The organism is Brevundimonas sp. FV1ye4L, from assembly GCF_058681255.1.
Genome location: NZ_CM178734.1, coordinates 1,857,852 through 1,914,291 on the forward strand (window position 1 = coordinate 1,857,852; position 56,440 = coordinate 1,914,291).

The 56,440-nt window shown below is 68.7% G+C and carries 53 protein-coding genes and 1 tRNA gene (2 of these 54 only partly in view); 30 read left to right on the forward strand and 24 right to left on the reverse strand.

What is annotated here, in order from left to right:
- Positions 1-786, reverse strand: the 5' portion of a protein-coding gene (locus tag ACW17X_RS08935) for an OmpA family protein (protein ID WP_492096822.1). 360 nt of this gene lie to the left of the window's left edge; only the first 786 of its 1,146 coding nucleotides appear in the window; its start codon is at positions 784-786; its stop codon lies beyond the left edge, outside the window.
- Positions 787-1,096: 310 nt separating this feature from the next.
- Between ACW17X_RS08935 and ACW17X_RS08940 the strand changes: the two genes are divergently transcribed.
- A complete protein-coding gene (locus ACW17X_RS08940) occupies positions 1,097-2,299 on the forward strand; it encodes an acetyl-CoA C-acyltransferase (protein WP_492096823.1) in 1,203 nt (400 codons plus the stop codon).
- Between the two features lie 165 nt (positions 2,300-2,464).
- Here the strand turns inward: ACW17X_RS08940 and ACW17X_RS08945 are convergent, their stop codons facing one another.
- From ACW17X_RS08945 to ACW17X_RS08955, 3 genes are read right to left on the reverse strand one after another with little or no spacing between them, the layout of a single operon-like run.
- Positions 2,465-3,037 carry a demethoxyubiquinone hydroxylase family protein gene (locus ACW17X_RS08945; RefSeq protein WP_492096824.1) on the reverse strand — a complete coding sequence of 191 codons (573 nt, stop codon included), beginning with the start codon at positions 3,035-3,037 and terminating at the stop codon, positions 2,465-2,467.
- A 4-nt stretch (positions 3,038-3,041) separates the two neighbouring features.
- Positions 3,042-3,584, reverse strand: coding sequence for a disulfide bond formation protein B (locus tag ACW17X_RS08950; protein WP_492096825.1), 543 nt, complete (start codon positions 3,582-3,584; stop codon positions 3,042-3,044).
- 39 nt (positions 3,585-3,623) lie between these two features.
- Positions 3,624-4,199, reverse strand: coding sequence for a YqaA family protein (locus ACW17X_RS08955; RefSeq protein ID WP_492096826.1), 576 nt, complete (start codon positions 4,197-4,199; stop codon positions 3,624-3,626).
- Between the two features lie 111 nt (positions 4,200-4,310).
- On the opposite strand from ACW17X_RS08955, the gene ACW17X_RS08960 reads away from it, so the two are divergent.
- Entirely contained in the window at positions 4,311-4,946 is a 636-nt protein-coding gene (locus tag ACW17X_RS08960) for an exopolysaccharide biosynthesis protein (protein WP_492096827.1), read from the forward strand.
- Positions 4,947-4,948: 2 nt separating this feature from the next.
- Here the strand turns inward: ACW17X_RS08960 and ACW17X_RS08965 are convergent, their stop codons facing one another.
- On the reverse strand, positions 4,949-5,452 hold the full coding sequence (locus ACW17X_RS08965) for a hypothetical protein (protein ID WP_492096828.1): 504 nt from the start codon (positions 5,450-5,452) through the stop codon (positions 4,949-4,951).
- A gap of 181 nt (positions 5,453-5,633) precedes the next feature.
- Here ACW17X_RS08965 and ACW17X_RS08970 point away from each other — a divergent pair, with 181 nt between their 5' ends.
- From ACW17X_RS08970 to ACW17X_RS09010, 9 genes are all read left to right on the forward strand, one after another.
- Positions 5,634-6,752: a DUF5694 domain-containing protein gene (locus ACW17X_RS08970; RefSeq protein WP_492096829.1), complete on the forward strand. Its 1,119-nt coding sequence runs from the start codon at positions 5,634-5,636 to the stop codon at positions 6,750-6,752.
- A gap of 132 nt (positions 6,753-6,884) precedes the next feature.
- The gene (hppD, locus tag ACW17X_RS08975; protein ID WP_492096830.1) at positions 6,885-7,982 is read left to right on the forward strand and encodes a 4-hydroxyphenylpyruvate dioxygenase; all 1,098 of its coding nucleotides are present in this window, start codon (positions 6,885-6,887) and stop codon (positions 7,980-7,982) included.
- Positions 7,983-7,988: 6 nt separating this feature from the next.
- Positions 7,989-8,165 carry a hypothetical protein gene (locus tag ACW17X_RS08980; RefSeq protein ID WP_492096831.1) on the forward strand — a complete coding sequence of 59 codons (177 nt, stop codon included), beginning with the start codon at positions 7,989-7,991 and terminating at the stop codon, positions 8,163-8,165.
- A 271-nt stretch (positions 8,166-8,436) separates the two neighbouring features.
- Positions 8,437-9,516, forward strand: a complete 1,080-nt coding sequence (locus ACW17X_RS08985; protein WP_492096832.1) for an isoaspartyl peptidase/L-asparaginase family protein — start codon at positions 8,437-8,439, stop codon at positions 9,514-9,516.
- Entirely contained in the window at positions 9,513-9,773 is a 261-nt protein-coding gene (locus tag ACW17X_RS08990) for a hypothetical protein (protein WP_492096833.1), read from the forward strand. Before ACW17X_RS08985 ends, ACW17X_RS08990 begins: the two co-directional genes overlap by 4 nt.
- A gap of 85 nt (positions 9,774-9,858) precedes the next feature.
- Positions 9,859-10,746 carry a hypothetical protein gene (locus ACW17X_RS08995; RefSeq protein ID WP_492096834.1) on the forward strand — a complete coding sequence of 296 codons (888 nt, stop codon included), beginning with the start codon at positions 9,859-9,861 and terminating at the stop codon, positions 10,744-10,746.
- Between the two features lie 46 nt (positions 10,747-10,792).
- Positions 10,793-11,812: a fumarylacetoacetate hydrolase family protein gene (locus tag ACW17X_RS09000; protein ID WP_492096835.1), complete on the forward strand. Its 1,020-nt coding sequence runs from the start codon at positions 10,793-10,795 to the stop codon at positions 11,810-11,812.
- 81 nt (positions 11,813-11,893) lie between these two features.
- Positions 11,894-12,691, forward strand: a complete 798-nt coding sequence (locus ACW17X_RS09005; RefSeq protein ID WP_492096836.1) for a hypothetical protein — start codon at positions 11,894-11,896, stop codon at positions 12,689-12,691.
- A 53-nt stretch (positions 12,692-12,744) separates the two neighbouring features.
- Positions 12,745-12,829: transfer RNA gene (locus tag ACW17X_RS09010), tRNA-Leu, on the forward strand.
- 234 nt (positions 12,830-13,063) lie between these two features.
- Here the strand turns inward: ACW17X_RS09010 and ACW17X_RS09015 are convergent.
- Positions 13,064-13,918, reverse strand: a complete 855-nt coding sequence (locus tag ACW17X_RS09015) for an alpha/beta hydrolase (RefSeq protein ID WP_492096837.1) — start codon at positions 13,916-13,918, stop codon at positions 13,064-13,066.
- Between the two features lie 61 nt (positions 13,919-13,979).
- Positions 13,980-16,016, reverse strand: a complete 2,037-nt coding sequence (locus tag ACW17X_RS09020) for an AsmA family protein (RefSeq protein WP_492096838.1) — start codon at positions 16,014-16,016, stop codon at positions 13,980-13,982.
- A 199-nt stretch (positions 16,017-16,215) separates the two neighbouring features.
- Here ACW17X_RS09020 and ACW17X_RS09025 point away from each other — a divergent pair, with 199 nt between their 5' ends.
- The gene (locus ACW17X_RS09025) at positions 16,216-16,524 is read left to right on the forward strand and encodes a hypothetical protein (protein ID WP_492096839.1); all 309 of its coding nucleotides are present in this window, start codon (positions 16,216-16,218) and stop codon (positions 16,522-16,524) included.
- 74 nt (positions 16,525-16,598) lie between these two features.
- Here the strand turns inward: ACW17X_RS09025 and ACW17X_RS09030 are convergent, their stop codons facing one another.
- Positions 16,599-18,722, reverse strand: coding sequence for a S9 family peptidase (locus ACW17X_RS09030; RefSeq protein ID WP_492096840.1), 2,124 nt, complete (start codon positions 18,720-18,722; stop codon positions 16,599-16,601).
- Between the two features lie 111 nt (positions 18,723-18,833).
- Between ACW17X_RS09030 and ACW17X_RS09035 the strand changes: the two genes are divergently transcribed.
- From ACW17X_RS09035 to addA, 8 genes are read left to right on the forward strand one after another with little or no spacing between them, the layout of a single operon-like run.
- A complete protein-coding gene (locus tag ACW17X_RS09035) occupies positions 18,834-19,079 on the forward strand; it encodes a type II toxin-antitoxin system Phd/YefM family antitoxin (RefSeq protein ID WP_492096841.1) in 246 nt (81 codons plus the stop codon).
- On the forward strand, positions 19,076-19,459 hold the full coding sequence (locus ACW17X_RS09040) for a type II toxin-antitoxin system VapC family toxin (protein WP_492096842.1): 384 nt from the start codon (positions 19,076-19,078) through the stop codon (positions 19,457-19,459). Before ACW17X_RS09035 ends, ACW17X_RS09040 begins: the two co-directional genes overlap by 4 nt.
- A 40-nt stretch (positions 19,460-19,499) precedes the next feature.
- A complete protein-coding gene (locus tag ACW17X_RS09045; RefSeq protein ID WP_492096843.1) occupies positions 19,500-20,354 on the forward strand; it encodes a GNAT family N-acetyltransferase in 855 nt (284 codons plus the stop codon).
- The gene (tsaE, locus tag ACW17X_RS09050; protein ID WP_492096844.1) at positions 20,351-20,809 is read left to right on the forward strand and encodes a tRNA (adenosine(37)-N6)-threonylcarbamoyltransferase complex ATPase subunit type 1 TsaE; all 459 of its coding nucleotides are present in this window, start codon (positions 20,351-20,353) and stop codon (positions 20,807-20,809) included. The genes ACW17X_RS09045 and tsaE overlap by 4 nt, the downstream gene beginning before the upstream one ends.
- Positions 20,796-21,893 carry an N-acetylmuramate/N-acetylglucosamine kinase AmgK gene (gene amgK / locus ACW17X_RS09055; protein ID WP_492096845.1) on the forward strand — a complete coding sequence of 366 codons (1,098 nt, stop codon included), beginning with the start codon at positions 20,796-20,798 and terminating at the stop codon, positions 21,891-21,893. Before tsaE ends, amgK begins: the two co-directional genes overlap by 14 nt.
- Positions 21,890-22,606 (forward strand): N-acetylmuramate alpha-1-phosphate uridylyltransferase MurU, encoded by a 717-nt coding sequence (gene murU, locus ACW17X_RS09060; RefSeq protein WP_492096846.1) that lies wholly within the window; start codon positions 21,890-21,892, stop codon positions 22,604-22,606. The genes amgK and murU overlap by 4 nt, the downstream gene beginning before the upstream one ends.
- Positions 22,603-25,698: a double-strand break repair protein AddB gene (addB, locus tag ACW17X_RS09065; protein WP_492096847.1), complete on the forward strand. Its 3,096-nt coding sequence runs from the start codon at positions 22,603-22,605 to the stop codon at positions 25,696-25,698. Before murU ends, addB begins: the two co-directional genes overlap by 4 nt.
- Positions 25,695-29,111, forward strand: a complete 3,417-nt coding sequence (gene addA, locus ACW17X_RS09070) for a double-strand break repair helicase AddA (protein WP_492096848.1) — start codon at positions 25,695-25,697, stop codon at positions 29,109-29,111. The genes addB and addA overlap by 4 nt, the downstream gene beginning before the upstream one ends.
- Positions 29,112-29,234: 123 nt before the next feature.
- On the opposite strand, the gene ACW17X_RS09075 is transcribed toward addA, so the two are convergent.
- The 13 genes from ACW17X_RS09075 to ACW17X_RS09135 form a co-directional block, all read right to left on the reverse strand.
- On the reverse strand, positions 29,235-29,765 hold the full coding sequence (locus tag ACW17X_RS09075; protein WP_492096849.1) for a periplasmic heavy metal sensor: 531 nt from the start codon (positions 29,763-29,765) through the stop codon (positions 29,235-29,237).
- Positions 29,762-30,172: a hypothetical protein gene (locus ACW17X_RS09080; protein WP_492096850.1), complete on the reverse strand. Its 411-nt coding sequence runs from the start codon at positions 30,170-30,172 to the stop codon at positions 29,762-29,764. Before ACW17X_RS09080 ends, ACW17X_RS09075 begins: the two co-directional genes overlap by 4 nt.
- Complete coding sequence (locus tag ACW17X_RS09085; protein WP_492026442.1) at positions 30,169-30,741, reverse strand: RNA polymerase sigma factor; 573 nt, start codon at positions 30,739-30,741, stop codon at positions 30,169-30,171. The genes ACW17X_RS09080 and ACW17X_RS09085 overlap by 4 nt, the downstream gene beginning before the upstream one ends.
- A 66-nt stretch (positions 30,742-30,807) precedes the next feature.
- Positions 30,808-31,536 carry an EF-hand domain-containing protein gene (locus ACW17X_RS09090; RefSeq protein WP_492096851.1) on the reverse strand — a complete coding sequence of 243 codons (729 nt, stop codon included), beginning with the start codon at positions 31,534-31,536 and terminating at the stop codon, positions 30,808-30,810.
- A gap of 71 nt (positions 31,537-31,607) precedes the next feature.
- Positions 31,608-34,526 carry a bifunctional [glutamine synthetase] adenylyltransferase/[glutamine synthetase]-adenylyl-L-tyrosine phosphorylase gene (locus ACW17X_RS09095; protein WP_492096852.1) on the reverse strand — a complete coding sequence of 973 codons (2,919 nt, stop codon included), beginning with the start codon at positions 34,524-34,526 and terminating at the stop codon, positions 31,608-31,610.
- Positions 34,527-34,667: 141 nt separating this feature from the next.
- Positions 34,668-36,086 (reverse strand): sensor histidine kinase, encoded by a 1,419-nt coding sequence (locus tag ACW17X_RS09100; protein ID WP_492096853.1) that lies wholly within the window; start codon positions 36,084-36,086, stop codon positions 34,668-34,670.
- Between the two features lie 140 nt (positions 36,087-36,226).
- Complete coding sequence (locus ACW17X_RS09105; RefSeq protein ID WP_492088006.1) at positions 36,227-36,898, reverse strand: response regulator transcription factor; 672 nt, start codon at positions 36,896-36,898, stop codon at positions 36,227-36,229.
- 68 nt (positions 36,899-36,966) lie between these two features.
- The gene (locus ACW17X_RS09110) at positions 36,967-38,508 is read right to left on the reverse strand and encodes a Do family serine endopeptidase (protein ID WP_492096854.1); all 1,542 of its coding nucleotides are present in this window, start codon (positions 38,506-38,508) and stop codon (positions 36,967-36,969) included.
- A 105-nt stretch (positions 38,509-38,613) separates the two neighbouring features.
- On the reverse strand, positions 38,614-39,120 hold the full coding sequence (locus ACW17X_RS09115) for a cytochrome c-type biogenesis protein (protein WP_492096855.1): 507 nt from the start codon (positions 39,118-39,120) through the stop codon (positions 38,614-38,616).
- Positions 39,117-41,105 (reverse strand): heme lyase CcmF/NrfE family subunit, encoded by a 1,989-nt coding sequence (locus ACW17X_RS09120; protein ID WP_492096856.1) that lies wholly within the window; start codon positions 41,103-41,105, stop codon positions 39,117-39,119. The genes ACW17X_RS09115 and ACW17X_RS09120 overlap by 4 nt, the downstream gene beginning before the upstream one ends.
- Positions 41,102-41,575: a cytochrome c maturation protein CcmE gene (gene ccmE / locus ACW17X_RS09125; RefSeq protein ID WP_492096857.1), complete on the reverse strand. Its 474-nt coding sequence runs from the start codon at positions 41,573-41,575 to the stop codon at positions 41,102-41,104. The genes ACW17X_RS09120 and ccmE overlap by 4 nt, the downstream gene beginning before the upstream one ends.
- A gap of 70 nt (positions 41,576-41,645) precedes the next feature.
- Positions 41,646-42,458, reverse strand: a complete 813-nt coding sequence (gene ccmI, locus ACW17X_RS09130) for a c-type cytochrome biogenesis protein CcmI (protein ID WP_492096858.1) — start codon at positions 42,456-42,458, stop codon at positions 41,646-41,648.
- A gap of 17 nt (positions 42,459-42,475) precedes the next feature.
- Positions 42,476-43,852, reverse strand: coding sequence for a hypothetical protein (locus ACW17X_RS09135; protein WP_492096859.1), 1,377 nt, complete (start codon positions 43,850-43,852; stop codon positions 42,476-42,478).
- A 153-nt stretch (positions 43,853-44,005) separates the two neighbouring features.
- Here ACW17X_RS09135 and ACW17X_RS09140 point away from each other — a divergent pair, with 153 nt between their 5' ends.
- From ACW17X_RS09140 to cckA, 7 genes are all read left to right on the forward strand, one after another.
- Positions 44,006-44,938, forward strand: coding sequence for an ABC transporter ATP-binding protein (locus ACW17X_RS09140; RefSeq protein WP_492096860.1), 933 nt, complete (start codon positions 44,006-44,008; stop codon positions 44,936-44,938).
- The gene (locus ACW17X_RS09145) at positions 44,938-45,705 is read left to right on the forward strand and encodes an ABC transporter permease (protein ID WP_492096861.1); all 768 of its coding nucleotides are present in this window, start codon (positions 44,938-44,940) and stop codon (positions 45,703-45,705) included. Before ACW17X_RS09140 ends, ACW17X_RS09145 begins: the two co-directional genes overlap by 1 nt.
- A 67-nt stretch (positions 45,706-45,772) precedes the next feature.
- On the forward strand, positions 45,773-46,777 hold the full coding sequence (locus tag ACW17X_RS09150; RefSeq protein WP_492096862.1) for a hypothetical protein: 1,005 nt from the start codon (positions 45,773-45,775) through the stop codon (positions 46,775-46,777).
- A gap of 128 nt (positions 46,778-46,905) precedes the next feature.
- The gene (fliQ, locus tag ACW17X_RS09155; protein WP_008258892.1) at positions 46,906-47,169 is read left to right on the forward strand and encodes a flagellar biosynthesis protein FliQ; all 264 of its coding nucleotides are present in this window, start codon (positions 46,906-46,908) and stop codon (positions 47,167-47,169) included.
- A gap of 4 nt (positions 47,170-47,173) precedes the next feature.
- Positions 47,174-47,959, forward strand: coding sequence for a flagellar biosynthetic protein FliR (fliR, locus tag ACW17X_RS09160; RefSeq protein ID WP_492096863.1), 786 nt, complete (start codon positions 47,174-47,176; stop codon positions 47,957-47,959).
- Positions 47,952-49,028 (forward strand): flagellar biosynthesis protein FlhB, encoded by a 1,077-nt coding sequence (gene flhB, locus ACW17X_RS09165; protein WP_492096864.1) that lies wholly within the window; start codon positions 47,952-47,954, stop codon positions 49,026-49,028. The genes fliR and flhB overlap by 8 nt, the downstream gene beginning before the upstream one ends.
- A gap of 63 nt (positions 49,029-49,091) precedes the next feature.
- Positions 49,092-51,143: a cell cycle histidine kinase CckA gene (gene cckA, locus ACW17X_RS09170; RefSeq protein ID WP_492096865.1), complete on the forward strand. Its 2,052-nt coding sequence runs from the start codon at positions 49,092-49,094 to the stop codon at positions 51,141-51,143.
- Between the two features lie 18 nt (positions 51,144-51,161).
- On the opposite strand, the gene ACW17X_RS09175 is transcribed toward cckA, so the two are convergent.
- The 3 genes from ACW17X_RS09175 to chpT form a co-directional block, all read right to left on the reverse strand.
- Entirely contained in the window at positions 51,162-51,977 is an 816-nt protein-coding gene (locus ACW17X_RS09175) for a CheR family methyltransferase (RefSeq protein WP_492096866.1), read from the reverse strand.
- The gene (locus tag ACW17X_RS09180) at positions 51,974-52,351 is read right to left on the reverse strand and encodes a response regulator (RefSeq protein ID WP_492096867.1); all 378 of its coding nucleotides are present in this window, start codon (positions 52,349-52,351) and stop codon (positions 51,974-51,976) included. Before ACW17X_RS09180 ends, ACW17X_RS09175 begins: the two co-directional genes overlap by 4 nt.
- 92 nt (positions 52,352-52,443) lie before the next feature.
- Positions 52,444-53,112 (reverse strand): histidine phosphotransferase ChpT, encoded by a 669-nt coding sequence (gene chpT, locus ACW17X_RS09185; RefSeq protein WP_492096868.1) that lies wholly within the window; start codon positions 53,110-53,112, stop codon positions 52,444-52,446.
- Between the two features lie 108 nt (positions 53,113-53,220).
- Between chpT and cysQ the strand changes: the two genes are divergently transcribed.
- The 3 genes from cysQ to ACW17X_RS09200 all read left to right on the forward strand — a co-directional run.
- Positions 53,221-54,048 carry a 3'(2'),5'-bisphosphate nucleotidase CysQ gene (gene cysQ, locus ACW17X_RS09190; RefSeq protein ID WP_492096869.1) on the forward strand — a complete coding sequence of 276 codons (828 nt, stop codon included), beginning with the start codon at positions 53,221-53,223 and terminating at the stop codon, positions 54,046-54,048.
- A gap of 91 nt (positions 54,049-54,139) precedes the next feature.
- Positions 54,140-56,185, forward strand: coding sequence for an NAD(+) synthase (locus ACW17X_RS09195; protein WP_492096870.1), 2,046 nt, complete (start codon positions 54,140-54,142; stop codon positions 56,183-56,185).
- Between the two features lie 125 nt (positions 56,186-56,310).
- Positions 56,311-56,440, forward strand: the 5' portion of a protein-coding gene (locus tag ACW17X_RS09200) for an alkylphosphonate utilization protein (RefSeq protein ID WP_008263608.1). Its footprint extends 95 nt past the window's final position; 130 of the gene's 225 nt are visible here — the first part of the coding sequence; it begins with the start codon at positions 56,311-56,313; its stop codon lies beyond the right edge, outside the window.

The window sequence follows — 56,440 nt, forward strand, 5'->3', positions numbered from 1 at the left end:
CGGCGGCGGGGGCGGAGGAGGCGGCGGGGGCGGGGGCGGCGGGGGCGGAGGCGGCGGGGGAGCCATCTCTTCTGCGCCGAAGCTGTAGCGCAGGCCCAGGGTCACGGTGTGCGACTGGTCGTAGTCGCCGTCCCATTCGCCGAAGGCGGTGCCGCCGACAGTGGCCGAATCGAACGAGACGTCTCCGGTCAGATAGCGGTAGGTCAGGTCGATGTTGGTACGGTCGCCGATGGCCCAGGCCAGGCCGGCGATCGCCTGAGCGGCGAACTCGGTCGAGTCCTCGTCGGTGTTGAAGGTGGCGCCGCGGTTGTCGCGCAGATTGCCCGAAACCTTGGTGTCAACGCGGTTCACGCCGGCGCCGAGACCGACGAACGGACGCAGAGCCCAGTCGGGAGAGCCGAAGTCATAGATGACGTTCGCCATCAGGGTGGCGGAGTCCATGCTGCCTTCAGGAGAGAAGCAGCCGCCGGTCGCCGGGGTGACGTTGCAGACGCCGCCGGGGCCCGACACGGCGCGCACGGTGCCGATGTCGCCCGAGCGGTAGCCGCCTTCAAGTTCAACGCGCCAGTTGGGGTTAAAGCGATAGCCGAGACGGGCGAAGGCCGCCCAGCCGTCGTTCACTTCATAGTTCCAGTTCACGCCGGTCGTCGACGACTCGGCGTTGACGTCGTCGATGATCTGATAGCCGCCGTCGATGGCGCCGTACCAGCCGTTCGGTTCCGCCGAGGCCGCGCCAGCTGCGAACAGCCCTGCTACGGCGACGGAGGCGAGAAGTTTGAGCTTCATAGCTTCCTCAATCTGTAAAATGCCGAAGCCGAGCTGCTGCCCGACGTTCCCGAGCCAAACGACATCACCTGGCCCTAGTTCCGCCCGGCTTCGACGAATGTGGCGACTGTGGCGCCATTTCAACACAATGAGCGAACGCAGATTGGTCAAGCGGCGCCGTTCCAAGCGACCCGCGTCTTGCGTTGACGCTACGTGAGGCGCCTAACTTCGGAACCGAGGAAACATCCCAAGCCACGTCTTAAGTGGTCCAACCAGACAGGAACGGGGCTCCAGCAGCCCCAAGGGCGATAGCCCCCCAGGAGCAAGTCCCATGCGCGAAGCCGTTATCGTCTCTACCGCCCGCACCCCGATCGGCCGCGCCTATCGCGGCGCGTTCAACGACACCCAGGCCCAGCAGCTCGGCGCCCATGCGGTGAAACACGCAGTCCAGCGCGCCGGCGTCGATCCGGCCGAGATCGAGGACGTGATCATGGGCGCGGCCCTGCAGCAGGGCTCGACCGGCACGAACGTCGCCCGCCAGATCGCCCTGGCCGCGGGCCTGCCCTCGACGGTTCCGGGCATGAGCCTGGACCGCCAGTGCGCCTCCGGCCTGATGGGCATCGCCACGGCGGCCAAACAGGTGGTGTTCGACCAGCAGAAGATGGCGGTCGGCGGCGGGCTGGAGAGTATCTCCCTGGTCCAGAACCAGCACATGAACCTGTACCGGGGCAAGGACGAGGCCCTGCTGAAACTGGCCCCCCATATGTATATGTCGATGCTGGAGACGGCCGAGGTCGTGGCCCGGCGCTACAACATCAGCCGCGACCGCCAGGACGAATACGCGCTTCAGTCCCAGCAGCGCACGGCCCAGGCCCAGGCGGCAGGCAGGCTCGACGCAGAGATCGTGCCCATGACCACCACCATGCTGGTCACGGACAAGGCGACAGGCGAGACTTCCTCGAAAGGGGTGACCCTGTCGAAGGACGAGGGCAACCGGCCCGACACGACGCTTGAGGGCTTGAAGGCGTTGAAGCCGGTCTTCGGCAGCGGCGAGGAGATTCAGCAGGGCGAATTCATCACCGCAGGTAACGCGTCCCAGCTATCGGATGGGGCCTCGGCCTGCGTCATCATGGAGGCCGGCGAAGCGGTGAAGCGCAATCTCCAGCCGCTGGGCGCCTATCGCGGCATGGCGGTGGCGGGGGTCGAGCCGGACGAGATGGGCATCGGCCCGGTCTACGCCGTGCCCAAACTGCTGAAACGCCACGGCCTGACGGTGGACGACATCGGCATCTGGGAGCTGAACGAGGCCTTCGCCGTCCAGGTTCTCTACTGCCGCGACCAGCTGGGCATCCCGGACGAGCTGCTGAACGTCTCGGGCGGCGCCATCTCCATCGGCCACCCTTACGGCATGTCCGGCGCCCGCATGACCGGCCACGTCCTGATCGAGGGCAAACGGCGCGGCGCCAAATACGGCGTCGTCACCATGTGCATCGGCGGCGGAATGGGCGCGGCGGGATTGTTCGAGATCTTCTGACGCTCCCGTCTCCTCCCCGTCGCGAAGCGATGGGGAGGTGGCGCGGCGCGCCTTTGCGCCGTGACGGAGGGGTTCTTCACCGCATCACAGGCGCCAGTGGGACTTCAATAGCCCCTCCACCACGCTTCGCACGCCCCCCTCCCCGCTTCGCAGGGAGGAGACGGTCTAGATCTTCTCGCTGACCTTGATCGCCACCCGGCACCCGGCCTTGATCACCCCGCTCAGCAACCGGTAGGCCGGGGCCTCGCGGCTGCCGTGGTCGATGGCGTGGTCATGGTGGGCCAGCTCCTCGTCGCGGAACTGTTTCAGCTCGGCGGCCAGGGCCGGGTCGCGGTCGCCGATCTCGGCGATCTGGTCGGCATAGTGTTTCTCGATCACGCTCTCGACCGCCTCGGTGCAGGCGTGCGCCGCCTTCTCGCCCATCAGGGCCGTGCCCGCGCCCAGGGCCGAGGCCGCGATCCGCCACAGCGGCGTCATCGCCGTGGGCCGCACCCGGCGTTCGTTCAGCAGCCGTTCGAACCGCGCCAGATGCACCGCCTCCTGGTCCTGCATCTCGCCCAGGTCGCGCACCATGTCGCCGTGCGCCTTGCGCCCTTCGAACACCGCCTTCTGGGCGCGATAGATCAGCACGGCCGCATATTCGCCGGCGTGATCGACCCGCAGGATCTCGTCCATCCGCGCCTTGCTGGCGCCCATTCCGGGACGAGGCAGCGGGATATGAGGGGCGGCGTCGGTCATGGCGTCAGGCCTTTTCGAACCGGGGGGCGCGGGCGTCCTTGGGGCGTTTGGCCGCCAGCAGGCTGAATATCGCCAACGCCAGGGATATCAGGCCGTTCCAACCGGCCATCGACAGACCCAGCCAGCTCCAGGCCACGGAATCGCACATGGCCACCCGCTGGCTCGGCCCCGTCCCCAGCGCCAGGGCGGTCAGGCTTTCCAGATCGACTCCGCCCCCGCCGACGCAGGTCGCCGGCAGGCTCCACCACTTGTATTCGCCGCCCATGTGGAAGATTGCCGTCACGGCCCCGGTGGCGAAAACGGCCGCCAAAAGGAAAGAGGCGATCCGCGGCGTGCCGCGTCGGCTGCCGCTCAGAATGGTCCAGGCCGTCGCCACCACCGCCACGGCCACCGCGCCCCAATAGACCTCGCGCTGCTTCAGACACAGGTTGCAGGGCGCCAGGCCCGCGAACCGCTCAAACGCATGAGCCGCACCCAGCATGGCCAGCGACGCGGCCAGGGCGAAGGCGGTCCACCAACGGGTCAGCAGGCGATAGAGTTTTCTCATCGTGAAACGGTCTTACTCCGGTCCAGTCCCGTCGTCGACTTACAGAAGCTTCAGCACGACGATCAGGGCGATCAGCACCACCAACCCCGCCCCGGACCACAAAGCCAGCCGCTTCTCGACTTCGGCCAGCATGACCGGCCCCCAGGTCTTCAGGATCCAGGCCTCCAGGAAGAACCGCCCGCCCCGCGTCGCCACCGACGCCGCCATGAAGATCGGGAAGCTGAAGGCCGCCAGACCCGAGGCGATGGTCACCAGCTTGTAGGGAATGGGGGTGAAGCCCTTGATCAATATGACCCACAGCCCCCACTGCGCGAACCATTCACGGAAATGGTCCAGCCCGTCCGCGTGGCCAAGGAACCGCAGAATCGCCAAGCCGACGTCGGTCAGGAAATAACCGATAGCGTAGCCCAGGATCCCGCCCAGAACCGAAGCGAGGGTGCAGACGCCGGCGTAGAAATAGGCCTTCTCCGGCTTGGCCAGAATCATCGGCGCCAGCATCACATCGGGCGGAATGGGAAAGAACGAACTCTCGGCGAAGGACACCACCGCCAGCGCGGGCGTGGCGTGACGATGGCGCGCCAGATTGAAGACGCCGTCATAGAGCTTGCGAAGCATGGATAGTCCCCCGGGAGACCTGAAGCCGTAGCAAGACCCGGCCTTCCCGTCACCCGCTGCGACACCGCAACGCTCGCGACCGCAGCCGCCGCCGTCTAGAAGGAGCGTCAAATGACCGCTCCCCGCCCGACCCGCCAGGCTGACGACGTCAGCCACAATATCACCCGCCTGCTGCGCCGCCTGTCCGATGAAGGCGGCGAGGCGGGCCTGACCCTGGACGAGATCCGCGACCGTCTGGACGAACGGGCCTACGGCCTGCTGATCCTGCTACTGTCCATTCCCTGCCTGGTGCCCGGCCTTTACGGCGTGCCCCAGGTGGTCGGCGTCGCCATCATCCTGCTGGCGGCCCAGATGCTGGTCGGCCGCGAGGAACCCTGGCTGCCGCGCTGGCTGCTGAACCTGCGCGCCAAGGCCTCGTGGCTGAAGGCCATGGCCGATTTCGCCGAGTCGAAACTCGGCTGGATCGACCGTCTGTCGCGCCCCCGCCTGCGTCGCTTCGCCGACGGGCCGGGCGAGAAGCTGGCGGCGGTCTTCATGATCCTGGCCACCCTGACCATCGTCCTGCCGATGACCAACACCATCCCCTCCATCGCCCTGGCCCTGCTGTCCGTCGGCCTGATCCAGCGCGACGGCCTGTTCGTGATCGCCGGGGCGGCGGTGACGACCGCCTGGCTGACCCTGCTGGGCATGGTGGCGACCGGCGTGCTGCTGGGCGCCGAATGGGCGACGCGGCTTCTGCCGGGCTGACCCTATGCCTCGGGCCGGGCCGTGAACCCCCGTTCGATCCGGATCAGATCCAGCACGCCGATGATCTGACGCGAGCGCCACTGGCTCATAAGATAGCTCAGGGGGCCCAGGCCCATGATCGCCAGAATACTGATCACCAGGGACATGTGGGCGCGAGTAAAGCTCAGCAGGCTGTCGCCGGCCACATCGGCCGTCAGAGCCAGGATAGAGACCGGAACGGTCAAGTAGCAGATGATGACGAACCGCAGCATCTGGTCCTGGCGCCGTGCATTCAGGTCCGCCAAGGCCGCGAGCGCGTCGAAGCTGGCGCGGTCCAACCCGTCCAGCAGGGTGAAGGCCTTCAGGGTCGAGGGATTGCGGCGAAAGCCGCTGACGAAATCCACGCCCGTGTAGCCCCAGGCGCCGGGCGTATAGACGCTCGACGGCAGCAGGCTCCAGACCGGAAACAGCGCCTTCAGTCGCCGCCAGAGGGACCACAGCTCGCCGTTCGGTTCTAAGTCTTCCATGACTTGCGCACTGCGCCCCTTATGCCTCGCGTCTCAGCTTCGCGACGAGATCATGATTCTGCGCGACCATCCCTGATCATCGCAGAATGTCCAAAGTTTAACGGGAGTTTCCCTCAACTTTGTCGGAAGACATGTCTGACGTCGCGTTCAGCGACCTGTTTTTACACTTGGGCCGAACGCAATGATCCGTCTTGCCTCCTCTCTGATCCTCACCTCTATCTTCCTGACCTTGGGCGTGGCCTCGCCTTCTCTGGCCCAAGAGGGAGTCGCGCCCGACTACAGGCCCAGCTTCGACCCATCCGCTCTGAAAGGGCCGCCGGCGGGGCCGCTCAATGAGGTTCTGGTTCTGGGGACCCTGCATCTGTCGGAACTGGAGGAGGGGTTTCAGACGGATCTTCTGTCGCCGCTGCTGGACCGTTTGACCGCCTGGCGTCCGACCGCCGTGGCCACCGAGGACGTGTCGGGGCTTCAATGCGACAGCCTGCGCCGTTATCCCTCGCGCTACGCCGAAAGCATCAAGTACTATTGCTGGGATCCGACGCCGGCGAACCAGGCGACGGGCCTGGACGTGCCCGCCGCCAACGCCGAGGCGGAACGTCTTCTGGCCGACTGGCCCGCCCAACCCACGGCCGCGCAGCGGCGGCGCCTCGCCGCCGTCTTCATGGCGGCCGGAGAGCGCGGCTCCGCACTGGTGCAATGGTTGCGTCTGGCGCCGGAGGATCGGATCGCGGACGGCGCGCTCACCCTCGAACTCATCGCCATGCTCGAACGGCTCCGGACGCGCCGGAACGAGACCTACGCGATCGCCGCCCCTGTCGCGGCGCGGATGGGGCTGGAGCGTCTGTGGAGCGTGGACGACCATTCCGCCGACACGCCCGAACCGAACGACAAATCGGAAAACGAAGCCGCCCAGGCTGCGATCATGGCGGCCTGGAGCAATCCGGCCAGCGAGACGCGCCGGGAAGAATACGCCCGACTAGTCGAACGGATCTCCCAACCCGGCGGCCTACTGGACATCTATCGGGCCAATAATTCCGCGGAGGCGCAGCAGATGGCCTATCGCTCCGACTTCGGCGCGACCCTGGTGGAGCCGTCGCCGCAGATGTTCGGGCGCCAGTATCTCGGCTACTGGGAAACCCGCAACCTGCGTATGGTCGCCAATATGCGTGACGTCCTGGGTCGCTATCCAGGCACGCGGATGCTCGCCATCGTCGGCGGCTCGCACAAGGGCTACTACGAAGCCTATCTGAACCAGATGCACGATGTCCGACTGATCGACGCCGAGGTCGTGCTGCGCTGAGGCCGGCGGCGCGCCCTCCATCACGACCCCGTGGGACTGCCTTGGCTCTGTCGTCATCCGCGACTAGGTTCCGCCCCAATCGGCGGCCCCTTTCGGTTAAGCCCGCCACAAAAGCTACGCGGGAGACGCGCCATGAACGACATGACCCTATCCAAGGCTGAACAGATCAACCTGGAAAACCCCCTCGGCATCGACGGATTCGAGTTCGTCGAATTCACCGGCCCGGAACCGAAGGCGATGATTGCGCGCCTTGAACTGATGGGTTTCACCCAGACCCACGTGAACCCGAAGACGGATGTGGTGCGCCTGAAACAGGGCGACATTTCCTTCCTGGTCCACCGCACGCCGACCGGTCAGGCCCAGGCCTTCGCCGCCGACCACGGCCCATCGGCCAACGGCATGGCCTTCCGCACCACCGACGCCAAGGCCGCCTATGAGGGCGCGCTCGAACGCGGCGCCGTGGCCGCAACCGATGCGAACGGCGGGGCGCTGGGCGACTATCCCTATATCCTCCAGGGCATCGGCGGTTCGCTGCTGTACGTCATCGACCAGTATGGCGACGCCGGCTCGCTGTATGACGCCTGGGACGAGATCGAGGGCTGGGAAGAGGCCGAGCGCAAGAACTCGATGGGCCTCGAGATCCTGGACCACCTGACCCACAATGTCCGTCGCGGCCAGATGCGCACCTGGTCGGGCTTCTACGGCTCGGTCTTCAACTTCGAAGAGCAGAAATATTTCGACATCAAGGGCAAGGCGACCGGCCTGTTCTCGCAAGCCATGATCGCGCCCGACCGCGCCATCCGCATTCCCCTGAACGAGAGCCAGGACGACAACTCCCAGATCGAGGAATTCCTGCGCCGCTACAACGGCGAAGGCATCCAGCACATCGCCCTGACCACCGAGAACATCTTCGAGACGGTCGAGGCCATGCGCGCGCGCGGCGTCGACTTCCAGGACACGATCGAGACCTATTTCGAACTGATCGACAAACGCCTGCCCAACCATGGCGAGGACGTGGAGCGGATGCGCAAGAACCGCATCCTGATCGACGGTTCGGACGAGGAGGGCCTGCTGCTGCAGATCTTCACCCAGGACACCTTCGGGCCGATCTTCTTCGAGATCATCCAGCGCAAGGGCAACGAAGGCTTCGGCAACGGCAACTTCCAGGCCCTGTTCGACTCCATCGAACTGGACCAGATCCGTCGCGGCGTCATCAAGGTCGACGCCTGAATGCGGATGCGGCCGCCGACCTGGCTGCCCTATCTGGGGCCGCCTCTGGCCGGGCTGGGCGCCGGGATCGTCGGGGCGTGGCTGGGCGGCGGGTTCTGGATTTCCCTGCTCGCCGCCCTCATCGTCGGCTTCGCCCCCATCGTCGCCTACCGCGTGTGGAAGCAACTGCACCATCGGGGATGAAGGTTCTCCGCCCACTCCCCCACTCTCGTCATCCTCGGGCTTGGCCCGAGGACCGGGCGTTCCGCCGCAAGGCGGCCAGGGCGACGCACAGTCCGCCCAACGCCTGATCCTCGGGCCAAGCCCGAGGATAACGGGGGAGAGAGCGGCTTGAACACTCCTAATTTCTTTTGTCGCACTCCTGAAAACCCACGCCTTTTCAGATTTTCGTTACAATCGACCTGACACGCCCCGACGCCCGGTTAGGATGGCGATCTCAATCGGGGAGCCGGCCATGATGCGGACTGCACTAACTGCACTAATTGCACTGTGTTTCTTCGGCCTGACGAACGGCGCCCAGGCCCAGGAAGGCCCTCGCTGGTCCCTGGCCATCCACGGCGGCGCCGGCGTGATCGAGCGATCCAGCCTGACGCCGGAGCAGGACGCGGCCTATCGCGCCGCCCTGCAACGGGCGCTGGACGCCGGATCGGCGGTGCTGGCGCGCGGCGGCGCGGCGCTGGACGCGGTCCAGGCCGCCGTTCAGGTCATGGAGGACGATCCCCTGTTCAACGCCGGGCGGGGCGCCGTCTTCACCGCCGCCGGCCGCAACGAGCTCGACGCCGCCGTCATGAACGGGTCGGACCTGACCGCCGGCGCCGTCGCCGGCCTGACCACCACCCGCCACCCGGTCGCCGCCGCCCGCGCGGTGATGGAACAGTCGCCGCACGTCATGCTGATCGGCCCCGGCGCCGACGCCTTCGCCGCCCAGGCCGGTCTGGAACAAGTCGATCCGGCTTTCTTCTTCACCGAACGCCGCTGGCAGGGCCTGATCAAGGCCCTGACCGAGGCCGGCCTGCCCCTCCCGGAACGCCCGGCCGGCGCGCCCGCGCCCGAAGCCCCCGCGCCCGGAGCCCAAGCGGCCGTCGCCCCGCCACTGAACGAGAAGAAGTTCGGCACCGTCGGCGCCGTGGCCCTGGACAGCCAGGGCCGTCTCGCCGCCGCCACCTCGACCGGCGGCATGACCGCCAAACGCTGGGGCCGGGTGGGCGACGTGCCGATCATCGGCGCCGGCACCTACGCCTCCAACGCCGACGGCTGCGCCGTCTCCGCCACCGGCTCGGGCGAGTATTTCATCCGCTCCACCGTGGCCCGCGACATCTGCCGCCGCACCGCCGACGGCGCGACCGCCCAGGCCGCCGCGGAGGCCGAGATCGCCGATGTCGGCTCCATCGGCGGCGACGGCGGCGTCATCGTCATGGGCCTGACCGGAACCCCGGCCTTCGCCATGAACACCTCGGGCATGTATCGGGGGGCGGTCGCCTCGAATACGCCGCCCCGCGTCGCCATATACGCCGACGAAGGAGATCCCCGTTGACCGACGACGAACTGACCAAGATGGTCGAAGAAGAGCTGGACGCCGCCTGCGCCATGCCCTTCGTCGAGCTGAAGAAAATCACCCCCTGGGGCGACACCTTCGAGGGCTTCGCCCCCTCCGGCCGCACGGTCGAGGTCGAGCGCCGCTATCTGTGGGCGGTCGAGCCCGAGGGCGGCGTCATCGTCGAGGTCGAGGTGCGCGACCCCGCCGCCCGCGCCGGCGCCGAGGCCCGCGCCCTGCTGACCGCCGCCCCCTGATCCACTGTCGTTAACCTTTTTCTTGGCCCAGCTTCGCCGCTGCGGCATCATGGGTCGGCGAACAACGGGTTAGGCAGGGTGCGGCATGTCGGCGAGCGTCTCCAACTATCCGCAGGACTTCCAGACGCCCGATCCGGCGGCGCTCGAACCTGTTGATCCCATTCTGTTTCTAGGCGTTCACCCGCTGCTGCTCCTGCTGCTGGGGGCCCTGATCCTGGGCCTGATGGTCCTGGCCTGGCGGGCCGGCAAGGGCGCCACGACCACCCAGCCTGACGCCGCCGAATCGATCTGGCGCGCGATCGACCGCGCCTGCCAGGCGGCCATGACCGCCAACAGCGACGCCCTGGTCGGCGCCGCCAAGGCCCTGCGCGCCACCTATGACGACTGTCTGGGCGCCGTCGTGGTCCTGGCCGAGGGACCGTCCAAGCCCCTGAAGGCCGTCGATCACGCCCTGAAGGGTCGGATCAAGGAGACGGTCAAGCCGAAGGACCCCGAGCCCGCACCGCCCCATCCCCACGGCGCCGCCCACTGCGAACCGCGCCGCCCGGGCCATCCTCATCCCCCCGTCATCCCCGCCAATGTGACGGTCGTCTCCAACAGCCATGTGGTCATCAAGGGCGATCACATCGACAACAACGTCCCCGGCGGCGCTTGCTCGGGCCACGGATCTGGCGCTGCGGTGCTGGACAAGCCCGCCTACGCCCCTCATCCGCCCAAGCCCGCTTCGCCGCACGGATGCTCGCCCGCCCCGGCGCCGGAGCCGGCGCCCGCCAAGCCGGCGGAGAAGGAGGTCGAGCGCGACATGACCAAGGCTGAGCAACTGACCGCCCTGCGAGAGGCCGTGGCCCAGTTCAACGACCACTGGTGCCGGCGCGAGGAGCGGATCCGCGAACTGCGCGCCGCCCACCGCCAGCTGTCGACCCTTCGCCCCGGCGCCCCGAAGCCCGAACACGGCGGCGGCCCCCGTCACTGACCGCCCCTCTGTTCCCCTCGGCGCGATTTCGGTCTAGGCCAAGGGCATGAAACTCGCCTCGCTCAAGCACGGCCGCGACGGCCGCCTCGTGGTCGTCTCGCAGGATCTGCACTGGTTCACCGACGCCTTCCTGATCGCCCCCACCCTTCAGGCCGCCCTAGACGACTGGGACCGCTGCGGGCCCCGGCTTCAGGCCCTGTCCGAGAGCCTCGAGCATGAGGCCGTGCCGCGCGGCCGCTTCCATGAACGCGACGCCGCCTCGCCCCTGCCCCGCGCCTATCAGTGGGCCGACGGCTCGGCCTATGTGAACCATGTCGAGCTGGTGCGCCGCGCGCGCGGCGCCGAGATGCCCGCCAGCTTCTGGACCGATCCCCTGATGTACCAGGGCGGCTCCGACGACTTCCTGGCGCCGCGCGACCCCATCCCCCTGGCCGACCCCGCCTGGGGCTGCGACCTGGAGGCCGAGATCGTCGTGGTCGTCAGCGACGTGCCCCAGGGCGCAACGCGGGACGAGGCCCTGGCCGCCGTTCGCCTGGTCGGCCTGGTCAACGACGTCTCTCTGCGCAACCTGATCCCCGCCGAACTGGCCAAGGGGTTCGGCTTCGTCCAATCCAAACCCGCCAGCGCCCTGTCCCCCGTCCTGGTCACGCCCGAGGCTCTGGGCGACCGCTGGAAGGACGGCAAGCTGCACGGCGAACTGACCGTCCAACTGAACGGCGCCGACTTCGGCAAGGCCGACGCCGGCGTGGACATGACCTTCGACTTCGGAACCCTGATCGCCCACCTGGCCAAGACCCGGTCCCTGTCGGCCGGGACGATCATCGGTTCAGGCACGGTCTCCAACCGCGACGCCGACGGCGGCCCCGGCAAGCCGGTGTCCGAGGGCGGGCTGGGCTATTCCTGCATCGCCGAGGTCCGCACGGTCGAGACGATCCTGCGCGGTCAGGCTGAAACGCCTTTCCTGGCCCATGGCGACACGGTCCGGATCGAAATGCTGGACGACCACCATCACTCGATCTTCGGCGCCATCGAACAGACGGTCGAACCACTTTTACGCGAGGCCTGACCACACTGGATTGACCGATGCGTCCGCACGCACCAAACACGCTGTGGTTGGCGGGCCGAACCCGCACATGGAGGTGACCGCGTGAAATCGACTGTGCTTCCCCTTGTGTTTTGCGCGGCGAGCCTGTGGGCCGGCGCATCCGCTGCGCAGGACGCCGGCGCGGCGGGCGAAGACTGGGACCTGGTCAAGGACACCAAGAAGAAGAGCACGGTCGCCTATGTGACCACGACGACAGGCCTCTCCATCGCCACCCGCTGCCTGGACTCGGGCTATTCGGCGTTGATATTCGGCCTGCCGGAGGTGACCCGCCGGACCAAGACACGCCCCTTGCAAATCACCTTCCGCGATGAAGAAGCCTCGGAGTGGCGTTGGAACGTCACGACCGATCGGGCGGGCGCGGTGGCCGATTTTCCTGCCCCCTTCGCTCGCGAGCTGCGTCAGGGCGGCCGTGTTCAGATCGTCGTGCCGGACGGCGCCGGCGAGGGACGCAACCTGCGCTACGATCTGAACCTCCCGGCTTCAGGCTCCGCCATCGACGAGACCTTGACCGCCTGCGACCGTCCGCTGGAAGATCCGCGTGACCAGGAACTGGACGCCATCGCCGAAGACGGTCTCCAGGTCGGCATGCGCTGGGACCGCCGGATTCGCCCACGCTATCCTTTCCAGAGCCGTTACTCGGAAGGCTTCGCTGTCACGACCTGCGTCGCTCAGCCCGACGGAAGGCTGCGCGACTGCGTGATCGAGACCGAGCATCCGGGCGACGGCCGGTTCGGCGAGGCGGTGCTGAAGGCCGCCGGCGACGCCACCGTCGCCTATGACGGCGACCAACCTACAGCGCCGCGCATGATGGCGTTTCGCGTGAACTTCATCATGCAATGAAGACGCCTCTGGACCGGCCGCCCGCCTCTGTGGCATGAGGCGGTCCTTCCGCTGCGGGCGTGGTGGAATTGGTAGACGCGCTGGACTCAAAATCCAGTTCCGAGAGGAGTGCCGGTTCGACCCCGGCCGCCCGCACCACCTTCTGAAGTTTATGGAAATTCGCGCTCTAAGGCGGTCTTCATATGGAGACGGCCCGTCCCGGAGCCAGCAGGTTCGGCGCGCATGCGCGCACCGGAGCCAGATCAGGTTCGGAACGGGCCGTAAAAGATCGGTACGAATACTTAAATCCGACCCGAAGCCATATTGGCATTAAGTCGCATTGTTGGAAAGGTGCACCGCTAACGAAATGCGCTTCACCCGCAAAAAGACCGGTCATTGACTCAGCGCTCTGTGGAAGAAGCCTGTCACATCAGCCAGCACGGTCGCCTTTTTGCGGAACAGCGGGGAGAAGGTAGCCACTAGGTCTGCATGGTCCAGCCCCGGATAAAGTCTCGCCTCCGACCGACCGCCCGCCGCCCTCATCCGTTGGTCGAGGATGGTCGTGTCCTCGGCATGGACCACGACATCTTCCGTTCCGTGGCCCAGCCAGATCGGCGGGGCGTCCGGCCGGACGAAGGTGACCGGCTGGGTCAGGGTGGGGTCCGGCGCGCGGCCGAAGGCGTTCCGCGCCGCCCCCGCATCAAGCGGCAGAAAATCGTAGGGCCCGGCCAGACCCGCCGCCGCCTTGATCAGGCCCGGACGCCTCACGGCCTCCATATAGCGGCGGTCTAGCGCGATCATCATGGCCAGGTGCGCGCCCGCCGAATGGCCCAGAACACCCAGTTTGTCGGGGTCTCCACCATGGGCGGCGGCGACGTCTGCTGTCCTGGCCGTAGCGGCGGCGGCGTCTTCGATGAAGGCGGGAAAAACGGCCTGGGGCGCCAGCCTATAATCGGGGAGAGCTACGACGAAGCCTTGGGCCGCCAGGGCCTGCGCCGCCCAGCCGTACAGGTCGCGCGACCCCGAATCCCAGCCTCCGCCATAGAAGAAGACCAGGGTCGGATAGGGTCCCCGCGCGCTGGGGGCATAGAGATCCATCCGCTGCCGGGGGTCGTCGCCATAGGCGATGTCGCGCGCAACACGGCGCGCGCCGGCGTCTCGAGGCCCCAGGCTGTTGAGCAGGCTCAAGGGCGAACAGGCGCCGGCGATAAGGCCCAGGACGGGTGCGAACAGCCCCCGGCGTGTCATGCAAAACGATCCATGGCTTCCAATACGTCGTCGCGCCCGCTTCGGCTCATCCCCTTGAAGATTATCGCGCGCCCGCGATCAATCCGCCGCAGTCGGCGTCTTCGGCCAGACCGGGATCGACGAAGGCGAACAGGGCGGTGACCGGCGCCGCCACCGTGCTCAACAACCCGGCCAACCCGCCCTGACGGACCACCGCGCCGACATCGACGCCCACGCTCGGCGCCGTCAGCGCGCCGCGAACCGTGATCGGCGCCCAGACCCGCAGCAGACGCGGCTTCTTGGACTCGCCGTCGATGCGCAGGTTCAGGGTCTCGGCCCCCAGGTCGATCGAACCCGTCCCTTGGGCCAGGACGACATCCGTGTCGATCACCAGAGTCTTGGCCGTCGCCTTACCGGCGCGTACGTCGAAATCGGCCACAGCGCAGCGGATCTGCGCCGTCGATTGATCGCCCCGCAGCAGCTTTAGCAAACCCGCGCTGGCGTTGATGCCCAGCAGTTCGGCGAAGGCGGACCGCATCTGACCATTGGGCACGACCAGGCTGAGCGAGCCTTTCGACCCCGCCGCAAAATCATGGATCGACGCCCCCGGTCCCTCCAGCTTGGCGCGCCCCAGCGCCCGGCCCGTCAGGGGAGCGGACCCGCCGCGCGCGGGGATGATCGATTCCAGCGGATAGCCGGCCAGGCGGAAGTCGACCACGCTGTACGGGGTGTCGCGCGTGGCGTTGATCCGCGCCGTGCCGTTCAACTCGCCGCGATTGAAATTGAAGCTGACCGGATCGAGATTGAGGATTCCATCCTTCAACTCAGCCCCAAGATTAACCGCACGCACGTCCAGATCGTTCGCCTTCACTGTGGTGGCGCGATAGGTCAGGCTTCCATCCATGGTCCGCAGGCGCTCGGTCTGCAACGGCGCGTCCGGCAGAAGCTTGCCGCCGACCACGACCGGGGCTTCGGTATTGGTGCCGGCGTCATTGGTTTGGGTCCGCGCGCCCAGCACGGCGGCCAGGTCGTCGATATCCAGGCGACGCGACGTCAGGCGCGCATCGACCCGCAGCCGCTCGGCGGCGTCCACCCGCACAGTCCCGGCCAGATCCGACGCCCCAACCCGACCGTTGAAATCCTTGAAGGCCCAGATGTTCTCGTCTCGCTTCAACGCGCCGGCCAGACGATAGGGCGGCGTGTTGGGCAGGGTCACGCCCGTCAGCAGATACAGGTCCGACAGATCCCGCCCCTGGAGGGTCAAGGTGGCGTCAAACCTGCCCAGATCGAACGGCCGGGTGACGGCGCCTTTCGCTTCCAGGCTGGAGCCTGCGCCACTGACGCTCGCCTCAAACTGATAGGGCCGGTCGCGGCGAATATTGATGAAGGGGCCGCCCTGAATCCGCAGCTTCAACGGCGAACTGTTCACCGTGCCCTGACCCTCCAGGAGGAAGCCCGCCGCCCCGTCTTGACCCTCGCGCGCATCGACGACCGCCTCCAGCTTCAGATTCCGGCGACGTTCGTCGAAGATCAGCCTGCCGTCGGTGATGATCAGTTGCTGGATGACCGGCAGCTTCATGCCCTCGCCCGTGTCCGGCTTGTCAGGGCTCAGTTCCCAGCTTTTACGGCCGTCCTCCGAGGCGATCAGGACCACTTCGGGCCGGGTGAAGCTGAGCAGAGGCATTTCAATCTGGCCGGCGAACAGTTTGCGCAGCCGCACCGAGGCGCGAATCTCCTCCACATCAGCCGTGTCGCGGTCCCGCGCCCACTCTGGCCCGCCGATTTTCAGCCCGCGCACCACCACCGACGGAGTCCAGCTGAACAGGTGGACGTCCAGATCGCCGCGCAGCGCGATCTCGCGATCATATTCCGCCGAGGCCCACCGCCCGATCGGCCCGCGCAACATGTTCCAGTCGAACAGGATCAGGGCCAGCACCACCAGCCCGATCAACATCAGGCCGATCCCGCCCGCCCAGGCCTCGGCCCGGCCGGGACGGCGAACGGCGGCATAGACGGGATCGTTGGCCCGGACCCAGTCGCGAAATTCCCGCGCTCGCACGACCGCCGGCGCTACGCCCTGACGGCGCAGTTTCGACCAGAGTTCGTTCCATTTCAACATTTTGGCCCAGACGTCGGCTCTAACAGCTCGACTCAACGCGGCAAGCGGAGTTTGGCGCCACTGGACGGTGCTGAGCCATGGCTCGGGGACAAATATCGTCCGATACCACCCTAGTTGTCGTGAAAGCTTTACATCTCTCGAAAACGGCGCATATTTCGTCAGAGCCCTGATCTTAATTCAGGCCATAGGAGGATGCCCGATGACCCGTTTCGTAACGCCTGTCTTGATCGCCGCCACTCTGGCCGCGTTCGCCACCCCCAGCCTAGCCCAGTCTGCACGCACCCAGACCGCCCAGCCGGCCAAGCTTCAGTCCGTCATGGTTTGCGCCACTGACGCGGCCACCCGTCGCGCCTATCAGCGCGAATTCGGCGCCGCCCCGGTCTTCGTCACCGCCCAGGAAGCGGTCGACGCCCGCCAGGCCGGCCAGCGCTGGGCCGCTCCGCGTTGCATGACCGAGCGGCAGTACGACCGCCTGGTCTCCATGACCCAGACCCGCGCCTCGCTCTGACCCCTGAGGAGGCGCAGCAAAAAGGGGCGCGGCCTTGCGGCTGCGCCCCTCTTTCGTTCTGGAAATGACCAGACCTATTGGGCTGGGGTCAGGTATTTGTTCAGCCAGCCGAACACCTCGTCATGCCATTGCAGGCTGTTGGCCGGCTTCAGCACCCAGTGGTTCTCGTTTGGGAAGACGATCAGGCGGCTGTCGATGCCCCGGCGTTGCAGCGCCGTGTAGGTGGACAGGCCCTGAGCCGTCGGAATGCGGAAGTCCAGATCGCCCTGCACAACCAGCATCGGGGTCTTCCAGTTCTCGACATGGTTGGCCGGGTTGAACTTCTGGTAGCCTTCCGGCTTGTCCCACGGCGTGCCGCCGTATTCCCACTCGGTGAACCACAGCTCCTCGGTCGAATAGCCCATGCCGAAGGTGTCGAAGACGCCGTCGTGGTTGACCAGACACTTGAACTCATTGGACCAGTTGCCGGCGATCCAGTTGATCATATAGCCGCCGTACGACGCCCCGAGGGCGCAGGCATTATCGCCGTCTAGGAAATCATATTTCTGCTTGGCTGCGGCCCAGCCCTTCTGCAGATCCTCCAACGGCCGATCACCCCAGTGCTGGCTGATGGCGTCAGTGAAGGCCTGGCCATAGCCGGTGGAACCGTGGAAATCGATCATCACCACCGCATAGCCGGCGCCCGCATAGGTCTCGGGATTCCAGCGATAGGACCAGCCGTCGCCGAACGAACCCTGTGGCCCGCCGTGGATCAGGAAGGCGACCGGGTATTTCTTCCCTTCCTCATAGCCGACCGGCTTGATGACATAGCCGTGGACCGTCTCGTTGTTCCAGCCGGGGAAGCTGAACTGTTCGTACTCGCCGAAGGCCTTGGCGTCGAAGGCGGGGTTGGCCTGGGTCAGGCGGCGCTGCATTTCACGACCCAGATAGGTCTTGAAATACAGGTCGCTGGGCGACTTCAGACTGTCCTGGGCGAAGACGAAGCCCGCCGGCGTCTGCTGGAAGGCCGAGACATGGCCCGGACCGGTGACGGGGGTCACCACCCCGTTACGCGTATCCACCGCGAACAGCTTGGTCGAGCCGACGTCGCCGGCGGTCGTGTACAGGGTCTGGCCGTCGCGCGACCATTGCAGGGTGTCGGCCGAACGGTCCCAGTTCGACGCGATCTCGCGCTTCTGGCCCGACTGAACATCCATCAGCACGATCTGATAACGGTCGGCCTCGAAGCCGGGCCGCGCCATGGCGCGATAGGCCAGGGTCCGACCATCCGGCGAAAACACCGGACCCGCATCCCACGCCGGATTGTCCGGCGTCAGGTTCGAGAAGGTTCCGTCGCCGGTCAGGCCGTTGGTCTTCCACAGGTCGAAATTGGTGCTCCACGGCTCGGTCTTGCCGGCCAGTCGCGCCGAGAAGACGATGGAATCCCCCGCCGGAGTGAAGACGAAGTCGCTTTCGTCGCCGAACGGTTTGGACGGGGTGTCGCCATCGAAGCCTTTGGTCACCCAAACCGGGTTCCCGGTCGTCTGGCCGTTGCGGCCGATGGACTGGACGAACAGGTGGTTCTGGGTGTGGTCGTTCCACGTATCCCAGTGGCGCACGAACATGCGGTCATAGACCTGGCCGGTCGTTTTCCGTTCGGCCACGGCCTTGCCCATCTCAACCGAGGCGTTCAGGTCGGCCGCGTCCGGATAGACGGCCAAGGACACCGCCACCTTGTCGCCGCTCGGGCTGATCCGATAGGCGTTCACGTCCAGCGGCAGATTGGTCACCTGCACCGGGGTCGCCGTCGGCGAGGCCACCCGCCAGACCTGGCTGGCGCCCGACTTGCCCGACAGGAAGTACAGATTTCCGTCCCCGCCCCAGCGGGCGGTGTTGGCGCCCTGATCCGAAATGGTCAAGCGGCGCGGCGCCACGTCCGGCGTCTCCAGATCCAGCATCCAAAGGCTGCCGGCGCGGCGGTTCGCCTCCACATCCGTCGTCGTCACCGAATAGACGACATAACGGCCGTCCGGCGACACCTGCGGATCGCCCAGGCGGTTGGCGGTGATCATGTCGCGATAGGTGAAGGCGTCGGGCGTGGCGGGCGCAGCCGGAACCGGCGCGGGCGGAACCTGGGCCAGGGCCGGGGCGGCGCTCATCAGGGCGCCCGACAAGGCAATCCCCGCGCAGGCGGCGGACAGGAGAGAACGGTGGCGCATGGGGCATTCCTCGCAAAACTCGCAGCGGCGAGGCGTAGCACCCCCGTTCGCCGGGCGAAAGTTGCTGACGGCTCAGAAGTTAGCTAAGCTGCTTGGACCAAGGAGCGCGACATGACCACTGTCACCGTCCACCACGCCAAGACCCATCTCTCAAAACTGATCGCCGCCGCCGAACGTGGCGAAGAGGTCGTCATTGCGCGCGGCGACAAGCCCGCAGTACGGATTGTGCCCTTCGAACCGGCCGCGAAGCCTGAACGCAAGCCGGGCCGGCTGAAGGGCATCGGGCAGTTTGACGACAGCTTCTTCGACCCGCTCCCCGAAGACGAACTTCGCCTCTGGGAAGGTCGCGGCGATTGAATATCCTGCTCGACACCCATGCCTTGATGTGGTGGGTTTGGGACAATGAACGGCTGTCGCACACGGCCAGCCGCGCGATCCGAAATGCTGAAACCGTCTTCGTAAGCAGCGTCTCTGCTATCGAGATCTCCATCAAATACCGCATCGGCAAACTTCCGAACGGTCAAGTTCTGGCCGAGCACTTTGTTCAAGTCATGCAAAACGAGGCCTTCGATGAACTGCCCGTGAGTTGGCAGGAAGCAAGCCTGGCCGGCCGGATGGCGGGCGAGCACCGCGACCCGTTCGACCGGCTGCTGATCGCACAGGGCCTGATCAACAACCTGACGCTCGTCTCCAATGAACAGCTGTTCGACACCTTCGGCGTGGCGCGCCTCTGGTAGGCTTGCTCCCTTTCCCCGAACCGGCGACAAGCGGTCGTCCATGAATTCCGCCCCCCTTCCCGTTCGTCGTTCGCCCCATATCGTCGATGACCTCATCGCCGAGCGCGCCCCGCGTCTGACCGCCTCTCGCTTCTGGCCGGTTGTGCGGCCGGCCCTGTATTCCATGCTGAACTACAGGGCGGCTGTGCGGATGGCCGACGCCATCCAGAACCTGTCGGGCGCTGAAACCCTGGACCACGTCTCGGACCTGCTCAGCCTGAAGGTCTCTACCGCCCATCTGGACCGTCTACCCGCGACCGGCCGGTGCGTCGTGGTCGCCAATCACCCCACCGGCATCGCCGATGGGGTCGCGGTCTATGACGCCGTCCGCCAACGCCGCCCGGACGCCATCTTCTTCGCCAACGCCGACGCCCTGCGCGTCTCGCCGCGACTGGCCGAGACGGTCATCCCGGTCGAATGGGTCCACGACAAACGCACCCGCGAAAAGACCCGCGCCACCCTGAACGCGGCCAGGGACGCCTTCGAGGCCGAACGCTGCGTCGTCATGTTCCCCGCCGGCCGTCTGGCCCGCGAGAAGAACGGCGTCCTGACCGATCCCGAATGGGCGCCCACCGCCGCCTCCCTAGCGCGCAAATACGCCGCCCCGGTCATTCCCATGCACTTAACCGGCCCCTACAGTCGGCTGTTCCACCTGTTCGACAAGGTCTCGCAGGAACTGCGCGACGTCACCCTGTTCCACGAACTGCTGAACAAGGCGGGCAAGCCCTTCGGCGTGGGGGTCGGTCAGCCCATCCCGCCCGAGCGGCTGGACGTGGACGCCGTAAAAGCCACCGTGGCCCTGAAACATTTCACAGAACGCACCCTGGCCGCCGATCCCGACGCGGTGTTCCCATGAAGATCGAACTCCCCGACGCCGAGGCCACCACCCGTCTGGGCCAGGTCATTGCGCCCCTTCTGGCGGCGGGCGACAGCCTGCTGCTGTACGGGCCGCTGGGCATGGGCAAGTCGACCCTGGCGCGCGGCCTGATCCGAGTCCTGACCACGCCGGACGAGGACGTGCCCAGCCCGACCTTCACCCTGGTTCAGTTCTACGAGAGCGACCCGCCCGTCGCCCATTTCGACCTCTATCGCCTGACCCGGCCGGAAGAGGCCTTCGAGATCGGCCTGGACGAGGCCCTGGACGAGGGCTGCGCCATCATCGAATGGCCCGAGCGTCTGGGCGAGGCGCCCGAGCGGTTCCTGGGGCCGGATCGGCTGGTCATCGAAATTTCCGAACACGGCGATGGCCGTGTTGCGACCGTTTCCGGCGCAGGCCGGTGGGAAGACCTGATCGACCATGTCCGTTTCTGACCGCGAACAGCTTCGCCTCGACTTCCTGGCCTCCGCCGGCCTGGCTGCGGCCGCGCGCGCCCCCTTGCCCGGCGACGCCTCGACGCGGCGCTATGAGCGGCTGACCACGCCGGGCGGCGCCAGCCTGATGCTGATGGACCAGGCGCCCGCCGCTGAAAGTCCCCCCGCCGACCCATCCTGGACGCCGCAGCAGCGCCAGGCCGCCGGCTGGAACGCCGTCGCCCGCCTGTCCGCCGGCCGGATCGAGGCCTTCGCCGCCGTGGCCGCCCATCTGAAGGCGCTGGGCCTGTCCGCCCCTGAGATCCCGGCCCTGGACGCCCCGAACGGCCTGGCGGTGCTGGAGGATTTCGGCGACGCCCTGTTCGCCCGGGTGATCGAGGACGGCGCCGACGAGACGCCTCTCTATCTGACCGCCATCGAGGCCCTGGCCGCCCTGCACGAGGCCGGAAACCCGCCGCAGACCCTGCACGGCCCCGGCGGCGACTGGCCCCTGCTGACCTATGACGAGACGGCGCTTCAGGGCGGGGCCGACCTGTTCGTCGAATGGCTGCCCCGACTGGACGACCGCGTCGCCTTCGACGCCGCCGCCGTCGCGGAGTGGCGCGAGGCCTGGGCGCCCCTGGTCGCCTCGGGTGCAGCCGGGGCCTCGGTCATGGCCCACCGCGACTATCACGCCGAGAACCTGATCTGGCTGCCCGAGCGCGACGGCCCCGCCCGCGTCGGCATGATCGACTTCCAGGACGCGGTCCGCGCCCACCCGTCATGGGACCTTCACTCCCTGCTGCAGGACGCCCGCCGCGACGTGTCGCCGGCGCTGGAAGCCGAGGCCCTGGACCGCTATTTCGCCCTGCGCCCCCAGGTCGACCGCGCCGCCTTCATGGCCGACTACGCCGGACTGGCCGCTCTGAACGAGGCGCGGATCATCGGCATCTTCGCCCGGCTGATCGCCCGCGACGGCAAGCCCCGCTATCGTGAGTTCCTGCCGCGCATGTGGCGGCACCTGAACGCCAATCTGGACCAGCCGGCCCTGGCGCCCGTCGCCCGCTGGTTCGACCGCCATGTCCCTGCCGAGGTGCGCGCATGACCGCTCCCAAGACCGCAATGGTGCTGGCCGCCGGCCTGGGCACCCGCATGCGTCCCCTGACCGACGACCGGCCCAAGGCCCTGGTCGAGGTCGGCGGCCGCGCCCTGATCGACCATGTGCTGGACAGACTGGCGGACGCGGGAGTCGAGCAAGCGGTCGTCAATGTCCACTGGTTCGCCGACCGGCTGGAGGCCCATCTGGCCGCACGTGGACGCGGTCCACGGATCATCATCTCCGACGAACGCGCCGAACTGCTGGAGACCGGCGGCGGGCTGAAGAAGGCTCATCCCCTGCTGGGCGACGATCCCGTCTTCGTCGCCAATATCGACAGCGTCTGGATCGACAGAGGCGACGCCCTGACCGATCTAATCCGCCTGTGGAACCCGGACACGATGGACGCCGCCCTGCTGCTGGCCCGCCGCGAGGGCTCCATCGGCTTCGAGGGCGACGGCGACTTCTTCCTGGCCGAGGACGGCCGCCTGACCTTCCGCGGCGACGCCCCCTCCGCCCCCTTCGCCTATATGGGCGTCCACATCACCCGCCCCGGCTATGCCGACCACGGCCCCGACGGCCCCTTCTCCCTCAGCCCCCTGTGGCGCAAGTCCGCCGCCGAAGGGCGCCTCTACGGCTGCGTTCTGGACGGCGACTGGATGCACGTCGGCGATCCCCAGGCGCGGGATCAGGCCGAGGCGAAACTGGCGGGAGACGCGTGAGCGCGTTCGATCCTTTCACGGCGTCCAGCCCCCGCTGGTACGCCGTCCCGGCCCACCGGCCCTTCCTCGAAGACTTGGCCGCCGGCGTCCTGGCCTGGCTGGGCGATCTGCCGCCCGAGACCCTGTCGGACGCCACTATCCTGCTGCCCAACCGCCGCGCCGCCCGCGCCTTCACCGACGCCCTGTCAAAACTCTCGCAGGGGCGCCCCATCCTGCTGCCCCAGGTCCGGCCATTGGGCGATCTGGAGGAGGACGAGCCGCCCTTCACCCCTGGGGCCCTGGGCCTCGACCTGCCGCCCGCCATCCCCGCCCTGACCCGCCGGTTCGAAATGGCGCGGATGATCGTCGAACAGTTCGACAACGACCTGAGGCCGATGCGGGCCCTGGACCTGGCGGATGCGCTCGGGGGCTTCCTCGATTCCTGTCAGTTGGAAGAAATCCAGAACCCCGAACGGATCGCCACACTGGTGGACGGCGAAATGGCCGAACACTGGGAACGGTCGGCCGAGTTCCTGGGGCTCGCCGTCACCGCCTGGCCCAAACGCCTCGCCGAACTGGGCCTGGTTGATCCCGCCTGGCGCCGCGCGACCCTGCTGCGCCGCCTTGCCGAACTGTGGGACCACACGCCCCCGACCCAGGCTGTCATCGCCGCCGGTTCGACCGGCACCGTCCCCGCCGCCGGCGACGTGCTGAAGGCCGTGGCCAGGGCGCCGCTGGGCTGCGTCGTCCTGCCCGGCCTCGACCTCGATCTGGATGCGGCGGTCTGGGACCGGCTGGACGAACAGCATCCGCAGAGCGCGATGAAACGGCTGCTGGACCGCTGCGACGTCCCCCGCGAAGCCGTCCGCCCCTGGTTCCGCCCCCCGGTCGCCCCCGCCGCCTCGGCGCAAGGCCTGGCCCGCCAGCGGCTGGTCAACGAGGCCCTGCGCCCCGCCGAGGCCACCGACGACTGGCGCCGCGCCATCCGTGATCTCCGCTCGGCCGCCGCCGCGCGGGGCGAGGCCCGCGACCCCATCGCCGAAGGTCTGCAAGGCCTGTCCCTGCTCACCGTCCGCGCCGAGGAAGAGGCCGCCGCCGCTATCGCCCTGATGATGCGCGAGACGCTGGAAACGCCCAATCCTGATGGAACGGGTCGCACCTGCGCCCTCGTCACCCCCGACCAGGCCCTGGGCCGCCGCGTCGCCGCCCGGCTGGAACGCTGGGGCGTCATCCCCGATTCCTCGGCCGGCGCCCCCCTGTCGCGCCTGCCCGCCGGCGCCCTGGTCGATCTGTGCGCCCGCTGGATCGCCGATCCGGTCCAGCCCCATCTGCTGCTGGCGATCGTCAAACATCCGTTGGTCCGGTTCGACCTGGGCGACGCCCCTCAAGCCGCCGCCGTCACCGCCCTGGAGGAACACGCCCTGCGCGGTCCTCGCCCGCGCGACTTCGCCGCCATCCGCCGTCGCCTGCTCGAGGCGGTCGAACCCGACCGGCGCGGCAAGGCCCCGCCCGAGTGGAAACGGGAACGCCTGTCGGCCGCCACCCGCCTTGTCGAGCGTCTGCAAACCGCCATCGAAGCCGCGACCGCCGTCTTCTTGCCCCAGACCGAGCGAAATGGGGCCGACCTGAACGTCGCCGCCTCTGCCCTGACGCGCCTGATCGAGACCCTGGCCGGCCAGGACGCCTGGGCCGGCCCCGACGGCGAGGCCGCCGCCGCCCTTCTGTCCGGCCTGATCGAGGGCGGGGCATCGCTGGGCCGTATCGACCGGGCCGACCTGGCCGAGTTGACCACGTCCCTGGTGCGCGAGACCGTGGTCCGCACCGGGGGCGCCACCCATCCATCTCTGCGGATCCTGGGGGCCATCGAGGCGCGGCTGGTGCGCGCAGACCGGATGATCCTGGCCGGGCTGGAGGAAGGCGTCTGGCCCCAGGCCGCGCCCACCGACCCCTTCCTGTCGCGCCCGATGCGCGAGGCCCTGGGCCTGCCCCCGCCCGAACGCCGCCTGGGTCAGACGGCCCAGGACTTCGTCCAGGCCGCCTGCGCCGACGAGGTGATCCTGGTCCACAGCGAACGGCGCGGCGGCCAGCCCGCCGTGCGGTCCCGCTGGCTTTGGCGGCTGGAGATGCTGACCCGCGGCGCCCATTCCGCCGAAACCCCGGTCGAACTGCCCCGGCCCCGCACCGTCCTGGACTGGGCCCGCGCCCTGGACGCGCCCCCGCCCGGCCCGCCGCGCTTCGCCAAACGGCCCGAGCCCCGCCCGCCGGTGCATCGCCGCCCACGCAGCCTCTATGTCACCCGCATCGAACGCTGGGTGCGCGATCCCTACGCCATCTACGCCCTGTGGGTGCTGGGGCTGGAGGCGATGGAGCGCCCCGGCGCCTCTGCCGAAGCGCTCGCACGCGGCAACGCCGTCCACGCCGCCATCGAACGGCTGACCCTGGACTGGCCCGACGACCTGCCCGACGACTGCGAAGCCATCCTGCACGACCATCTGCTGCGCGAACTGGGCGCGCGCGGCTTCGAGGATGCGGCCATGGCGCGCGAGGCGCCCCTGGCCCGCAACTGCGCCCGCTGGCTGACCGATTTCGAGCGGCGGCGCCGCGCGCGGGGCATCGACATCCTAGTCGAGCAACAGGGGACCATGACCTTCGACGCCCCCGCCGGCCCCTTCACCGTCAAGGCCTTCGCCGACCGCATCGAACTGGCCTCCGACGGCGCGGCGGTGATGGACTTCAAGACCGGCGCCGCTCCATCCGCCAAACAGGTCAAGTCCGGCTTCGCCCCGCAACTGACCCTGACCGCCGCCATCCTGGCCGACGGCGGGTTCGAACGCACCAACGGCCCGGTCACGCCAGACGAACTGACCTATGTCCGCGTGGTCGGGCGCAAGACGGCGGGCGAGGTCATCACCCGCGCCTCGGGCGCCGAGGCCGCCGACCTGGCCCAGGCGGCGCTGGACGGGCTGAAACGCCGCATCGCCCGCTTCGACGACGAGAACACCCCCTATGTTTCCTGGGCCGCGCCCCAGTTCATGGGCAACCAGGGCGGCAACTACGACCATCTGGCCCGCGTCTGGGAATGGTCGGTGATCGGCGATGGGGACGAAGAATGAGCCTGTCGCCCCAGATCGTCGCGGCAGACCCGCGCCTGACCGTCTTCGTCACCGCCAACGCCGGTTCGGGCAAGACCACCACCCTGGTCAACCGGGTGGCGCGGCTGCTGCTGGATCAGGTCGATCCCGGCGCCATCCTGTGCGTCACCTACACCAAGGCCGCGGCCGCCGAGATGCAGGCCCGGCTGTTCGACCAGCTGGGCGGCTGGGCCGTGCTGGACGACGCCGCCTTGTCGCGCGAACTGGCCCGGCTGGACGACGGCGACCCGCAGGCGATGGACCACGCCGCCCTGTCCCGCGCCCGCAAACTGTTCGCCCGCGCGCTGGAGACGCCCGGCGGGCTGAAGATCCAGACCATCCACGCCTTCTGCGAAAAACTGCTGCGCCGCTTCCCGCTCGAGGCCGGGGTCTCGCCCCGCTTCACCGTGCTGGAAGACCAGGCCGCCACCGCCCTCAGCCATTCCGCGCGCGAGGACCTGGCCCGCGCCGCCGTCGCCTCCCCGGACGGCCCCATCGGCTCGGCTTACAGCCATTTCGCCGTCGAGTTGGACTGGCAGAGGTTCCAGGCCCTGCTGTCGATGATCGAGGCCAAACGCGCCGACCTGCTGGACTATATCGACCGCGCCGAGGCCGGGACCGCGCCAGATCCCTACGCCCTCACCGGCGCCGAGGCGGGCCGCAGTCCCGAGGATCTGGAACAGGACTTCATCGCCTGGATCGACCCCGCCGAATGGAACCGCATGGCCGAGGCCATGGAGACCGGTTCGACCAACGACCGCAAGATCGCCGACGCCATGAGCGTCGCCGCGCCCCCCTACGCCGGGTTCGCGGCCCTGGCCGGAGTCTTCTGCACCCAGGCGGGCGAGCCGCGAAAGAGCATGGGCACCAAGTCGGCGCCGCAAGGCGCGGTCGGCTGGCTGCTGGACCTCCAGACCAAATTCCTCGCCACGCGCGAGGCCTTGCGCAAGGCGCGGATCGCCGACGACACGATCAAGGTCCTGACCCTGGCTCGCGCCCACGCCGCCTTCTACGAGGCCGCAAAGGCCCAGCGCGGCGCCCTGGACTTCCCCGACCTGGTCGCCCGCGCCGCCGCCCTTCTGACCCGCAGCGGGGCCGCCGCCTGGGTGCTGTACAAGCTGGACGGCGGGGTCGATCACGTCCTGATCGACGAGGCCCAGGACACCGCCCCCGAACAATGGGCCATCGTCCGCGCCCTGACCGGGGAGTTCTACTCAGGCCAGACATCGGGCCGCACCGTCTTCGCCGTCGGCGATGAGAAACAGTCGATCTACTCCTTCCAGGGGGCCCGGCCAGAACGGCTGCGCCAAGAAAGGGATGTCTACAGCCAGTTGGCTATCGGGGCGGGTGTTGAGTATCGCGGGCCGGAGCTGAACACCTCCTACCGCTCGACCGAAGAGGTGCTGGCCTTTGTCGACGCCGTCTTCGCCGATCCCGACCGCACCCGCGCCCTGACCGGCCCGCAAGGCGACATCGCCCGTCATATCCCCGCCCGGATCGGCCAGCACGGCGCCATCGACCTGTGGCCCCTGTTCCTCGACGAACCCGCGCCCGAGACCGACGCCTGGGACGATCCGGTTGATCAGGAAAGCGTCGGCAGCGCCCGCAAACGCCTGGCCCGCGACCTAGCCCGCGAAATCCGCCGCCAGGTCGAAAGCGGCCTCGCCGTCTTCGACCGCAGCACCCGCGAGCTCCGCCCCGCCGGCTACGGCGACTACATCGTCCTAGTCCGCCGCCGCGACGCCACCTTCGAAGAGATCATTCGCGCCCTGAAGACCGAGGGCGTCCCCGTCGCCGGGGCCGACCGGCTGAAGCTGTCCAGCCATATCGTCTTCGACGACCTGATCGCCCTGGCCCGGTTCGCCCTCTTCCCCGACGACGACCTGTCGCTGGCCGAGGTGCTGCGCAGCCCCCTGTGCGACGTGGACGAGGACGGCCTCTACGCCCTCGCCGGGCGCGAGAACCGCAAGCCGGGCCAGCTGTGGCGCGACCTGCGCGACCGGGCCCACGAACGCCCCGAGTGGACCCGCGCCCGCGACGCGCTTCAGGCCGCCATCGCCGCGCGCGGCGGCGACCCGTTCGCCTTCTTCTCTCAGGCCTTGAACCGGGTGGACGACACAGGCCGATCCGGCCGCGCCCGCATCCTGGCCCGGCTGGGCCGTGAGGCGGAAGAAGCCGTCGACGAAACCCTGAACCAGGTCCTGGCGGCCGAGAACCGCGGCGCGATCGACCTGGAGACCTGCCTCGCCCAGCTGGAGGCCGCCGACGTCGAGGTGAAACGCGAACTGGAGGGGGCGCGCGGCGAGGTCCGCGTCATGACCGTCCACGGCGCCAAGGGGCTGGAGGCGCCCATCGTCATCCTGCCCGACACCACGATGAAGGCGAAGGCGCAGGGGCCGTCCCTGATGCCGGCCGTTACGCCCGAGGGCGAAGGCGAAGCCTGGCTGATGGCGCCCGGTTCGGCCAAGGACGACTGCCCCGCCTCGGCCGACGCCCGCGCGGCGCGCCAGGCCCGCACCGACGACGAGACCCTGCGTCTGCTCTATGTCGCCCTGACCCGCGCCCGCGACCGGGTCATCGTCATGGGCCGCGCCTCCAGCCGGGGCGCCGAGCCCGGCAGTTGGTGGTCGGTGATCGAGGAGACCTTCGACCGGCTGGGGGATCAGGTGCGCGAGGTCGAGAACGGCGTTCGCCGCTTCGGCTTCGACCCCGAACATCGCCCGACGCAGGCCGCCGCGACCGCCTCCGCCGACGCCCTGCCCGCCTGGGCCGCAGTCCCGCCCCCGCCCGACGCCGCCGCCCGCTTCGCCTCGCCGTCGCGGATGGAGGGCCAGGTCCGCATCCCCGCCCCCTCGCCGCTCGCCCGCAGCGCGGCCGGCGGCGCCGCGCTGGGCCGGTTCCGTCGCGGCGACCTGATCCACCGGCTGCTGGAACGCTTGCCAGAGATCACCCCCGTCGACCGTCCCGACGCGGCGCGCCGTCTGCTGGCGCGCGAGACCGATCTGGACGAGGCCCAGCGCGCCGAAATGATCGCCGCCGCCTTCTCAGTCCTGGACGACGCCCGCTTCGCCCCCGTCTTCGGCCCCGGCTCCCGCGCCGAGGTGGCCCTTACCGGCGCCCTGCCTGGCCCGTCCAGCGTGGCGATCAACGGCCGCATCGACCGGCTGGTGGTCACGCCCGACCAGGTGCTGGTGATCGACTACAAGACCAACCGCCCCGCCCCCGACACCCTGGACCGGGTCGATCCCGCCTATGTCTTGCAGGCCGCCGTCTATGTCGCCGTGCTGAAACGCCTCTACCCCGACCGCCCGGTCGAGGCCGCGCTGGTCTGGACCGACGGCCCGAAACTGATGCCCATCCCGCAGGCGATGCTGGACGCGGCGCTCGCGTCTTAAGCCCGTCGCTCGGGCTTAAGACGCGAAGCTCTGGCCCGCCGCCGCAACGACCTTCAACGCATAGCCGCGTTCACCGCCCTGCACTCGGGACGAGCCCAGGAGTGACGAATGGAGGGAGCGAGATCAGGGCGGCGGAGGCGCGTCCAACGGCGGCAGCGGCGGCGGAGACTTTCCGGCTCCCCGCCCTTCCCGCGCTGCGCCGCCCGGTCCCTTGCGGGCCAACAACTCGGCCAGGGCCGCTCGGTCCCGGACGTCCAGTTTTTCGAGCATGGCGATGGTCCCGCCCTCGAGGCGGGCGCGGGCGCGCAGCTCGGCCGTGCGGGATTGCTCCAGCAGAGCCCGGACACGCTCCGGATCCATCTGCGGCTGTTGGGCCGCTTCGACCGCCTGACGCCGCGCCTCTCGCGCCGCCTCGAAATCCGGGCGGGCCGACAGGGCGACAGCGCGCATCGAGGTGCGAACCTCCCGGCGGGCCTCAGGGCTGAGGCGGCTGATGAGTTGGGGGAAACCGCCTTCGCGGCCGGGGCGGCGTTGTTCGGCGACCCGTTCATCCACCTTGGCGCGGCTGATCAGAAAGGCCGTCCCTGCGCCCAGGGCGAACAGGTTCAGCGCCACCGACGCCGCCAGGGCGATCTTCAGGGTGCGACCGCTCATCCCAGAACCTCCGTGTCGTCCACCGCGACCAGGGTGGATTGATACAGGACCGCATCGGCCCGTTCATTGGCCGTGACATGGGTGGTCAGGCCCACGCCCGCGACAACCCCGGCGCAGGCCGCAGCCGCCCAGCCGGCGCCGAGATAGAGGGCGATCCGGTCCAGATGAAAGCGACGAGCCTTGGTCTTCGGGGCGGCGGCCAGAATACGCGCCGCCAGATCGGCCGAGGGCGTCGGGGCGGGCGAGGCGTCCAGCAGGGCGTCCAGAGCCGCCGCCTGGTTCAGCACAGCCCGTAGCGAGGGATCGGCCGCGATCAGGCTCTCGGCGAAGGCGCGTTCGGACGCGGGCCACCGACGCAGGTCGGCGCCGTAAGCCTCCGCCAGGGCGTGCAACCGTTCCGCCTTCATCGTCCGTCTCCTTCACTCGCCCCTGGGGCTATATCCGCCAGGGCCAGACGCAGTGCGCGGCGTCCGCGCGACAATAAACTCTCCAGCGCCTCGACGCTGATCTCCATCAGGGCGGCCGCCTCGATATTGGACAGCTCCTGATAATGGCACAGGACCAGCGCCTCGCGCTGGCGATCCGGCAGGCGTTTCAGCGCCGCATCGACCCGCACGCCCGTCTCGGCCGCCAGCAGACCCCGATCCGGCGCCGGGCCTTCGTCGGGACGGTCGGGCGGCGTGTCCGTAGGGATCTCGCGCCGCCGCCGCAGCCGGTCGTAGCAGAGGTTCAGCGCCACCCGGTGCAGCCAGGTGTCGAACCGGGCCTTGCCGGGGGTCCATTTCGGCGCCTGACGCCAGGCCTTCAGCATCGTCTCCTGGGCCACGTCCTCGGCCTCGGCCGCATCGCCCAGCATCCGTTGGGCCAGGGCCAGGATGCGCGGCAGTTTGCGCGCGACAAGCGTCTGCGCGGCCGCCGGGTCGCCCTGACCCACGCGGCGCACCAGATCCTCGTCGGGGTCGACGATCGCGACCAAACCCGCCTCTTCCGCTGCTGACGAAAGGGACCGATTCGCAAGCGAAGGCCGACCCCGACACTGTTCTTACTCCGAAGCTGGGGGCGGGGAAGCCGGTTCTTGGCCCGGACCTTGATGGCGGCGGTGATCGGGACGCTCGCCGCGACGGGCCGGCATGGCGGCGCGACGTTCCTCGGCGGTGACGACGCCGTTCTTGTCAGTGTCCATCTTGTCGAAGCGCTCGCCCAGCTTGGCGGCGACTTCGGCGATCGCCACCGGGCCGGGTTCGCGACCACCGGGACCGCCAGGACCTTCAGGACCTTCAGGACCGCCGGGACCGCGCATCGCATGGCGAGGGCCGCCGCGGCCCGGGCCAGGTTCACGACGGGACCCACGGTCGTCGCCGTCGGCTCGCTCGGGACGGTCAGCCCGATCGGGACGGCCGGCGTCGAACTCGGCGCGGCTGATGGCGCCGTCGCTGTTCGCGTCCAGCTTGGCGAAGCGTTCATTGGCTCGCTCGGCGCGCTTGGCCTGCATGGCGGCCTCACGCTCGGCGACGCTGACCGTGCCGTCGCGGTTGGCGTCCAGGGCGGTCAGGCGGGCGACGCGCGCATCGACGAAGGCGGCGCGGGTCAGGTCGGCGGTGCGATCCGGAGCGTCCTCAAAAGGACCGTCCATGTCATTCGGCGGCGGGGGCGCATCAGCCGGCGGCGGCGGCGGCGGAGGCGGAGCCTCGGCTGTGGCGGCCCCGGCGACGGCGCCCATGGCCGCAGCCAAGGCGACGGCGCTGAGGCTGTTCAGAAAGATCTTTCTCATCTCGATATCTCCATGAGGCCGCTTTTCGCGGCCTTCGACATGCCCTGTCAGGAGATTGAACGCGGCCCCGACTAATCTCCGTCGCGGGCCTCTTCGCGACCGGCGGGGACCGCCCGTTCGAAGGCCTTGCGCGCCCGCGCCCGCAGTTCGGTCAGTTCGGTCTTCAGCGCCGCAAAGTCCTGCGCCCCCGCCGCCTCGGCCAGCCGCAGCTGGAAGACCCCCGGCTCGGCCTCGGGATCGACCCGGCCTTCGAAGGCGGCGGCCAGCAGATGGGCCAGCCGCTGCTGAACCCGCCAGGCCTCGGCCAGGACGGGGTCGTCGTGCAGAGCCTCCAGCGTAGACAGGGTCAGGGGCTCGCCCGCCACGGCGGCCTGGAGCTGGCGGTACTGGGCCGCGAACTCGGCGTCCACCTGGCCGCCGGGCGAGAGCTTCAGATCCCAGAAGCCGTGCGGGCGGCGTTCGCGGTCCATCAGGGCGCGCATCTTGCGGATATCGGCGGGGACATCGACGCCGGGACGGGGGCGGCGCAGCGCCGCCTCGATCGCCGCCGAGACCCGGTCGCCGAAGACGGGATCGCTGGCCCAGACCACGCGGGCGCGGGTCAGGACCATGAACTCCCAGGTCTCGGCCTCGCCGGCGTAATAGTCGTCGAAGGCGGACAGCCGCACCGAGACCGGCCCCTTGGACCCGGTGGGGCGCAGCCGCATGTCCACCTCGTACAGGCCGCCCTCGGCCGTATGGGCCGACAGGGCGGCGATCAGCCGCTGGGTGAAGCGGGCGTAGAAGACGTCGGCGGTCCAGCCCTTGATTTCGGACACCGTCTCGGGCGGGGCGTCGTACAGGATCATCAGGTCCAGGTCGGACCCGGCCGTCATCTCGCGCGACCCGGCCTTGCCCAGGGCCACCACCGCCACCGCGCCGGGGAAGGCGCCGCCCAGCCGTTCGGTCTCGGCCAGGGCGGCCGGGGACAGGGTGCGCATGGCGGCGTCGGCCAGGGCGGCGTAGGCGCGGCCGGCCGCTTCGGGTCCCGCCCGACCGGTCAGGGCGTGGATGCCGATGCGGAACATCTGTTCGCGGTGCAGGCGGCGCACGGCGTTCATCGCCCCTTCGAAATCTTCCGTCTCATCCGCTTCGCGCAGCATCTGTTCGGTCAGGCCGGTCTCGTCCGACAGGTCGGCCAGGAAGCGGGCGTCCAGCACCCCGTCCAGGGCCGCCGGCTGACGCCCCAGGGTCCGGGCCAGACGCGGCGCGAAGGCCATGACGCCCAGCACCATCTCGAACAGTTTCGGCTGGTTCAGGAACAGGGCCTGGACCTGAACCCCCGCCGCCAGACCGGAGAAGAAGACAGCGAACCGGCGGAAGGCGTCGTCGGGCGCGCCGGACCGGGCCAGGGCTTCCAGCAGGCGTGGCGCCAGCCGCGTGAACAGTTCGCGCCCGCGCTCGGTCCGGGTCGCGGGGATGCGGCCGTGGTGCCAGCTGCGGATGGTGTCGGCGACCGACGGCGCCTCGGAAAACCCCATGCGGCGCAGGGTCTCAAGCGTCTCGGGGTCGTTTTCGACCCCGGTGAAGACCAGGCTGCCATAGCTGGAATCCAGCTCTTCTCCGCCTTCGAACAGTTCACCGTAGCGGGTGTTGACCCGGACCAGCAGGGCCTCGACATGGGCATCGAAGGCGGCCAGGTCGGTCCAGCCGGCCAGGGCCGCGACGGCGGCGCGGGCCTGGTCGTCCTCGGGCAGGCGGTGGGTCTGCTCGTCGTCCAGCATCTGGACCCGGTGCTCCAGGCCGCGCAGTTCGACATAGGCGGCGGACATCTCCTGAGCGACGGCGACGGGGATGTGGTCGGCCTGGGCCAGGGCCGTCAGGGCGTCCAGGGTCCGCGTCGCGCGCAGGTCGGGGTCGCGGCCGGCCAGGATCAGCTGCTGGGTCTGGGCGTAGAATTCGATCTCGCGGATGCCGCCCCGACCCAGTTTCAGATTGGCGCCCGCGGCCTGCAGCCCCTCGCCGGTCTTGTGGACGTGGATCTGGCGTTTGATGGCCTGGATGTCGAGGACAGCGGCGTAGTCGAGGCTGCGGCGCCAGACGAAGGGCCGCAGGGCCTTGACGAACCGGGCGGCGGCGCGCTGGTCGCCCAGCACCGGCCGCGCCTTGATGAAGGCCGCCCGCTCCCAGTTCTGGCCGACGCTCTCGTAATAGGCCAGGGCCATCGGTCCCGCGACCACGGGCGGGGTCGAGGACGGGTCGGGCCGCAGCCGCAGATCGACGCGGAAGACATAGCCGTCGGCCGTCCGTTCGGTCAGCAGGGTCGCGATCCCCTTGCCGACCCGATTGGCGAAGTCCTGCATCTCCTCGCCTTCGCGCAGGGCCAGGCCCATCAGGCGCGGCTCGAAGAAGAGCGAGATGTCGATGTCGGACGAATAGTTCAGCTCGTTCGCGCCATGTTTGCCCATGGCCAGGCCGAACAGGCCGGGGATCGGCCCGCGCGAGTCGTCGGGCGGCGAGATCAGCCGGCCCCGCGCGCGTTGTTCGATGGCGACGGCGCGCAGGGCGGCGCGGCAGGCGGCGTCGGCGAAGCTGGACAGCGCGCCCGTCACCTGATCCAGATCCCAGACCCCGCCCAGATCGGCTAGGGCCGTCAGCAGGTGCAGATCGGCCTTCAGCACCCGCAGCGGGGCGCGGACATCATCGGGTTCGGCGTCCAGAGCGTCGGTGTCGGCGAGGATGCGGATCAGGCCCGAGGTGGGATTGGTCTCCAGCAACCGACGCAGATGGGCGGGGCGGCGACGCATCAGGCCGGCGAGATAGGGCGAGGCGCCGGCCACAGGCGCCAGGGCGGGCCAGGCGGCGTCGAGGGTGTCGCGCCAGCCGTCGGCCTCGGCGGCCTCGGTCAGGGTCTCCAGCAGGCGTTCGGCAGCGGCGGGGTTGGCGACGGGGCCTGCGGCCTTGATCCGCTGGCCCAGCGGGATCGTCGCGGAGGTTTCAGTATCGGCCATCAATTTATCCGCTCATCCCGGCGAAAGCCGGGACCCAGTGCTTTCGCTCGGCACTGCGTTGGACCACGATCCTGACACACGCCACAAGTCCGACCGCCCAAAGAACTGGGTCCCGGCTTTCGCCGGGATGAGCGGAAATATCTAATTCTGGCTCGCCGGGGGCAGCACCAGCGCCACCCGCAGGCCCGGTCCGAAGCCGTCATAGGCGCCGGGGCCTTCGTCCAGCACCACCCGGCCGCCGTGGGCCTCGGCCACCGCCGTGACCAGCGACAGGCCCAAGCCGGAGCCCGGCTCGGTGCGGCTGTTGTCCAGGCGCACGAAGCGCTGGACCACGCGCTCGCGGTCCTCTTCCGGCACGCCGGGGCCGGTGTCGGTGACCGAATATTCGATCTCGCCCGACGACCGCCGCCGCGCCCGCAGCTTCACCGCCCCGCCGGCCGGGGTGTATTTGATGGCGTTGTCGATCAGATTGGCCAGGGCCTGGGCCAGGAAGGGCTGGTTGCCCTCGATCATCAGGCCGGTCTCGACCTCGGACGAGAAGTCGATGGACTTGTCCTCGGCCGCCGGTTCGTAAAGCTCGGCCATGTCGGCGGCCAGTTCGGCGGCGTCCATGAGCTTGGGGTCCGGCGCGCCCCCGGCTTGCAGACGGGCGATGGCCAGGACGGTGTTGAAGGTCTTCAGCAGATGGTCGGCCTCGTCCAGGGCGATGCCCAGGGCGTCGACCCCGTCAATCTTGCCCGCCTCGGCGTCGATCAGGGCCACCTCCAGCTTGGCCCGCATCCGCGTCAGCGGCGAGCGCAGGTCGTGGGCGATGGCGTCACCGGCGTGGCGGATCGAGGCCATCGATCCCTCCAGCCGGTCCAGCATGGTGTTCAGCCCCTGGCCCAGCTCGTCCAGCTCGTCGCCGGTGTGGCGGATGACAGCGCGTTGCTTCAGATCGCCGTCCTGCACCGCCTGGACGACACGGTTCAGCCCGCCCATGGCGCTTTCGACCCGGCGGCTGATATAGAGGCCGCCCGCCAGCCCCAGCAACATGACCAAGCCCATGGCGCCCCACAGGGCCTGGGTCAGGCGCGACAGATATTCCTCGATCCCACCGATATCCTCGCCGACGAGCAGGGTGTCGCCGCCTGCCAGCGGCATGATCACCCCGATGGAGCGGCGAGTTTGCACGCGACCGTCGGGATCGGTGCTGGTCAGACGGAAGGTGCTCCACTCCCCCCGCCCGACTTGCGGCGCCTCTTCCAGATCGAAGGGCATGACGGACAGGTTGCCGGTGACGATCTTCCCGTCCGGCCCGGTCAGCAGATACAGATAGGGACCGCCCCGGATGGTCCGTTCGACCAGGGCCTGGTTCAGGGCGTCGATCCCGCGCGTGCGGTGGACGGCGATCAGGGCCTCAAGCTCGGTCTCCACATCCGTCCGCGCCCGCGCCTGGGCCTCCGACGCCGAGGCGAAATAGACATAGGCCAGGATCGCCCCCGCCGCCGCCACGAACAGGGCCAGGAACAGCAGCGTCAGCCGGAAGGGCGTGCGGCGAAGGAGGGAGGGAAGGCGCATCAGGGGATAGCGGGCGGCTGTCGGCGGCGGGGGTTAGTGAGGAGTGCAAGTGAGCAAGGGGTGAGCGAGGCCGCGACCTTCATCGACATCGCAGCTCACTTCTTGCTCACTCGCACTCTTCACCCCCTCGCCACCGACGTCTACGCCTCCAACCGATAGCCCGCGCCGCGCACGGTCTGGAGCATGGCCTTGTCGAAGCCCTTGTCGATCTTGGAGCGCAGGCGGCTGATGTGGACGTCGATGACGTTGGTCTGGGGGTCGAAATGATATTCCCACACCTTCTCCAGCAGCATGGTGCGGGTCACCGACTGGCCGGCGTGGCGCATCAGGAATTCCAGCAGCTGGAACTCGCGGGGTTGGAGGTCGATCTCGGTCTCGCCCCGGTGAACCGTGCGGGCGATCAGGTTCATCTCCAGGTCGCCGACCTTCAGCACGGTCTGCACCCCGCCGGTCTCGCGACGGCGCGACAGGGCCTCGACCCGGGCGATCAGTTCGGCGAAGGCGTAGGGCTTGACCAGATAGTCGTCGGCGCCGGCCTTCAGGCCCGTGACCCGGTCCTCGACCTCGCCCAGGGCCGACAGGAACAGGACCGGGGTCTGGTCCCCGCCCTTGCGGACGGTCTCGACCATGCCGACGCCGTCCAGGCGCGGCATCATCCGGTCGACCACATAGACGTCGTAGCCGCCCTTCTGGGTCTCCAGCAGGCCGAACGCCCCGTCCACGGCATGGGTCACGTCATGCCCCGCTTCGGACAGCCCTCGCACCATGGCCGTCGCCGCCTCGGCGTCGTCCTCGACCACCAAAATCCGCATGGAACCCCTCCCGGAATCAAAATCGCCGCCGATGGTAGCGCATCGGCGGCGATTCAGTGAGTTACGGCTTAGTCAGCTTTCTTAAGCTCCAGGACATAGGGCACATTCCCCGCGCCCCGCGCCCAAATCAGCAGATAGGCGCCCGGCCGGCCCGAAGCCCTGACCGCGTTGACGGCGTTCCGGAACTCCTCGACCGTTCGGACCGGGGTGTTCTGGACCTGCTGGATCACCACGCCCTGCGACAGCCGCGGATCAACGCCGTTGGCGACGCCAGTGATCGCCAACCCCTCCACGGAGGCGGGTGCGCCAAGACGCTGACGCAGCGCCGGCGTCAGCGGCGCGACGGTAAGGCCTTCAACCGTCGCCGAGGCGCCGGGCGTCGTGCTGGGCGCGTCGCCGCCGCTGCTGCTTCCATCCTGGCTGTTCAGTTCGGTCTCCGACGGACGCTTGGTGGACCGGGCCGTGATGGTTTGACGGCGACCGTCGCGCAGCACTTCCATCCGCAGGGTGTCGCCCGGCTTGGCGGAACCGACCATACGCGTCAGCTTGGTCGAGGTGTCGATCGTCTCGCCGTTGAGGGACACAATCAGATCGCTGAACCGCAGACCGGCGCGATCCGCCGGGCCGTCCGGCGTTACGTTGGACACCAGAGCGCCCTTCTGATTTTCCGGCAGGCCCAGGGCCGCCAGTTCCTCGGCGGTCGGGGTGCTGATCTGGACGCCCAAATAGCCACGCTCGATCGTTTCGCCGCGCATCAATTGCGTGGTGATCCGCTTGGCCGTTTCAGCGGGGATGGCGAAGCCGATGCCGACCGATGAGCCCGTGGGCGAAAGGATCGCGGAGTTCACGCCTATGACCCGGCCGTGGACATCGAAGGTCGGACCGCCCGAATTGCCCCGGTTGATGGCGGCATCGATCTGAAGGAAGTCGGTATAGGGACTTTCGCGTCCGCCGATGTCGCGCGCCTTGGCCGAAACAATGCCGGCGGTCGCCGTGCCGCCCAGGCCGAACGGGTTGCCGATGGCGATGACCCAGTCGCCGACGCGCGGATCGGCCGTCTCTTCAAAGCTGACGTATTTGAAGTTGTCGCCATCGACCTTGATCACCGCTAGGTCCGTCGCCTCGTCGCGCCCCACCAGCCGTGCCGGAAGCTCACGGCCGTCCGACATCTTGACCTTGATCTCGGTGGCGTCTGCGACGACGTGGTTGTTGGTGACGATGAAACCGTCCTGCGAGATGAAGAAGCCGGAACCGGCGCCCTGGGTCGTCTGGGGCTCGGCGTCCTCGCCTTCGCCGCCCCGGCCCTGGGGCGGAACGAATTGGAACGGCAGGCCGGGGATCTGGAAGGAACCCTGGGGCTGATCGACCTTGACCGTCACATCGATCTGAACGACGGCGGGGGCGACCTGTTCGAAGATGTTGGCGAAACTGTTGGGCGCGCCGGGCGGGGGCGAGAAGCTGTCGCCGTTGGCCGGGACGGGGGTGATCCGATTCACAGCCTGGGGGTCGGCATGGGCGCCGGGCCAGTTGATGACCCCGCCCGCAGTCGCCGCCGCCGCGAGGGTCAGGCCGGCCGCGGCCCCGAGAATGAACTCTTTACGCTTCAGCATCGTGGTCCTTGCGATCCTTTGTCGGGGCGAAACCGCCTCGTCTTCGCGATTGATATAGGCCGAACGGCCCTGACGCCAATTCCGGCGTTCGATGGATGATCTCGACTAGCGCCCGTCGTGAGGCGAGGTTGCGTCCAGATCGCGGCGAAGCTTCTCATTTCGGAGAACTTCGTCCAGCCGCCGTTCCTCGTCCGGCGAAAGCGGCGCGGCCTCAGGCGTCGGGCGGCGTGCGCGCAGCGCCAGGACCAGCGCGGCCAGCGCAACCAGTCCGAAGGGGCCGAACCACAGCAGCCAGGTCCCGGCTCTTACCGGCGGGGTGAACAGCACATAGTCGCCGAACCGCCGCACCAGGTCGTCGCGCACCGCCTGGTCGGAGGCGCCGGACGCGATTTCCTCGCGGATCAGGCGGCGCATGTCGCCGGCGACGCCCGCCGGACTGTCGGCGATGGCCTCGTGCTGGCAGACGACGCAGCGGACGTCCTTGAACAGGGCCTGGGCGCGGGCCTCCTGGGCCGGGTCGCTCAGCGGTCGGTCGGGCGCTGCCGGGGGCTCGGCCGCCGTGAGCATGATCGCCAGGACGGGCGCGGCGAGCAGGATCGACAGCCGCCTCACGCCGTCTTCCTTCGACGCGGCCCGACGCCGAGACGCAGCCGGCGGTCCAGCAGGGACAAAAGCCCCCCGAACGCCATGATCATCGGCCCGAGGAAGATCAGCCGCGCCCACGGGTTCCAGTACAGGCGCACCACCCAGGCCGGTTGTTCGGGCGTTCCCGCCCGCTCGCCCATCACCACATAGACGTCGTCCGGCCCCCGGAAATCCAGGCCCACCTCGGTCGTCGTCTGCCCCCCGGCGGGGAAGAAGCGGCGCTCGGCCGTCACCGTCTTCGCCCGGCCCCGGTCGTCGGACGGCCGCACGGTCAGCCGGCCCTGTTCCGCCAGATAGTTCGGGCCCTCAACCACGCGAACCTGATCCAGGGTCACGGTCCAGGGACCGGCGGAGACGCTCTGACCCAGGGAAAGGGCGCGCGCGGCCTCAGCCTTGAAGCCGGTCTCAACCACCGCCCCCAGGATGAAGACGCCCAGGCCCAGGTGGGCCAGGCTCATGCCCCAGGCGCCCAGGGGCAAACCTTTCAGGCGACGCAGGGTCTCGGCGCCCGAGGCGCGGAACAGGCGCGCCCGTTCGGCGACCTCGGCCAGCGAACCCAGGATCAGCCAGGCGCCCAGGCCGATCCCGGCGGCGGCCAGCGCCTTCCTGGGCTCCCACAGGGCGTAGGCGGTCAGGGCCGAAACCAGGGCCAGCCCCGCCGCGACGGTCAGCCTTTGCATGGCTCCGGTCAGGTCGCCGCGTTTCCACGCCAGCAAGGGACCAGCCGGCAGGATGATGAAGGCGACCGTCATCAGCGGAACGAAGGTGGCGGCGAAATAGGGCGGGCCGACCGAGATGGTCGCGCCGGACGCGGCCTCCAGGATCAACGGATAGAGGGTGCCCAGCAAGACGGTCGCCGCCGCCGCCGTCAGGAACAGATTGTTCAGCACCAGCGCGCCCTCGCGGCTTACGGGGGCGAACAGGCCGCCGCCCTTCAGCTGGGGCGCGCGCCAGGCGAACAGGGCGAAGGCGGCGCCGGCCGTGAGGCCCAGGATGGCCAGCAGCATCAGGCCGCGCTGGGGATCGACGGCGAAGGCGTGAACGCTGGTCAGCACCCCCGACCGCACCAGGAAGGCGCCCAGCATGGAGAAGCTGAAGGCCAGCAGGGCCAGGAAGACGGTCCACCCCGCGAGCGCCCCGCGCCGTTCGGTCACCACCGCGCTGTGCAGCAGGGCCGCGCCCGCCAGCCAGGGCATGAAACTGGCGTTCTCAACCGGATCCCAGAACCACCAGCCGCCCCAGCCCAGCTCATAATAGGCCCAGAAAGAGCCCAGGGTGATGCCTACGGTCAGAAAGGCCCAGCTGGCCAGGGCCCAGGGCCGCACCCACCGGCCCCAGGCGGGCCAGAAGGCGGTCTGGGCCCGTCCCTCGATAAGGGCGGCGACCGCCAGGGAGAAGCAGACGGAGAAACCGACATAGCCCGCGTAGAGCAGCGGCGGATGGACGGCCAGGGCCGGATCCTGCAACAGCGGATTCAGCGACGCCCCCTGCAAGGGCGCCGGGTTCAGGCGGGTGAAGGGGCTGGAGGTGAAGACGGCGAAAGCCAGGAACAGCGAGCCCAGCGCCCCTTGCGTCGCCACGGCCGAGGCCTTCAGCCCGAACGGCAGGCCGCGGGCTCGAGCCAAGGCTCCGCCGAAGACCGTCAGGACCAGGCACCACAGCAGCAGCGACCCCTCGTGACTGCCCCAGGCGCCGGCGACCTTGTACAGCATCGGCTTGTCGGTGTGGCTGTTGGCCGCGACGTTGGAGACCGAGAAGTCGGAGACGACGAAGGCGTAGATCAGGGCCGCGAAACTGAGAGCCACCGCGCCCGCCGCCGCCAAGGCCGCGCCTTGCGCCGCGCCGGCCAGCACGGGACTGCGCCGGGCCCGTCCCGCCGCCGACAAGGCCGTCTGCAGGATCGACAGGGCCAGAGCCAGAGAGAGGGCGAAGGCCCCGAGTTCAGCAATCACAGGGGCTTGGTCCCTTGTGTCTCCGGCCGCCACTCGCCCTTGGCCTTGATCCGATCGGCGACCTCGCGCGGCATATAGTTTTCGTCGTGCTTGGCCAGGACCTGGCTGGCGTGGAAAACCCGGTCGGCGCCGAACGATCCCTGGGCCACAATCCCCTGGCCTTCGCGGAACAGGTCGGGCAGGTCGCCGTGATACTGAACCTGGGTCGCAGCGATATTGTCGGTGACGGTGAAGACGACCAGGCCGTCGCCGGATTTCTGCACGCTGCCGGTCTCGACCAGGCCGCCCAGACGAATGTCGCGGCCCTCCGGCGCCTTGTCGGCGGTGGCCTCGGACGGGGAATAGAAGAAGGTCACGCTGTCCTGCATGGCCCACAGCGACAGGCCGACCGCCAGGGCCAGGATCGGGGCCACGGCCGCGACGACCCACAGGCGACGACGCGCCTTCGGCGATTTCGGCAGCCAGCTCATGGGTTTGCGGTCCCGCTCCCCGACGGAATTTTCTTTCCGTCTATAGGGGCCTGCGCCCCGCGCCAACGCGTCATTGCGCCCTCGGCAGGCGGCGTTCCAAATCCTGGCGACGCGGATCGGCCGGGTCCAGGGCGGCGATCAACGGCGTCCACTGGGCGCGCGTCGCCGCCGCATCGCCCCGCTCGAACGCCGCCTGCCCCAGAAAGAAGCGCGCGCCCAACTGGTCCGGGTCCAGCCGCACCGCCTCGCGGAAGGCGGCCTCGGCGTCGCCGCCGATCCGGCCGTCATTGGCCCGCACCAGGCTTTCGCCCAGCCGCGCCCAGGCTTGGGCGTCGGTCGGCTCCAGTTCGATCAGCCGGCGAAAGGCCGAGGCGGCGCCCAACGGGTCGTCGGCCGCGAACCGGGCCGCGCCCAGCATGGCCAGGGCCTGACGATCTTCGGGATTGTCCCGCGCGACCCGCGCCGTCACCGCCGCCAGCTGCGCCGGCTCAAGACCCTCTAGATTGGCGGCCCAGTCATCGACCCGCCGCTCATACTCCTGGTCCGGCAAGCCGGGCGATCCCGTCGCAACATAGAGGGCCAGGGCCCCCGCCGTCGCCGCCGCAATCCCGGCCAGCACCCAGACGCGGTCACGCCGCCCCACGACCGGCGCCGTCACGGCCGGCCCCACCAGCAGTCGGCGGCCCGCCTCGGCCCGAGCCGCAGCATGCGCCGCCTCGTCCAGCAGACCCCGCGCCTTCAGCCGATCCAGTTCGTCCAGTTCCCGCCCGCCAATCTCGGCCTCGCCGGCCGCAGCCGTATCGGCCCCGCGTCGCGCCCCGGTCAGCACCAGCAGCCCGGCCATCGCCGCCGCCAGGCCGGTCATTATCCAGAAGACGATCATCCCCGCCGTCTATCGCATCAGACGACGCCGGGCGAGGCCTCTCTCGTCGCCCGCAGGGCCTCGGCGGCGGCGGCGCGTCGTCGCACCGCCCGCGCCGCCTCCAGCGCATCGAGCAGGGTCAGGAAGCGCGCGGCCACCCCGATCAACCGCAGGGCCTGGTCCGGATCCTCGACATCCCCGTCCGCCACGCTGTCCAGCGCCTCATTAGCCCAGGTGGACAGATAGTCGGTCAGCTCGGTCTTCAACGCCATTCGGTCCGCCTCGCAGCCGAAGGTGTTGGCCGCGCCGCGCAGGCTGGAGACCGCCGACAACAGAGCCGCCGCCGCCTCGATGGGTTCGCCCTTGGCCGGCGCCTCCAACCAGGGACACTGGCGGGTCATGCGACCGGTTATGACCTGACGCTTCATCGGCAGCGCGGCGTGAACGGCGACTGAGGTGGACTTCATCAGGCCCGAGAGCTGGCCCACGACCTGGACCCGCGACATCCGCGCCGCCCGCCCCCAGGGGGAGTCGGGCCGCACCTGAAGGGTCAGGTCCATCTCGGCGAGAACCCCGGCGCACCAGGCCACATCAGCGACGACCTCGGCCATGGCTGTCTCGTCCTGCAATGGCCGGGCGGCGGCGATCCGCTGACCACGCGTCTGGACCGAAGCCAGCAGGCGTTCGACGAAGACCCCCATGTCCGAATGGCTCAGAACGAACTCGCTGTCGGCCAGCCGGCTGGTTTGGGTGACGACCCGAAGCATCCGTTCTGCGTCGGCGACGTGGGCGAACAGGATGTCGATCATCCGCCGCCCGCCCTCCGGGGACACCGCCATGGCGTCCTGGATCAGCAGCCTTAGCCCCGCCAGCTGATTGGCGTCGGGTCGCTCCAGCCAAGCCGGCAGGCGCGGCAGGGCGCTGCGCGCCAGGGGGACCAGGTCGAAACAGCCAGCCAGTTCGGTCGGGGTCGCGGGCGGCGCGTCCGCCTGGGGCTTGCGATACTCCGGCCAGACCTCGCCGGGTCGATCCCGCAGCACCGCCGCCGCATGGGCGCACAGCCGGTCCGCGACCAGGGTCCATTCCCCGTGAGAGGGACCGGCCCCGTCCAGCAAACTGAGAAGCGCCTCCTCGTCCTTTTTGGCCTCGCGCCATATCCGCGCCAGAAGGAAGGACGGGAAGACCAGGGACGGAGTGGCGTCCAATCGCGGTTGGAACAGGGGCAGCACGGGCGCAAAGGCTGTATCGCGGCGGGCGCGGTCGCGCGCCTCCTGCACGATCATGACCGCCAATTCCGCCGCCTTGTCTCCGCCCAAGGCGGGCACGGCCGCGCCCAGCTTCGCCAGGGCGACGTCCGGCGCGGCCTGAACCACCGCCTGAAGGGCGGCGCGATGGGCGGCGGACAGCGAGGACAATGGGCGCTCCCGTCAAAGGGCGTCGAAGACGACACCGTGCCTGCTTTCGGTTAACAACGGCTTCTCGACGTGCGCCCCCCTTGAGCCCGGACGACGGAACGCCATATTCGCGCCACGACGCCGGGCGCGAGAGTCTCGGATTACGGAGCGCCGATGCCGGTTATCGAGATCCAAGGCCTGACCAAGACCTACAAGTCCGGGCTTCAGGCGCTGAAACGCGTCGATCTGACCATAGAAAAGGGCGAGATCTTCGCCCTGCTGGGTCCAAACGGGGCGGGAAAGACCACCCTGATCTCCATCGTCTGCGGCATCGTCAACGCCACGACGGGGACGGTGGTCGCCGACGGTCACGACATCCGCAAGGATTTCCGCGCCGCCCGCACCAAGATCGGCTTGGTGCCGCAGGAGCTGACCACCGACGCCTTCGAGACCGTCCTGGCCACCGTCACCTTCAGCCGGGGCCTGTTCGGCAAGCCGGGCAACCCGGCCCTGATTGAGCAGATCCTGAAAGACCTGTCGCTGTGGGACAAGCGCGACGCCAAGATCATGACCCTGTCGGGCGGGATGAAGCGCCGCGTGATGATCGCCAAGGCCCTGAGCCACGAGCCGGACATCCTGTTCCTGGACGAACCCACCGCCGGGGTTGATGTCGAGCTGCGCCGTGACATGTGGGCCATGGTCCGCAAACTGCGCGAGCGCGGCGTCACCATCATATTGACCACCCACTATATCGAAGAGGCCGAGGAGATGGCTGATCGGGTGGGCGTGATCCTGAAGGGCGAACTGATCCTGGTCGAGGAAAAGACCGCCCTGATGAAGAAGCTGGGCAAGAAGACCCTGACCCTGAACCTGATCGAACCACTGGCCGCCCTGCCGGCTGAACTGTCGGACTGGGACCTGACGTTGAACGCAGACGGGGGCGAGCTGGAATACAGTTTCGACGCCCAGGCCGACGACACCGGCGTGCCGTCGCTGATCCGCCGGCTGGAACGGCTGAACATCGGCTTCAAGGATCTGAACACCCGCCAGAGCTCGCTGGAAGACATTTTCGTCAGCCTGGTCCACCGCGACGGGGAGGCCGCCTGATGAACTTCAACGGACATGGCGTCTGGGCCATCTATCGGTTCGAGATGGCGCGGGCCCTGCGCACCCTGTGGCAGAGCGTGGTCACGCCGGTGATCACCACCGCCCTGTATTTTGTCGTCTTCGGCAGCGCGATCGGCGGTCGGATGGAGGCGGTCGACGGCGTCGCCTACGGCGTCTTCATCGTGCCGGGCTTGATCATGCTGAGCCTGTTCACCCAGTCGATCTTCAACGCCTCTTTCGGCATCTATTTCCCGAAATTCACCGGCACCATCTACGAGATCCTGTCGGCGCCGGTGTCGTCGCTGGAGGTGGTGCTGGCCTATGTCGGAGCGGCGGCGACCAAGTCGGCTGTGCTGGGCCTGATCATCCTGGCGACCGCGGCCCTGTTCGTCCCGCTGCAGGTGCTGCACCCGGTCATGATGCTGGCCATGCTGGTGCTGATCTCGGTGACCTTCAGCCTGTTCGGTTTCATCATCGGTATCTGGGCCGGGAGTTTCGAACAGCTGAACTTCATTCCGATGCTGATCGTGACGCCCCTGACCTTCCTGGGCGGATCCTTCTATTCGATCGACATGCTGCCCGAGGGCTGGCGCACGGTCGCCCTGTTCAACCCGGTAGTCTATCTGATCTCGGGCTTCCGCTGGACCTTCTACGGCGCGGGCGACGTGGCGATCGGGATCAGCGTGGCCGCGACCCTGGGCTTCTTCGCCCTGTGCCTGGCCGTGGTCATGTGGATGTTCAAGACCGGTTATCGACTGAAGGCCTGACGAACACGACCTGACGCTCCGCCAGAGCCGTCACGAAACCGGCTAGATCGCCTGCGAGTAGAGTAGCATGTCCGACGACGCCAAGAGCCCGACTGAACCGACCGCACCCGCGGGGTCGACGCCGGAGCCGTTCCAGCGCAAACAGGTGACCTGGGGCCGGATGCCCACGACCACCTTCCATGTCGGCCCTGTGCCGGTCGCGCCCAACCCGCTGGATCGGATTCCCAATCGGCCGCCGTTGAAGACGCCGTTGGGTCAAGCTCAAGCGGCGCAACCGCAGCGGGCGCAAGCCCGTCGGGCGACGCCAGCGCCGCGCCCCGGCGCCGGAATACTGAGCGGCTCGTTGATCCCCCAGGCTCGCCCCGCATCCGCCCCCCTGCCGACGCCGTCCACCGTCCCGCCCAAGCCCGCCGTTCAGGCGGCGGCCGATGTCGATCTGACGGTGCGTCCCCTGCCCAGCGCAGCGCCGGAGCCCGCGCCGACGCCTGCGCCCCAGGGAGCGGCAGACCCCACGCCGCCCGTCCCGGCGAGCGCCCCAGTTGTTGAGAAGCCCGAACCCGCCCCTGTGGTATCGCCCGGCATCGCCCGCCCGACCCGAAGGGCCTCCCGACTGCCGGCCTATATCGGTTTAGGCGCGGCAGCCGCCCTGATCGTCGGCGGCGGCCTGTGGTTCGCGCTGCGTGCCGCGCCCGAGCCTGCAGCGCCGCTGAACGCCGCACCCGCCGCTGCGCCGGCGGCTACGGCCCCCGCCCCTATCACGCCGGTCGCCGAGACGCCTCCGCCCGCCCCGCCCGTCGAGTCGGCGGCGGTCGAAACCGCCGCGGCCGGCGCCGCGACGCCCCGGCCGACGGCGTCGGCTCCCAACCCGACGAGCGCTCCAAACAGAACGCAAACGCCACCGACGACCCAGCCCGCCCCGCCCCCTGCTCCGACCGTCGCCACGCCGTCCCAACCTGCGCCGACGACCGCTCAGCCGCCCCAGGTTGTGATAGTCCCCGCGCCGACCGCCGCTCGCCCGACCCAGACGGACCCGGACGCCCCCGTCGTGACGCGGCCGCAGCCGCTGGACTGACCGCGCTCGGATTGACGGCTTCAGGGCGGCGGAGAAAGCCAGGGCCGCCGCTTCCTTCAACTTGGTTATTCTCCCGTTAACCATCTTCCCGGCATTTTCTGCCCAGTGATTTGCGGGAGCCTGTGGCGATGAACGGCGCGGAAGTTCTGGATGTGGGGCGCGACGCCATCTGGCTGACGATCCAGCTGTGCCTGCCGGTCTTGCTGGTCGGCCTGGTCGTCGGCGTGGTGATCGGCCTGTTCCAGGCCCTGACGCAGATCCAGGAACAGACCCTGATCTATGCGCCCAAGATCATCGCCATCTTCGTCTCCCTGTTGCTGTTCCTGCCGCTGATGGGCGCTCTGCTGGGCGGCTTCATGCGCCAGATCGCGGCCCGCATCGCGGGCATGTAGACGGGTGGAGGCCTACGCCACCGCCGATCAGGTCTGGGCCGGCGGGCTGATCTTCGCCCGGATCGGGGCGATGCTGATGGTCATCCCCGGCTTCGGCGAGACCTATGTCCCGCCGCGCGTACGCCTGTCCCTGGCCCTGGTCATCAGCCTGGCCCTGTGGCCGGTGGTGCGCGGAACTCTGCCGGGCCTGCCCGAAACCGTAGGCGGCATGGCCGGATGGATCATCCGCGAAGTGGTCGTCGGCCTGATGATCGGCATGCTGCTGCGGATGTTCCTGACCGCCCTCACGACGGCGGGCGAGATCGTGTCGCTTCAGACCACCCTCAGCTTCGCCCAGACCGCCAACCCCCTCCAGGCCGCGCCCGGATCGACCATCTCCTCGTTCCTGATGCTGTTCGGGGTGACGCTGATTTTCGCCACCAACACCGATCATCTGTTCATCGCCGGCATGGTCGGCTCCTACGAACTGATTGCCCCGGCCAAGCCCCTGATCATGAGCGACTTCACCGAAATGGCGGTGCGGACCTTGGGCGACAGCTTTCTGCTGGGGGTGCAGCTGTCGGCGCCGGTTCTGGTGTTCGCCCTGATCTTCAACCTGGCCTCGGGCCTGATTGCGCGGGTCATGCCCTCGTTCCAGGTCTATTTCGCCGCCGCGCCTCTGAGCGTCATCCTGGGCCTGTCGATCTTCGCGCTCAGCCTGGGCGCCCTGGGCACCGTCTTCATCGACCGCTACCGCCGCCTCGCCGAGGTGTTCGCGGCCGGCGCCTTCGGGGGAGGGGCGGGTGGCTGACGACACCGACCCCGAGTCGAAAACAGAAGACGCCACCCCTCGAAAACTCGAGGAAGCGCGCAAGAAAGGCGACGTCGCCAAGTCCCAGGACGTCGGACAGGTTCTGTCCCTGGCCGGGGCGGCGGCCGTAGTCCTGGGATCCGGGGGATGGTTCGCCGGGTCGATGGCGCAACAGCTGCTGCCCTTCATCGCCCAGCCGCACCAGATGCTGGGCATGCTGGATTCCGGCGCCGGGACGCAGATCCTGGCCAAAGCCCTGTGGGCCATGACCCCCTTTCTGGGGGCGGTGATGCTGGCGACCATTCTGGGCGGCGCGGGCGGACATCTGGCTCAGTCGGGCCTGATATTCACAGCCGAAAAGCTGAAGCCGCAATGGTCGGCGGTGAACCCGATGTCGGGCTTCAAGCGGATTTTCGGACCCGACGGTCTGATGCAGTTCGTCAAGACCTTCCTGAAGCTGATCGCGGTCTGCGTCGTCTGCTGGATGGTGCTGAAGCCCCATGTTCGCGAGTTCGAAAACATGGTGACGCTGAGCCCCGCCGCCTTGCTGCCGCTGGCGCGGGACATGAGCCTAGCCTTGATTATCGCGGCCATCATCCTTCTGGGCGCGACGGCCGGGGCCGACTTCATCTGGCAAAAGATGCGCTTCGCCAAGCGGATGCGGATGACCAAGGAAGAGCTGAAAGAAGACTACAAACAGTCCGAAGGCGACCCTCACGTAAAGGCCAAGCTGAAGCAGATCCGCATGCAACGCAGCCGCCAGCGGATGATGGCCAATGTGCCCAAGGCCACGGTCATCGTCACCAACCCGACCCACTATTCGGTGGCCCTGCGCTACGAACCCAGCGAGGGTGACGGGGCGCCGGTGTGTGTGGCCAAGGGCGTCGACGCCCTGGCGCTGCGGATCCGCGAAGTGGCCAAGGAACACAATGTGCCGATCGTCGAGAACGTGCCGCTGGCCCGCGCCCTCTACGCCTCGGTCGAGATCGACGCCGTCATTCCCAAGGAACATTTCGAAGCCGCCGCCAAGATCATCGGCTTCGTCTTCCAGTCCCGGAAACGCCGGTAAGACCCAGTAAGGCCCCAGGCCCGATTTGGGGGTATGATTCAGACCACTGATTCGCGAGGCCGCATGAAGTCCACCCGTCGTCTTCCGTTCGACCTGCTCGCCGTCGCGACGGCGTTCGGCGTCGTCGTGGCCATCGCCGCCCTGGCCTATCCGGCCTTCAAGGCCAATCCGATGTCGGCGCCGGGGATGATCCTGCTGGTGACGGCGGGTCTGATCGCCCTGATCGGCCTGTTCGGCTTCCGCCGCGCCGAAACCGTCAAGCCGTCCAGCGACGTCGCCGTCGACATGCTGGACGCCATGGCCGAGCCGGCGGCCCTGGTGTGGGAGACGGGGCAGGTGCTGGCCTTCAACGGCGCCTGGGCCCAGGCCAACGGCACCATCACCGCCCTGCCACGCGGCAAGTCGGCCCAGGCCCTGTACATGGCCTTCGCCCAGGCGCGTCGAGGCGAGCCCGGCCACGCCATCGTCCAGATCGGAGAGCGCGAGGTCGAGGTCGTGATCGGCAAGGCCGGCGACAACCGCTTCCTGCTGCGCGTCGCGCCTGAGGCCGTCCTGCCCGTGCCGGTCGCGGCTACCGCGCCGACGAACGGCGCTGCGGCGGGCGAATCCCGCGCCATGGCCGCCGGCGCCCCGTTCGGCTCGGCCGTTATCGACGGCGCCGACCTGTTCGCCGGCCGCGCGCAAGAGGCCAACGCCGCCCTGGCTGTCCTGACCGGTCCCGGCGCGGCCCGCGACGCCGCCTTCGGCCATCTGTTCGAGCCGATGGGCCTGGCCGAGGCCCGGGTGAAGCTGGCGGCCGGTTCGTCCGGCCCCATCGAACTGGTCGCCCGAGCCTATCCCGACAAGATGCTGCACCTCTATGTGGCGCCGGAAGGCGAGCGCAAACGCATCTGGCTGTTCGACGTCTCGGCGCAGAAGTCGATGGAGCTGCAGCTGTCCCAGGCCCAGAAGATGCAGGCCGTGGGCCAGCTGGCCGGGGGCGTGGCGCACGATTTCAACAATCTGCTGACGGCCATCCAGTTGCAGCTGTCCGGCCTGCTGGAGCGGCATCCGGTCGGCGATCCCTCGTATGAGGGGCTGAACGAAATCCGCCAGACCGCTATCCGCGCCGCCGACCTGGTGCGCAAGCTTCTGGCCTTCTCGCGCAAGTCCACCGTCCGGCGCGAACGTCTGGACCTCGGCGAACTGGTCGGCGAGTTCGCCGTCCTGCTGCGCCGTCTGCTGCGTGAGGACGTGCGGCTGGAAACCGACTACGGCCGCGACCTGCCGGTGGTGCTGGCCGACAAGAGCCAGCTGGAGACGGCGGTCATGAACCTGGCCGTCAATGCCCGCGACGCCATGCGCGGCGTGGTCGAGCCCGGCGACGCGGTCGTCACCATCACCACACGCCGCCTGACCGGGAACGAGGCCCGCCAGCTGGGTTGGCCTGACGCACCGACCGACGAGGTCGCCCTGATCGAGGTGTCCGACACCGGGCCCGGCGTGCCGCCCGAACTGGTGGACAAGATCTTCGAACCTTTCTTCACTACCAAGGCGGTGAACGAGGGCACCGGCATGGGCCTGGCCACCGTCTACGGCATCGCGCAACAGGCCGGCGGCCATATCTCGGTCAGCAATATCGAAGGCCCCCACGGCATGAGCATGGGCGCCGCCTTCCGCATCTTCCTGCCTGCGGCGGGCGAGGCGGAACTGGCAGAGGTCCAGCCGGTCGAGGTCAAGGTCAAGGCGCCGCGCGACCTGTCGGGCGCCGGCCGCATCCTGTTCGTCGAGGACGAGGATGCGGTGCGCGGCATCGCCGCCCGCCTGTTGCGCCAGCGCGGCTATGAGGTGATCGAGGCCGCCGACGGCGAGGAGGCCCTGATCCTGGCCGAGGAATACGCGGGCCAGATCGACATGATGATCTCCGACGTCATCATGCCCGGCCTTGACGGACCGTCCCTGCTGAAGAAGGCGCGCAAATACCTGGGCGACGCCCCGGTCATGTTCATCTCGGGCTATGCCGAAAGCGACTTCTCGGACCTGCTTCAGGACGAGGTCGGCGTCTCCTTCCTGCCCAAGCCGCTGGACATCAAGACCCTGGCGGAAAGGGTGAAACAGGAACTGCACGCGGGCTGAGACGCCCGCCGCCGGTCGCTAAGCGGCGCGGCGCAGGGCTGAGGGTGATTTGACGTACAGGCCCTGGCGGCCGCTGACGGGGCGGAAGGCGACGGTTTCGCCTTCCAGCTGTTCGTTCAGGCCCAGGAACAGGCAGCCGTCGTCGACCAGCCTGCGTTCCAGCCCGTCCAGCACGCGGGCCCTGCGCGACGGCTCCATGTCAGCCAGCACATTGCGGCAGAAGATGACGTCGAAACGGGCCTCGTCCGCCGGCTCGTCCAGCAGATTGGCGCGGGCGAAGCGCACTCTGTCGGCCAGTTCGTCACGGACCCGCCAGTTGTCCTCGGCCGGCTCGAACCAGCGCAGCATGGTATGGGCGGTCAGGCCCCGCTGAATCTCGAAACCCGTATAGAGACCGGACCGCGCCTTCTCGATCGCACGCTGGGAAAGATCGGTGGCGACCAGATCCACGGCGACTCCGGCGTCCAGACCGGCCATGGCGATGGACCAGGCTTCCTGGCCCGTCGAGCAGCCGGCAGACCAGACGCTGACCCGGCCGCCGGGCCGCGCCCGGCTCAGGGCCGGCAGCAGCTCGTTCTCAAGCACTGCGAAGGGCGCACGGTCACGGCGAAACCAGGTCTCTACGTTCAGCAGAGCCTCGATCACGGCCCAGCCCAGGGAGGCGACCGGATTGGCCCAGAGATTGGTCAGCAGGGCCTCGACATTGGCATAGCCTTCGCGGCGCGCGATCGGGCCCAGCCGGTGTTCGGCCAAGTGGATGCGATCCCGCGTCAGCCGATAGCCGGCGCGGGTAGCCAAAAGTCCTTGGAGTCTGTCGAAGTCCTCGGGGGTCATGCCGCGATCGCACCGACCTCCGTCAATTTGGATTGCAGGATCTCGCCGTCGAACGGCTTCATCACATAGTCGTCGGCCCCGGCGGCCAGGGCCTCGGCGATCCGTTCGGGTCGGGTCTCAATGGTGCAGAACAGGACCTTAGGCCTGTCGCCGCCCGGCATGGCGCGCAGGCGGCGTAGGAAGGTCAGCCCGTCCATCACGGGCATGTTCCAGTCGATCAGCAGCAGATCGGGCATGACGCCGGTGCAATAGGCCAGGGCCTCGGCGCCGTCCGCAGCCTCATCGACTTCATAGTCCAGACCCTCGACGATTCGGCGGGCCACCTTGCGGATGATCCGGCTGTCGTCGACGATGAGGCAGGTTTTGAAATCCAAGGCGAGGCTCCCCAGGGGCGCTGGGCTTCCGACAGAAGTCACGCGTCCCGCACCATCGCCCGATTCCAGTTAACGAGTCGTTTGGAAACGCCTCAGAGCGGCATTCTCGCGATCAGAGAAACCCGCCCTTCCTCGACCGTCGTCTGCAGGTCGCCGCCCGCCTGAACGACGGTCAGCCACAACCAATAGGGCTGAATCCACTGGCCCGCCAGACCTTCCGTCAGCCGCTCTCCGGCCAGGCCCGTGACCGCCTCAGGCTTCAGCCTTGCGCGCGCGCCCTCGGCGAAACCCTCGAAAACCAAGGCGCCGCCTTCGACATGCGACTGGATCACCGCATTGCCGCCCATCGGCAGGGCGCCGACGGTCAGATAAGCCAGATTGATCAAGGCCCGCGCCTGGGGCTTGGAGAACTCGCCCTCGACGATCCGCCAGTCCAGCGACGCGCGGCCGCCCTCGGTCATGGCGGCGACCAGGGATTGAAGCTCGCGGGCGTTGAACCGTTCGCTGGTCGTCGCGGCGCCGAACGCCACCCGGGCGAAATGCACCAGGGAGACCATCTTGCGGGCGCTTTGCTCGATCAGGGACAGGGCGTCCTCGCGCATGTCCTGGGCCGTGGGATCGCGCATCAGGTCCAGGCCCGAAACGATCGCGCCCGATGGGCTGATGAAGTCGTGGCACAGCTTGGCGGCGATGTAGGTGGCCAGCTCAGTTCCGTCGACGGGCAGGTCCAGCGGGGCTTTGGCGGCGGCGGTCGAATTCATGGAGTCGAGCATACTCTCGTCGGCGTTCAGGTCACAGTTCGTGTCGCGCGCGAGGCTGACGTGATTTGCCGGTTCATGGAACCGCCGTGATGGTCTATCGAGCGCCTAATGACGACCTCCCCCACCAACACCCTGTCCCAAGACCTCGAATCCGGCGCCCTGGCCTTGGCCATCGCCGAGATCGCCGAAGACGCCGCGCGCGTCATCCTGCCCTTCTGGCGCAACGACACCGCTGTCGAAACCAAGTCGGACGACAGCCCCGTCACCCAGGCTGACCGCGCCGCTGAGGCCCTGATCCTCGAACGGCTGGCCGCCCTCTATCCCGGCGTCCAGACGGTGGCCGAGGAAGCCGTGGCCGCGAACGGCGCCCCGGCTTCCGCCGACGACTGGTTCTGGCTGATCGACCCGCTGGACGGCACCAAGGGATTCGTGCGCGGCGGCGAGGCCTTCACCGTCAATATCGCCCTGATGCACGCCGGCTATCCGGTGGCGGGCGTGGTCACAGCCCCCGCGACGGGCACCACCTGGCGCACCGACATCCCCGGCGCGGGCGCCTTCCGCCGCCAGTTCGGCGAGCAGCAGCAGGGCGAGGCCCACGCCGGCGCCGAATGGCGGCCGATCAAGGTGCGCGACCGCCCGCAGGAGGGCATGGCCCTGCTGAGCCACAGCGTCTCCGACGAAGAGGCCGCGCGCCTGGCCGCCCGCCACGGCTGCACCCGCTGGCAGGGCACGGACTCGTCGCTGAAGTTCTGCCTGATCGCCGAGGGTCGGTTCGACGCCTATCCCCGCTCGGGCCCGACCTCCGAATGGGATACGGCGGCCGGTCAGGCCGTGCTGGAGGCGGCCGGCGGCCGCGTCCTGGCCGACGACGGCCAGCGCCTGACCTACGGCAAGCCGAAGTTCCTCAATGGTCCCTTCGTGGCCATGGGCGGCTGACGCTGAGAGACGGGAGAGGATTCTCTCCCTTCATCTTTCGGGCCTATATGGAGATCGACGACCGGCGCGCGCCGGGATAGCGGACGATCCTATGGCCGACACCACCCTGTTCCATTCTCCCAAGACCCACGGTTTCGTGCGCGTGGCGGCGGCGACCCCGATCAGCCATGTGGGCGACCCCAGGGCCAACGCCGAGGAGCACCTGGCCCTGATCCGTCAGGCCGCCGATCAGGGCGTGGACCTGATGGTCTTCCCCGAACTGTCGCTGTCGGCCTACGCCATCGACGACCTGCATATGCAGGCCGCGCTGCTGGAAGAAGTGGAACGCCAGATCGCGGTCATCGCCCAGGCGACGGGCGAGCATGATCTGGTGGCGGTGGTCGGCGCGCCGATCCGCAACGGCGACGCCCTGTACAACTGCGCCGTGGTGATGGGCGCGGGCGAGGTTCTGGGCGTCGTGCCCAAGACCTATCTGCCCAACTACCGGGAATATTACGAGAAACGCTGGTTCGCCCCGGCGGCGGCCCGCGCCGAGGACGTGGTCCGGCTGAACGGCGAGACGGTGGACTTCGCCCCCGGCCTGGTGTTCGAGGCGGTCAACCGGCCGGGCTTCGTCTTCGCGGTCGAAATCTGCGAGGACTATTGGGCGCCCCTGCCCCCCTCGACCCGCGCGGCCCTGGCGGGCGCGCGAATCCTGCTGAACCTGTCGGCCTCCAACATCGTCATCGGCAAGGCTGACGAGCGCGCCATGCTCAGCGCCAGCCATTCGGCCCGCACCCTGTCGGCCTATGTCTTCACCGCCTCGGGCTGGGGCGAAAGCACGACCGACCTGGCCTGGGACGGGCAGGCGACCATCCACGAACTGGGGTCGAAACTGGCCGAAGGCGAGCGGTTCGCCCTGGAGAACCACCTGACCCTCGCCGATGTCGACGTGGACCGGATCGGACTGGACCGCCTGAGAAACGGCACTTTCGCCGAATGCGCGCGGGTCGAGGGCGAGGCGGCGACGGTCGTGCCCTTCATGGCGCGCGAGGATGCGGTCGAGAGCGAGCTGATCCGCCCGCTGGACCGTTTCCCCTTCGTGCCGGACGACGCCGGGCGGCTGGACCAGGACTGCTACGAGGCCTTCAACATCCAGGTCCAGGGCCTGATGCGTCGGATGGCGGCGACGAACGGCGAACGTCTGGTGATCGGCGTGTCGGGCGGGCTGGATTCGACCCAGGCCCTGCTGGTCGCCTGCCGCGCCTTTGACCGGCTGAACCTGCCACGCACCAACATCCTGGGCTTCACCATGCCGGGCTTCGCAACCTCGGACGGGACCAAGTCCAACGCCTGGGCCCTGATGAAGGCCCTGGGCGTCACCGGGGCCGAGATCGACATCCGCCCCGCCGCCGAACAGATGTTCAAGGACATCGGCCACCCCTATGCGGCGGGCGAACCGGTCCACGACATCACCTTCGAGAATGTGCAGGCGGGGCTACGGACCGATTATCTGTTCCGGCTGGCCAACCAGAACCGGGCCTTCGTCCTGGGCACCGGCGACCTGTCGGAACTGGCCCTGGGCTGGGCCACCTATGGCGTCGGCGACCATATGAGCCACTACAACGTCAACGGCGGGGTGGCGAAGACCCTGATCCGCCACCTGATCCGCTGGGTGGCCGCGCGCGAACTGGTCGGCGCCGAGGCGACCCCGACCCTGCACGCCATCCTGGACACCGAGATCTCGCCCGAACTGGTCCCGGCCAGGGACGGCGTGATCCAGTCTACCGAAGGCACGGTCGGCCCCTATGCGCTGAACGACTTCTTCCTGTTCTACATCAGCCGCTTCGGCCTGAAGCCGTCCAAGGTCGCCTTCCTGGCGCACCAGGCCTGGGGCGACGCCGGCGCCGGGCATTGGCCCGCGAACACCCCGGATGACGAAAAGGTCGAATACGACCTGGCGACCATCAAGGCCTGGCTTCGGAAATTCCTGATCCGCTTCTTCCAGACCGCCCAGTTCAAACGCTCGGCCCTGCCGAACGGCCCGAAGGTGGTGACCGGCGGCTCCCTGTCCCCACGCGGCGACTGGCGCGCCCCGTCGGACGGCAATGCGCGGGTCTGGCTGGACGAACTGGACGCCAACGTCCCGGACGCCTGACGGCGTCGGTTCCCTGTTCGGGCTATCGCGCTTCGCGCTACTTGAGCCCGCGACACCGCTCATATCCACATCGGAAGTGCGGATATTGCGTGACGCGTCTGGCATCGGTCGCTAGAAGCTTCGCCATGACCGAAGACGTGACCAAAGACTCGAACGGCAACATCCTGGCCGACGGCGACAGCGTGACCCTGATCAAGGATTTGAAGGTCAAGGGCTCGGGCGGCGTGACGCTGAAGCGCGGCACCTTGGTCAAGA

Excerpts from the sequence above, each read along its gene's own strand:
- ACW17X_RS08940 (WP_492096823.1), top strand. The coding sequence starts at position 1,097 with ATGCGCGAAGCCGTTATCGTCTCTACCGCCCGCACCCCGATCGGCCGC.
- ACW17X_RS08945 (WP_492096824.1), bottom strand. The coding sequence starts at position 3,037 with ATGACCGACGCCGCCCCTCATATCCCGCTGCCTCGTCCCGGAATGGGC.
- ACW17X_RS08950 (WP_492096825.1), bottom strand. The coding sequence starts at position 3,584 with ATGAGAAAACTCTATCGCCTGCTGACCCGTTGGTGGACCGCCTTCGCC.
- ACW17X_RS08955 (WP_492096826.1), bottom strand. The coding sequence starts at position 4,199 with ATGCTTCGCAAGCTCTATGACGGCGTCTTCAATCTGGCGCGCCATCGT.
- ACW17X_RS08960 (WP_492096827.1), top strand. The coding sequence starts at position 4,311 with ATGACCGCTCCCCGCCCGACCCGCCAGGCTGACGACGTCAGCCACAAT.
- ACW17X_RS08965 (WP_492096828.1), bottom strand. The coding sequence starts at position 5,452 with ATGGAAGACTTAGAACCGAACGGCGAGCTGTGGTCCCTCTGGCGGCGA.
- ACW17X_RS08970 (WP_492096829.1), top strand. The coding sequence starts at position 5,634 with ATGATCCGTCTTGCCTCCTCTCTGATCCTCACCTCTATCTTCCTGACC.
- hppD (WP_492096830.1), top strand. The coding sequence starts at position 6,885 with ATGAACGACATGACCCTATCCAAGGCTGAACAGATCAACCTGGAAAAC.
- ACW17X_RS08980 (WP_492096831.1), top strand. The coding sequence starts at position 7,989 with ATGCGGCCGCCGACCTGGCTGCCCTATCTGGGGCCGCCTCTGGCCGGG.
- ACW17X_RS08985 (WP_492096832.1), top strand. The coding sequence starts at position 8,437 with ATGATGCGGACTGCACTAACTGCACTAATTGCACTGTGTTTCTTCGGC.
- ACW17X_RS08995 (WP_492096834.1), top strand. The coding sequence starts at position 9,859 with ATGTCGGCGAGCGTCTCCAACTATCCGCAGGACTTCCAGACGCCCGAT.
- ACW17X_RS09000 (WP_492096835.1), top strand. The coding sequence starts at position 10,793 with ATGAAACTCGCCTCGCTCAAGCACGGCCGCGACGGCCGCCTCGTGGTC.
- ACW17X_RS09015 (WP_492096837.1), bottom strand. The coding sequence starts at position 13,918 with ATGACACGCCGGGGGCTGTTCGCACCCGTCCTGGGCCTTATCGCCGGC.
- ACW17X_RS09020 (WP_492096838.1), bottom strand. The coding sequence starts at position 16,016 with ATGTTGAAATGGAACGAACTCTGGTCGAAACTGCGCCGTCAGGGCGTA.
- ACW17X_RS09025 (WP_492096839.1), top strand. The coding sequence starts at position 16,216 with ATGACCCGTTTCGTAACGCCTGTCTTGATCGCCGCCACTCTGGCCGCG.
- ACW17X_RS09030 (WP_492096840.1), bottom strand. The coding sequence starts at position 18,722 with ATGCGCCACCGTTCTCTCCTGTCCGCCGCCTGCGCGGGGATTGCCTTG.
- ACW17X_RS09035 (WP_492096841.1), top strand. The coding sequence starts at position 18,834 with ATGACCACTGTCACCGTCCACCACGCCAAGACCCATCTCTCAAAACTG.
- ACW17X_RS09045 (WP_492096843.1), top strand. The coding sequence starts at position 19,500 with ATGAATTCCGCCCCCCTTCCCGTTCGTCGTTCGCCCCATATCGTCGAT.
- tsaE (WP_492096844.1), top strand. The coding sequence starts at position 20,351 with ATGAAGATCGAACTCCCCGACGCCGAGGCCACCACCCGTCTGGGCCAG.
- amgK (WP_492096845.1), top strand. The coding sequence starts at position 20,796 with ATGTCCGTTTCTGACCGCGAACAGCTTCGCCTCGACTTCCTGGCCTCC.
- murU (WP_492096846.1), top strand. The coding sequence starts at position 21,890 with ATGACCGCTCCCAAGACCGCAATGGTGCTGGCCGCCGGCCTGGGCACC.
- addA (WP_492096848.1), top strand. The coding sequence starts at position 25,695 with ATGAGCCTGTCGCCCCAGATCGTCGCGGCAGACCCGCGCCTGACCGTC.
- ACW17X_RS09075 (WP_492096849.1), bottom strand. The coding sequence starts at position 29,765 with ATGAGCGGTCGCACCCTGAAGATCGCCCTGGCGGCGTCGGTGGCGCTG.
- ACW17X_RS09080 (WP_492096850.1), bottom strand. The coding sequence starts at position 30,172 with ATGAAGGCGGAACGGTTGCACGCCCTGGCGGAGGCTTACGGCGCCGAC.
- ACW17X_RS09090 (WP_492096851.1), bottom strand. The coding sequence starts at position 31,536 with ATGAGAAAGATCTTTCTGAACAGCCTCAGCGCCGTCGCCTTGGCTGCG.
- ACW17X_RS09095 (WP_492096852.1), bottom strand. The coding sequence starts at position 34,526 with ATGGCCGATACTGAAACCTCCGCGACGATCCCGCTGGGCCAGCGGATC.
- ACW17X_RS09100 (WP_492096853.1), bottom strand. The coding sequence starts at position 36,086 with ATGCGCCTTCCCTCCCTCCTTCGCCGCACGCCCTTCCGGCTGACGCTG.
- ACW17X_RS09105 (WP_492088006.1), bottom strand. The coding sequence starts at position 36,898 with ATGCGGATTTTGGTGGTCGAGGACGACGCCGAGGCGGCGACGGCCATG.
- ACW17X_RS09110 (WP_492096854.1), bottom strand. The coding sequence starts at position 38,508 with ATGCTGAAGCGTAAAGAGTTCATTCTCGGGGCCGCGGCCGGCCTGACC.
- ccmE (WP_492096857.1), bottom strand. The coding sequence starts at position 41,575 with ATGAGCTGGCTGCCGAAATCGCCGAAGGCGCGTCGTCGCCTGTGGGTC.
- ccmI (WP_492096858.1), bottom strand. The coding sequence starts at position 42,458 with ATGATCGTCTTCTGGATAATGACCGGCCTGGCGGCGGCGATGGCCGGG.
- ACW17X_RS09140 (WP_492096860.1), top strand. The coding sequence starts at position 44,006 with ATGCCGGTTATCGAGATCCAAGGCCTGACCAAGACCTACAAGTCCGGG.
- ACW17X_RS09145 (WP_492096861.1), top strand. The coding sequence starts at position 44,938 with ATGAACTTCAACGGACATGGCGTCTGGGCCATCTATCGGTTCGAGATG.
- ACW17X_RS09150 (WP_492096862.1), top strand. The coding sequence starts at position 45,773 with ATGTCCGACGACGCCAAGAGCCCGACTGAACCGACCGCACCCGCGGGG.
- fliQ (WP_008258892.1), top strand. The coding sequence starts at position 46,906 with ATGAACGGCGCGGAAGTTCTGGATGTGGGGCGCGACGCCATCTGGCTG.
- cckA (WP_492096865.1), top strand. The coding sequence starts at position 49,092 with ATGAAGTCCACCCGTCGTCTTCCGTTCGACCTGCTCGCCGTCGCGACG.
- ACW17X_RS09175 (WP_492096866.1), bottom strand. The coding sequence starts at position 51,977 with ATGACCCCCGAGGACTTCGACAGACTCCAAGGACTTTTGGCTACCCGC.
- chpT (WP_492096868.1), bottom strand. The coding sequence starts at position 53,112 with ATGAATTCGACCGCCGCCGCCAAAGCCCCGCTGGACCTGCCCGTCGAC.
- cysQ (WP_492096869.1), top strand. The coding sequence starts at position 53,221 with ATGACGACCTCCCCCACCAACACCCTGTCCCAAGACCTCGAATCCGGC.
- ACW17X_RS09195 (WP_492096870.1), top strand. The coding sequence starts at position 54,140 with ATGGCCGACACCACCCTGTTCCATTCTCCCAAGACCCACGGTTTCGTG.